The 57671-nt window shown below is 41.4% G+C and carries 51 protein-coding genes and 1 rRNA gene (1 of these 52 running past the window's edge); 48 read left to right on the forward strand and 4 right to left on the reverse strand.

All coding sequences use genetic code 11. The features are described from left to right. Nucleotides 1–8: 8 nt before the first annotated feature. The 5 genes from rrf (at nucleotide 9) to ybeY (ending at nucleotide 4247) form a co-directional block, all read left to right on the forward strand. A 5S ribosomal RNA gene (gene rrf / locus H8B06_RS16995) occupies nucleotides 9–120 on the forward strand. A 126-nt stretch (nucleotides 121–246) separates the two neighbouring features. Further along, nucleotides 247–2229, forward strand: coding sequence for a DNA primase (gene dnaG, locus H8B06_RS17000; protein ID WP_190995404.1), 1983 nt, complete (start codon nucleotides 247–249; stop codon nucleotides 2227–2229). Nucleotides 2230–2290: 61 nt separating this feature from the next. Beyond that, complete coding sequence (locus H8B06_RS17005) at nucleotides 2291–3355, forward strand: glutaminyl-peptide cyclotransferase (RefSeq protein WP_223857737.1); 1065 nt, start codon at nucleotides 2291–2293, stop codon at nucleotides 3353–3355. A gap of 32 nt (nucleotides 3356–3387) precedes the next feature. After that, entirely contained in the window at nucleotides 3388–3801 is a 414-nt protein-coding gene (gene ruvX / locus H8B06_RS17010) for a Holliday junction resolvase RuvX (protein ID WP_190995405.1), read from the forward strand. Between the two features lie 11 nt (nucleotides 3802–3812). Further along, nucleotides 3813–4247: an rRNA maturation RNase YbeY gene (gene ybeY, locus H8B06_RS17015; RefSeq protein ID WP_190995406.1), complete on the forward strand. Its 435-nt coding sequence runs from the start codon at nucleotides 3813–3815 to the stop codon at nucleotides 4245–4247. A 64-nt stretch (nucleotides 4248–4311) separates the two neighbouring features. On the opposite strand, the gene H8B06_RS17020 is transcribed toward ybeY, so the two are convergent. Further along, nucleotides 4312–4731, reverse strand: coding sequence for a nucleoside-diphosphate kinase (locus H8B06_RS17020; RefSeq protein ID WP_190995407.1), 420 nt, complete (start codon nucleotides 4729–4731; stop codon nucleotides 4312–4314). Between the two features lie 165 nt (nucleotides 4732–4896). On the opposite strand from H8B06_RS17020, the gene H8B06_RS17025 reads away from it, so the two are divergent. The 7 genes from H8B06_RS17025 to H8B06_RS17055 all read left to right on the forward strand — a co-directional run bounded on the left by H8B06_RS17025 (nucleotide 4897) and on the right by H8B06_RS17055 (nucleotide 15706). Beyond that, complete coding sequence (locus H8B06_RS17025; protein ID WP_190995408.1) at nucleotides 4897–5319, forward strand: MarR family winged helix-turn-helix transcriptional regulator; 423 nt, start codon at nucleotides 4897–4899, stop codon at nucleotides 5317–5319. Between the two features lie 91 nt (nucleotides 5320–5410). Then, complete coding sequence (locus H8B06_RS17030) at nucleotides 5411–7837, forward strand: 3-hydroxyacyl-CoA dehydrogenase/enoyl-CoA hydratase family protein (protein WP_190995409.1); 2427 nt, start codon at nucleotides 5411–5413, stop codon at nucleotides 7835–7837. A gap of 6 nt (nucleotides 7838–7843) precedes the next feature. Further along, nucleotides 7844–9019: an acetyl-CoA C-acyltransferase gene (locus H8B06_RS17035; protein WP_190995410.1), complete on the forward strand. Its 1176-nt coding sequence runs from the start codon at nucleotides 7844–7846 to the stop codon at nucleotides 9017–9019. A gap of 14 nt (nucleotides 9020–9033) precedes the next feature. Further along, nucleotides 9034–10815, forward strand: coding sequence for an acyl-CoA dehydrogenase family protein (locus tag H8B06_RS17040; RefSeq protein ID WP_190995411.1), 1782 nt, complete (start codon nucleotides 9034–9036; stop codon nucleotides 10813–10815). A 173-nt stretch (nucleotides 10816–10988) separates the two neighbouring features. Further along, nucleotides 10989–11891 carry a sulfite exporter TauE/SafE family protein gene (locus tag H8B06_RS17045; protein ID WP_190995412.1) on the forward strand — a complete coding sequence of 301 codons (903 nt, stop codon included), beginning with the start codon at nucleotides 10989–10991 and terminating at the stop codon, nucleotides 11889–11891. A 378-nt stretch (nucleotides 11892–12269) separates the two neighbouring features. Continuing rightward, entirely contained in the window at nucleotides 12270–14861 is a 2592-nt protein-coding gene (locus H8B06_RS17050) for a TonB-dependent receptor (protein WP_190995413.1), read from the forward strand. Between the two features lie 401 nt (nucleotides 14862–15262). Beyond that, a complete protein-coding gene (locus tag H8B06_RS17055) occupies nucleotides 15263–15706 on the forward strand; it encodes a sulfatase/phosphatase domain-containing protein (RefSeq protein WP_190995414.1) in 444 nt (147 codons plus the stop codon). A 6-nt stretch (nucleotides 15707–15712) separates the two neighbouring features. Here H8B06_RS17055 and H8B06_RS17060 read toward each other — a convergent pair whose 3' ends face one another. Then, nucleotides 15713–17251, reverse strand: a complete 1539-nt coding sequence (locus H8B06_RS17060) for a sulfatase (RefSeq protein ID WP_190995415.1) — start codon at nucleotides 17249–17251, stop codon at nucleotides 15713–15715. Nucleotides 17252–17945: 694 nt separating this feature from the next. Here H8B06_RS17060 and H8B06_RS17065 point away from each other — a divergent pair. The 14 genes from H8B06_RS17065 to H8B06_RS17130 all read left to right on the forward strand — a co-directional run bounded on the left by H8B06_RS17065 (nucleotide 17946) and on the right by H8B06_RS17130 (nucleotide 35788). Next, a complete protein-coding gene (locus H8B06_RS17065; protein WP_190995416.1) occupies nucleotides 17946–20975 on the forward strand; it encodes a SusC/RagA family TonB-linked outer membrane protein in 3030 nt (1009 codons plus the stop codon). A gap of 9 nt (nucleotides 20976–20984) precedes the next feature. After that, nucleotides 20985–22322, forward strand: coding sequence for a RagB/SusD family nutrient uptake outer membrane protein (locus tag H8B06_RS17070; protein ID WP_190995417.1), 1338 nt, complete (start codon nucleotides 20985–20987; stop codon nucleotides 22320–22322). Nucleotides 22323–22336: 14 nt separating this feature from the next. Further along, nucleotides 22337–23674 (forward strand): DoxX family protein, encoded by a 1338-nt coding sequence (locus H8B06_RS17075; RefSeq protein WP_190995418.1) that lies wholly within the window; start codon nucleotides 22337–22339, stop codon nucleotides 23672–23674. Nucleotides 23675–23693: 19 nt separating this feature from the next. Beyond that, complete coding sequence (locus H8B06_RS17080; protein WP_190995419.1) at nucleotides 23694–25301, forward strand: hypothetical protein; 1608 nt, start codon at nucleotides 23694–23696, stop codon at nucleotides 25299–25301. Then, nucleotides 25294–25905, forward strand: a complete 612-nt coding sequence (locus H8B06_RS17085; RefSeq protein WP_190995420.1) for a c-type cytochrome — start codon at nucleotides 25294–25296, stop codon at nucleotides 25903–25905. The genes H8B06_RS17080 and H8B06_RS17085 overlap by 8 nt, the downstream gene beginning before the upstream one ends. A 6-nt stretch (nucleotides 25906–25911) precedes the next feature. After that, nucleotides 25912–27168, forward strand: a complete 1257-nt coding sequence (gene soxC, locus H8B06_RS17090; protein WP_223857738.1) for a sulfite dehydrogenase — start codon at nucleotides 25912–25914, stop codon at nucleotides 27166–27168. A 25-nt stretch (nucleotides 27169–27193) separates the two neighbouring features. Continuing rightward, nucleotides 27194–29266, forward strand: coding sequence for a TonB-dependent receptor plug domain-containing protein (locus H8B06_RS17095; protein WP_190995421.1), 2073 nt, complete (start codon nucleotides 27194–27196; stop codon nucleotides 29264–29266). Between the two features lie 32 nt (nucleotides 29267–29298). Then, nucleotides 29299–30732: a phytoene desaturase family protein gene (locus H8B06_RS17100; RefSeq protein WP_190995422.1), complete on the forward strand. Its 1434-nt coding sequence runs from the start codon at nucleotides 29299–29301 to the stop codon at nucleotides 30730–30732. Then, nucleotides 30729–31637 (forward strand): epimerase, encoded by a 909-nt coding sequence (locus tag H8B06_RS17105; protein WP_190995423.1) that lies wholly within the window; start codon nucleotides 30729–30731, stop codon nucleotides 31635–31637. Before H8B06_RS17100 ends, H8B06_RS17105 begins: the two co-directional genes overlap by 4 nt. A 71-nt stretch (nucleotides 31638–31708) precedes the next feature. Next, nucleotides 31709–32941 carry a YeiH family protein gene (locus H8B06_RS17110; protein WP_223857740.1) on the forward strand — a complete coding sequence of 411 codons (1233 nt, stop codon included), beginning with the start codon at nucleotides 31709–31711 and terminating at the stop codon, nucleotides 32939–32941. A gap of 81 nt (nucleotides 32942–33022) precedes the next feature. After that, a complete protein-coding gene (locus H8B06_RS17115; protein WP_190995425.1) occupies nucleotides 33023–33589 on the forward strand; it encodes a hypothetical protein in 567 nt (188 codons plus the stop codon). A 27-nt stretch (nucleotides 33590–33616) separates the two neighbouring features. Then, nucleotides 33617–34501 (forward strand): hypothetical protein, encoded by an 885-nt coding sequence (locus H8B06_RS17120; RefSeq protein WP_190995426.1) that lies wholly within the window; start codon nucleotides 33617–33619, stop codon nucleotides 34499–34501. Between the two features lie 107 nt (nucleotides 34502–34608). Beyond that, the gene (locus tag H8B06_RS17125) at nucleotides 34609–35157 is read left to right on the forward strand and encodes an RNA polymerase sigma factor (protein ID WP_190995427.1); all 549 of its coding nucleotides are present in this window, start codon (nucleotides 34609–34611) and stop codon (nucleotides 35155–35157) included. 7 nt (nucleotides 35158–35164) lie between these two features. Continuing rightward, nucleotides 35165–35788: a hypothetical protein gene (locus H8B06_RS17130; RefSeq protein ID WP_223857741.1), complete on the forward strand. Its 624-nt coding sequence runs from the start codon at nucleotides 35165–35167 to the stop codon at nucleotides 35786–35788. Between the two features lie 261 nt (nucleotides 35789–36049). Here H8B06_RS17130 and H8B06_RS17135 read toward each other — a convergent pair whose 3' ends face one another. Further along, on the reverse strand, nucleotides 36050–36424 hold the full coding sequence (locus tag H8B06_RS17135; protein ID WP_190995429.1) for a DUF3127 domain-containing protein: 375 nt from the start codon (nucleotides 36422–36424) through the stop codon (nucleotides 36050–36052). 70 nt (nucleotides 36425–36494) lie between these two features. Here H8B06_RS17135 and H8B06_RS17140 point away from each other — a divergent pair, with 70 nt between their 5' ends. The 4 genes from H8B06_RS17140 to H8B06_RS17155 are packed head-to-tail and all read left to right on the forward strand — an operon-like array spanning nucleotide 36495 to nucleotide 40132. Continuing rightward, nucleotides 36495–37808, forward strand: a complete 1314-nt coding sequence (locus H8B06_RS17140) for a THUMP domain-containing class I SAM-dependent RNA methyltransferase (protein WP_190995525.1) — start codon at nucleotides 36495–36497, stop codon at nucleotides 37806–37808. Beyond that, on the forward strand, nucleotides 37798–38454 hold the full coding sequence (locus H8B06_RS17145; RefSeq protein ID WP_190995430.1) for an HD domain-containing protein: 657 nt from the start codon (nucleotides 37798–37800) through the stop codon (nucleotides 38452–38454). The genes H8B06_RS17140 and H8B06_RS17145 overlap by 11 nt, the downstream gene beginning before the upstream one ends. Nucleotides 38455–38507: 53 nt before the next feature. Further along, nucleotides 38508–39269 (forward strand): glycerophosphodiester phosphodiesterase family protein, encoded by a 762-nt coding sequence (locus tag H8B06_RS17150; RefSeq protein WP_190995431.1) that lies wholly within the window; start codon nucleotides 38508–38510, stop codon nucleotides 39267–39269. 26 nt (nucleotides 39270–39295) lie between these two features. Continuing rightward, nucleotides 39296–40132: an endonuclease/exonuclease/phosphatase family protein gene (locus H8B06_RS17155; protein WP_190995432.1), complete on the forward strand. Its 837-nt coding sequence runs from the start codon at nucleotides 39296–39298 to the stop codon at nucleotides 40130–40132. A gap of 85 nt (nucleotides 40133–40217) precedes the next feature. Here the strand turns inward: H8B06_RS17155 and H8B06_RS17160 are convergent, their stop codons facing one another. Next, a complete protein-coding gene (locus H8B06_RS17160; RefSeq protein ID WP_190995433.1) occupies nucleotides 40218–41075 on the reverse strand; it encodes a M23 family metallopeptidase in 858 nt (285 codons plus the stop codon). 133 nt (nucleotides 41076–41208) lie between these two features. Between H8B06_RS17160 and mutY the strand changes: the two genes are divergently transcribed. From mutY to H8B06_RS17250, 18 genes are all read left to right on the forward strand, one after another. Further along, nucleotides 41209–42273 (forward strand): A/G-specific adenine glycosylase, encoded by a 1065-nt coding sequence (mutY, locus tag H8B06_RS17165; protein ID WP_190995434.1) that lies wholly within the window; start codon nucleotides 41209–41211, stop codon nucleotides 42271–42273. Nucleotides 42274–42366: 93 nt separating this feature from the next. Next, nucleotides 42367–42813, forward strand: a complete 447-nt coding sequence (locus H8B06_RS17170; RefSeq protein WP_190995435.1) for a single-stranded DNA-binding protein — start codon at nucleotides 42367–42369, stop codon at nucleotides 42811–42813. A gap of 23 nt (nucleotides 42814–42836) precedes the next feature. Continuing rightward, nucleotides 42837–43874, forward strand: a complete 1038-nt coding sequence (pheS, locus tag H8B06_RS17175) for a phenylalanine--tRNA ligase subunit alpha (RefSeq protein WP_190995436.1) — start codon at nucleotides 42837–42839, stop codon at nucleotides 43872–43874. 16 nt (nucleotides 43875–43890) lie between these two features. Continuing rightward, a complete protein-coding gene (locus H8B06_RS17180) occupies nucleotides 43891–44472 on the forward strand; it encodes a TetR/AcrR family transcriptional regulator (RefSeq protein ID WP_190995437.1) in 582 nt (193 codons plus the stop codon). 340 nt (nucleotides 44473–44812) lie between these two features. Next, on the forward strand, nucleotides 44813–46228 hold the full coding sequence (rlmD, locus tag H8B06_RS17185) for a 23S rRNA (uracil(1939)-C(5))-methyltransferase RlmD (RefSeq protein WP_190995438.1): 1416 nt from the start codon (nucleotides 44813–44815) through the stop codon (nucleotides 46226–46228). A 13-nt stretch (nucleotides 46229–46241) separates the two neighbouring features. Further along, nucleotides 46242–46634 (forward strand): hypothetical protein, encoded by a 393-nt coding sequence (locus H8B06_RS17190; protein WP_190995439.1) that lies wholly within the window; start codon nucleotides 46242–46244, stop codon nucleotides 46632–46634. A gap of 96 nt (nucleotides 46635–46730) precedes the next feature. Next, entirely contained in the window at nucleotides 46731–47465 is a 735-nt protein-coding gene (locus H8B06_RS17195) for a hypothetical protein (protein ID WP_317170952.1), read from the forward strand. A gap of 218 nt (nucleotides 47466–47683) precedes the next feature. After that, nucleotides 47684–48373, forward strand: a complete 690-nt coding sequence (locus H8B06_RS17200; RefSeq protein WP_190995441.1) for an OmpA family protein — start codon at nucleotides 47684–47686, stop codon at nucleotides 48371–48373. 185 nt (nucleotides 48374–48558) lie between these two features. Beyond that, complete coding sequence (gene miaB / locus H8B06_RS17205) at nucleotides 48559–49992, forward strand: tRNA (N6-isopentenyl adenosine(37)-C2)-methylthiotransferase MiaB (protein ID WP_190995442.1); 1434 nt, start codon at nucleotides 48559–48561, stop codon at nucleotides 49990–49992. Nucleotides 49993–50066: 74 nt separating this feature from the next. Next, the gene (locus H8B06_RS17210; RefSeq protein WP_190995443.1) at nucleotides 50067–51326 is read left to right on the forward strand and encodes a sigma-54 interaction domain-containing protein; all 1260 of its coding nucleotides are present in this window, start codon (nucleotides 50067–50069) and stop codon (nucleotides 51324–51326) included. A gap of 8 nt (nucleotides 51327–51334) precedes the next feature. Next, entirely contained in the window at nucleotides 51335–51856 is a 522-nt protein-coding gene (locus H8B06_RS17215; RefSeq protein ID WP_223857742.1) for an LptE family protein, read from the forward strand. Nucleotides 51857–51862: 6 nt separating this feature from the next. Further along, entirely contained in the window at nucleotides 51863–52897 is a 1035-nt protein-coding gene (locus H8B06_RS17220) for a hypothetical protein (RefSeq protein ID WP_190995445.1), read from the forward strand. Between the two features lie 12 nt (nucleotides 52898–52909). Beyond that, nucleotides 52910–53281, forward strand: coding sequence for a preprotein translocase subunit SecG (secG, locus tag H8B06_RS17225; protein ID WP_190995446.1), 372 nt, complete (start codon nucleotides 52910–52912; stop codon nucleotides 53279–53281). A gap of 205 nt (nucleotides 53282–53486) precedes the next feature. Next, the gene (locus H8B06_RS17230) at nucleotides 53487–53762 is read left to right on the forward strand and encodes a co-chaperone GroES (RefSeq protein WP_130142932.1); all 276 of its coding nucleotides are present in this window, start codon (nucleotides 53487–53489) and stop codon (nucleotides 53760–53762) included. Between the two features lie 81 nt (nucleotides 53763–53843). Then, nucleotides 53844–55484, forward strand: coding sequence for a chaperonin GroEL (gene groL / locus H8B06_RS17235; RefSeq protein WP_190995447.1), 1641 nt, complete (start codon nucleotides 53844–53846; stop codon nucleotides 55482–55484). Between the two features lie 182 nt (nucleotides 55485–55666). Further along, complete coding sequence (locus tag H8B06_RS17240) at nucleotides 55667–56179, forward strand: CD225/dispanin family protein (protein WP_190995448.1); 513 nt, start codon at nucleotides 55667–55669, stop codon at nucleotides 56177–56179. A 1-nt stretch (nucleotide 56180) separates the two neighbouring features. Next, nucleotides 56181–56570 (forward strand): DUF2752 domain-containing protein, encoded by a 390-nt coding sequence (locus tag H8B06_RS17245; protein WP_223857743.1) that lies wholly within the window; start codon nucleotides 56181–56183, stop codon nucleotides 56568–56570. A 19-nt stretch (nucleotides 56571–56589) separates the two neighbouring features. After that, a protein-coding gene (locus H8B06_RS17250; RefSeq protein WP_190995449.1) for a sensor histidine kinase crosses the window boundary here: on the forward strand, nucleotides 56590–57671 show its 5' portion. Its footprint extends 388 nt past the window's final position; 1082 of the gene's 1470 nt are visible here — the first part of the coding sequence; the start codon lies at nucleotides 56590–56592; the stop codon falls past the right edge of the window.

The raw sequence follows: 57671 nt of genomic DNA on the forward strand, positions 1-57671 counted from the left end.
AAAGATATTCAGGTGCCTATATCGGCGGTGTCTACCTCTTCCCATTCCGAACAGAGCAGTCAAGCCCGCCAGAGCCGATGGTACTGCCGTAAAAGGTGGGAGAGTAGGTCGGTGCCGGTTTTTATACGGAGCCCCTGCAGTATAACTGCAGGGGCTTTTTTGTTTGTCGAGGGACAAACTTCACACATTACTCGCTACTAAATTATTACCTTTGTATAAATCGCGTTGTCATTTTACAGATGATTTATGATCAAAAAAGAGACCATCGAGAAAGTTTTAGATGCCGCTAGGATAGAAGAAGTAGTTGGGGACTTCGTGGATTTAAAAAAACGCGGAACCTCTCTCATTGGTAATTGTCCTTTTCATAACGAAAAAACACCATCTTTTCATGTATCGGTAGCTAAAGGTATTTATAAATGCTTTGGTTGTGGTGCAGGGGGAGATGCGCTTAAATTTGTTATGGAATTGGAGAAGTATTCTTATCCGGAAGCAATACGTTATCTGGCGGATAAATATAGTATCCCCGTCGAGGAGGTAGAACGTTCTCCTGCACAACTTGCTGCTCAAGATAAACGGGAAAGTCTATATGTGCTCAGTACTTGGGCTGGTAAATATTTTAAAGAACAACTCTGGGATACGGAGTCGGGTCAAAGTATAGCTTTATCTTATTTTAAGGAGCGTGGATATAGAGAGGACATCATACAGAAATTCGATTTAGGCTATTCGCCCGATCAATGGACCGCTCTCGTAGATATGGCTGTCGAAAAGGGTTTTCATAAAGATTATTTAAAAGAAATCGGTCTTGCTATAGAGCGAGACGACGCGAGTCTTTATGATCGTTTTAGGGGCCGTGTTATCTTTCCTATTCATAATCTTACGGGTCGCGTTATTGGTTTCGGTGGACGTACGTTAAAAACGGAGAAAACTATTCCCAAATACGTTAACTCACCTGAAAGCGATATATATCACAAATCGGATGTTCTGTATGGACTTCATTTTGCCAAGAAGGCTATAAAAGATAATGATATGTGCTATTTGGTGGAGGGGTATGCTGACGTTCTGTCTATGCATCAGGCCGGAGTAGAAAATGTGGTATCTTCTTCCGGGACTTCTTTGACCTCCGGCCAGATACGTCTTATTTCCCGTTTCACGAATAATGTTGTCATTTTGTACGATGGAGATGCTGCCGGTATCAAGGCCTCGTTACGCGGAACCGATATGTTGCTGGAAGAGGGACTTAATGTGAAAGTTTTATTATTCCCAGATGGTAATGACCCCGACTCTTATGTACAGACGTATGGCTCTACGGCATTTAAAGAATATATCGCTAAGCATCAGGAAGATTTTATTTTTTATAAAACAAATATCTTATTAAAAGATACGGGGGGAGATCCAATCAGACGTGCGGAAGTTATTAGAGAAGTAGTAGAGAGTATTGCTTTAATACCTGACGAGATAAAAGTTTCAGTTTTTATTCAACAGTGTTCACATTTGCTCGATATTGAAGAGCGTGTATTACTGACCGAGCTGAATAAAATACGCGTACAGAAAGCAAAAGCACAGGATAAAAAAATACAACAGGCATCTAGAACTTTAAATGACACTCCTCCGGAAGATATGCCTCCTGCCGACTTATTTTTGACGGATATAGAACGTGTCCAAGACGTTTCGTCAGGAGAGGAAACTCCGCAGACGATTACATCAGATACTTTACAAGAAAGGGAGATCGTACGTATTTTATTGAATTATGGTGAGGAACTTGCCGTATGGGAAGGCGATGGAGATGTTCCTATAGTTCCTTTACTCTTGAATGCTTTAGATGATATTGCTTTTGAAGATCGAGCAAGCGCCTTTATCGTCGATACTTTTAGACGTAAAGCTGAATATTTTGAAATTCCAGATACAAAATATTTTTTTTCGCACGAAGACAAGGAAGTACAGGATTTAGCTATCACATGTGTGGCCACACCGTATGAGCTTAGTCCAAATTGGAACGATGAAAAGCGTAAAATATACGTTCGACAGGAACGGGAGCATCTTCGGGAACTTACTATGCAGGCTATATACCGTATAAAAAAACGGAAGGTGGAGAAAGAAATGATCAAAATCAGGGAAGAACTAAAAGTGACGTCAACGGACGATATGGAGATTTTATTAGCCAAATATCAGAAGCTGAAGGAAGCGGAGAAAGTGCTTGGGAACTTCTTGGGCAATATTGTGGTGAAATAATTGTCAGGTGGGGGTTGTCATTTTATTTCTGTAAATTGGCGTCGTATATACGGAAAAAACAATGAGAGTAAATAATATTCTAGTTTTTGTGACTTTTGCTATCATGCTTATGTCAGGATGTAAATCGCAGAAAGGAAAATTCGAGTTTTTGTCTCCCAAATCCGGAGAAACACTTATTCTAGGAGAAAAGGTAGCTGTACGCATGCAGTTTCCAGATAGTACGCTAGATTCTGTTGTATATTCAATAGATGGACATGTTATTGAAAGAAAGCAGGATACAACAGAACTTCTGCTGGACACCGAATCTATTGGTCTTGGAGCACGGAACTTGGTGGCAAAACTCTATTGGGAGGGGAAAGAGGTCGTCGCATTTAGTAATGTAACTATTTTGCCGGAATCCCCTCGTCAATATACGTTCCAAGTTGTTAATGAATATCCACATGATACAACGGCATTTACACAGGGCCTCGAATTTGAAAACGGTTTTTTGTATGAATCCACCGGTGCGGGAAACGATTTGATAACGTCCTTAAGGAAAGTAGAACTCACTACCGGAAGGGTTTTGCAGAAGAAAGAAATCACAGGTGCTGATGCGTCTGGTGAACCTTATTTCGGTGAGGGAATGACTATTGTCGGGGATAAAATTGTGATGCTCACCTGGCGCAATAAATTGGGGTATGTGTTTAATAAAAATACGTTTGAGCAGGTTGGAACATTTAATTACCAACAAAGTACACAAGGGTGGGGGTTATGTTATGACGGAAAGAGACTTATTAAAACCGATAGTTCTAATAAATTGTATTTTCTAGACCCTAACACTTATCAAGAGATAGGTTTTATCTCGGTGTATGATCACAATGGGGCCGTTGATTATATTAATGAATTAGAATATATAGATGGGAAAGTATATGCCAATATATATGGAAAAGATATAGTAGTTATCATTAATCCTGAAACCGGTGTCGTTGAAGGCCAGATAAATTTTGTCGGCTTATATAAAAATGCTAAAAGACACGCTGTAGATGAAGAAATGAACGGGATTGCCTACGATAAAGAAAATAAAAGGTTCTTCGTTACAGGTAAACAATGGACCAAGCTCTACGAAGTAAAAATAATTGCGCGTTAATAATGATATCTTTTATTTCATATTAAATAGATATGCGCATTATGGCTTTTGATTATGGGACAAAGAGGATTGGCATTGCGGTTACTGACCCCATGCAGCTTATCGCAACGTCTCTGACGACTATCCATCCAAAAGAGATTTGGGCGTTTTTAACAGATTACCTTCAAAAAGAAGAAGTAGAAACATTTGTCGTGGGTAAACCCTTACAGATGGATGGAACAGCATCACAGTCGACGCAGCATATTGTTGGTTTTATCCGAAAGCTAAAAAAGACCTATCCAGCTATCCCGGTCGTCGAAATTGATGAACGCTTTACGTCTAAAATGGCTGCCAGCGTTATTGCCCAAAGTGGTCTGAAAAAGCAAAAACGACAGGAGAAGGGTTTGGTTGATACGGTATCGGCAACCATCATCCTGCAAACTTATATGGACTCCAAAGCATTTTAATACAATATACAATGGCATTAAGAGATATTTCGTTTTTCAACGAGGACATTGATTATAAGATCAAAGACAAGCAAAAAATACGGCAATGGATCGGTGCCACGATTACGGCAGAGGGCTTTGAACGAATCGGTGAATTAAATTTTATTCTCTGTTCAGATGCCTATTTGTTAGAAATCAACAAACAGTATTTGGATCACGATACGTATACAGATATCGTGACATTTGACTCTTCGGAAGAAGATCATGTCATTGCGGGTGATATTTTTATATCCGTAGAAAGAACAGCAGAGAATGCGTTGAAGTTTGGTGTGTCCGAACGTGACGAATTACATCGTGTGATCATTCACGGCGTATTGCACCTATGCGGATACCTGGATAAGAAAAAAGAAGCCAAAGAGTTGATGACCGCCAAGGAGAACGAATACTTAAGCAAGCGAGTTTTTTAAAGAAGTATATAAACAGAAAAGGGAAATCCAACGATTTCCCTTTTTTAAGTTAAGATCTAAAGCCTTAAAATCTTTCGAATTGTGAGAAAAAGAAATTACCTTCAATTTCTGCATTTTCGTCCGAATCCGATCCGTGAACAGCATTCGCATCGATAGATTTTGCGTATTTGTTGCGAATCGTTCCTTCTGCTGCCTCAGCAGGATTTGTAGCACCGATTAATTTGCGGAAATCTTCTACAGCATTGTCTTTTTCCAAAATAGCCGCTACAATTGGCCCTGAGGTCATAAAGCTAACTAAATCATTATAAAAAGGTCTTTCTTTATGTACGGCATAAAAATTGCCTGCAGTTTCTTTTGTAAGCTGGATGTATTTCATAGCGACGATTTTGAAACCGTCCGCGATAATATCGTTTAAGATAGCACCGATGTGACCGTTTGCTACTGCATCTGGTTTAACCATCGTAAAAGTTCTATTTGTTGCCATGTTGATAAATTTTTGTGCAAAATTACATAAAATTTTACTTATAGAGGAAACATAGGGGAATTAGAGGAAGGATGAAAACAGCAAAAATATAAACCTAAAAAATTTGTTTTATCCGATAGACTTATTATATTTGTTATGCTTGCATAGTAAAATATAAATCGAATTATGTCTCAAGACAATACCATAGACTATTTTTTGAAAACCTGTTGGCAAACGGTAGCTAACAAGTACAACATTATTGCTTCGCAATTTGGGTTTACCCAAGCAGCTGGTTATATTTTAATCAATATACATAAAGAAGGTACATCGGTTTCTCAAATTGCAAATGCTACTGGCGTAAAAACGACATCATTGTCTAGAGTATTAAACAATTTAGAAACGTTAGGGTTTATCTATAGAGAGGTAAATGCATCTGATAAACGATCGGTAAAGGTATATTTAACCCCCTTAGGTGTAGAAAAACGAAGATTAGCAAAAGATGTCGTTCGGAGTTTTAATGAGTTTTTGGAATCTCAGATCCCGGAAGCGGAGCGTGAACAATTAATTCAGTCGTTACAGAAGATCAACGCGTTAGCGACAAGTTATTAGCTCGAAGCAGGCGCAAAAAAGAAGGACGAAGATCCAAAAACTGTAGATGTTGGAAAATAAGTGTGAGACATTTGTACTAAAAAGTAACAAAATGAATAGACGTATTAAGAAAGTAGCTGTTTTAGGTTCGGGAGTGATGGGCTCGAGGATAGCTTGTCACTTTGCGAACATTGGTATAGAAGTGCTCCTGTTGGATATTGTACCGCGGGAGCTTTTGCCACAGGAAGAGGCTAAAGGATTAACATTGGAAAGCACGATCGTTCGAAATCGTATAGTGAACAATTCCTTAGATACGGCATTGAAAACCAATCCATCACCCATTTATAGCAAGCACTACGTAAAGCGTATACGTACGGGGAATTTTGAAGATGATATGGCTGCTATCGCAGCATGCGATTGGGTAATCGAGGTGGTCGTCGAACGGTTAGATATTAAAAAAACTGTTTTCGAGCAGGTAGAACAACATCGCAAGAAAGGAACATTAATCACATCGAATACTTCCGGTATCCCCATTCATTTGATGACCGAAGGGCGATCGGATGATTTTAAAACACATTTTTGTGGAACGCATTTTTTCAATCCGCCGCGTTATCTGGAGTTGCTGGAAATTATTCCAACTGCTGATACCGAACCGGAAGTCATCGATTTTCTATTGCATTTTGGAGACAAAATGTTAGGTAAAACCGTGGTGTTATGTAAAGATACGCCAGCTTTTATAGGAAACCGTGTTGGGGTATACTCCATGTTAGCGCTGACACATCTGGTCGAGCAGATGGGGCTATCGGTCGAGGAGGTTGATAAATATACGGGGCCTGCAATGGGACATCCAAAGTCGGCTACCTTTCGTACGGCAGATGTCGTTGGTTTAGATACCTTGGTTAATGTCGCGCAGGGGCTGACAGAAAATGTTCCTGACGACGAGGCGAAAGAGGTTTTCCAGTTACCGTCCTATATTACCAAAATGGTGGAAAACAAATGGTTGGGCGAAAAGACAAAACAGGGTTTTTATAAAAAAGTAAAAGACGAGAAGGGTAATTCGGTCATTCTTGGGCTCGATTTAAAGACGCTGGAATATAGAGAACAGGAGAAAGTTAAATCGGCAAGCTTAGAGGCAACGAAGCCTGTAGAAGATATCCGTAAACGGATGAAAGTTTACGAGCAAGGTACAGATAAAGCCGGCACATTGTTCCGTGCGATGCATTACCCCTTATTTGAATATGTCTCCCACCGTGTTCCAGAGATTACAGATGACTTTTATAGGATAGATGATGCCATGCGTGCTGGTTTCGGTTGGGAACTGGGGCCGTTTGAGGTGTGGGATGCATTGGGCGTGCGGGAGACGATTGATAAGATTCGGACAGAGGAGAAAAGGTTATCGGGACAGCAAGGTGAAGTAGCGCAGTGGGTACATGAGATGTTGGAAGCTGGACACGACTCTTTCTATAAAGTCCAAAATGGTGTAAGGCATTATTACGATATAAACTCAAAATCCTACAAACCCATACCTGGAGCCGAAGACCTCATCGTTTTAGATCATATTCGGGACACCAAAACCATTTGGAAAAATTCGGGTGTAACCATTACGGATTTAGGTGATGGTATCATCAATTGTGAGTTTCATACCAAAATGAATACGATCGGTGGCGATGTTATCCAGGGCATCAATAAAGCTATTGATTTAGCAGAAAACGAGTACCGCGGTCTTGTTATTACGAATGATGGTAAAAATTTCTCAGCGGGTGCCAATATTGGAATGATTTTCATGATGGCAGTCGAGCAGGATTATGATGAGTTGAATATGGCGGTGCGTATGTTCCAAAATACGGCCATGCGGATTCGTTATTCCTCTATCCCAGTTGTTGTTGCACCCTTCCAGCTGGCATTAGGTGGCGGATGTGAGTTTTCGATGCATGCCGATTTTGTACAATTGCATGCGGAGACATACATGGGCTTAGTGGAATTTGGTGTTGGTGTTATCCCTGGTGGAGGCGGCTCTAAGGAGTTTGCTCTTCGCGCTTCGGATGAGTATAAACCCGATCAAATTGTACAGAACACCTTAAAAGATCGTTTCTTAACGATAGGACAGGCGAAGGTATCAACGTCGGCCGTAGAAGCTGCGGAGCTTGGCTATTTGCAAGAAGGCAAATACGCCATCACGATGAATCGTAAGCGGTTGCTAGCGGATGCAAAGGCAAAAGCGTTGGAGCTCGCTAACGCAGGGTATGTACAGCCGGCTCCCCGAACAGATATTAAAGTGCTCGGAAATCAAGGATTAGGAATAATTTACGTAGGAGCCTCTTCCATGCGGGAAGGGAATTATATCTCCGATCATGATAAGAAGATATCCGAAAAATTGGGTTGGGTGATGTGTGGTGGTAATCTGTCAGAACCTACCGAAGTCTCTGAGCAATACCTACTCGATATAGAACGGAAAGTGTTTTTGGAGTTATGTGCGGAGCGTAAAACATTGGAGCGAATACAACATATGTTGACGAAAGGAAAACCTCTTAGAAATTAGTGAAACATGGAAGCATACATTATAGCAGGATATCGTACAGCAGTAGGAAAGGCACCGAGAGGTGGCTTTCGTTTCATGCGTGCAGATGATTTAGCGGCTGAAGTTATTAAACATATGGTGGCGACCATGCCACAATTGGATGTGACGAAAATTGATGATGTCATTGTGGGAAATGCCATGCCAGAAGCGGAACAAGGATTGAACGTCGGACGTTTGATTTCGTTGATGGGATTGGATACCGACAAAGTACCCGGTGTCACGGTGAATCGATATTGTGCATCTGGGTTGGAAACCATCGCGACGGCTGTAGCCAAGATTAAATCCGGTATGGCCGATTGTATTATTGCCGGTGGCGTAGAAGTTATGTCGGGCATGCCGTTTGGCGGATGGAAAATCGTGCCAAATCCAGTGGTGGCGAAAGACCATCCGGATTGGTATTGGGGTATGGGGCTGACAGCGGAAGCCGTTGCGAAAGAATATCATGTTTCGCGTGAAGACCAAGATACTTTTGCACTTCGATCACACCAAAAAGCAATCACTGCGATAAAAAACGGACATCTGAAAGATGGTATTGTACCGATTAAGGTAACCGAAAATTACCTAAAAGATAATAAAGTCGCTACACGTGAATATATTGTCGATACAGATGAAGGGCCAAGAGCGGATTCTTCGGCAGAGGCGTTAGCAAAGCTAAAGCCGGTATTCGCGGCAGGCGGGTGTATTACCGCTGGGAACTCGTCACAAACATCCGACGGTGCGGCCTTTGTTATGGTCGTGTCAGAAAAGATGCTAAAGGAATTGAATGTTAAGCCGATAGCACGATTGGTGAGTTATGCCGTGGCAGGAGTGCCTCCACGGATTATGGGAATAGGCCCGGTGTTCGCCATACCCAAAGCGCTGGAAATGGCGGGACTGCGAAAAGAAGCCATCGACCTGATCGAATTGAATGAAGCTTTTGCTTCACAATCCCTGGCGGTTATACGGGAATTGGAGTTGGATGAAGAAAAAGTGAACGTAAATGGTGGAGCAATTGCTTTAGGACATCCCCTAGGCTGTACAGGAGCTAAATTGACCGTGCAGCTCTTGAACGAACTGAAACGTCGGGAGAAAAAGTATGGTATGGTGACGATGTGTGTAGGAACGGGACAAGGAGCAGCGGGGATATTTGAGATGTTAGATTGAGGATTTTATAAACAATGGAAACAAAAGCTATTAAAGGCGGGGAATTCGTGATTCGCGAAACCCCTTATACGGAAGTTTTTATTCCGGAAGAGTTTGATGAAGAAGCGAAATTGATTCGCCAGACTTGTTTGGATTTTCTTGATGCGGAAGTGTTGGATAAGCTAGATAGAATTGACGCACAGGAAGAGGGCCTGATGCAGAACCTGTTGGATAAAGCCGGAGAATTAGGATTACTGGGTGTCTCTATCCCGGAACAATATGGAGGATTTGGTAAAAACTTCAATACATCTATGCTGGTTGGCGAAGCGGTAGGTGGCGGTTATTCTTTTGCCGTGGCACTATCGGCCCACACCGGTATTGGTACATTACCTATCTTATATTACGGAAACGATGCCCAAAAGGAAAAATACATTCCCAAGCTAACGTCGGGAGAATGGAAAGCAGCCTATTGTTTAACGGAGCCTAACGCGGGATCCGATGCGAATTCGGGACGTTCCTCCGCAAAATTAAATGCAGAAGGAACTCATTATCTGCTCAATGGGCAGAAAATGTGGATTACAAACGGTGGATTTGCCGATGTATTCATTGTATTTGCAAAAATTGATGACGATAAAAATCTCAGTGCTTTTATTGTAGAAAGAGATTTTGGTGGGATCACCATGAATCCCGAAGAGCATAAGATGGGTATCAAAGGATCATCCACAAGACAAATATTTTTTAATGATTGTCCGGTTCCGGTAGAGAATCTATTATCTGAAAGGGAAAACGGCTTTAAGATTGCCGTTAATATTCTAAATATTGGACGCATCAAATTAGGTGCCGCGACCATTGGTTCTGCACGTTCTGTCGTTACGCAAGCCGTAAAATACGCCAATGAGCGCGTGCAATTTAATTTGACTATATCCAAGTTTGGGGCAATTCGTCACAAGCTGGCGGAAATGGCTATTCGTTTGTACGCTAATGAATCTGCCGCTTATAGAGCAGGACAGAATATTGATGATGCTTATGCTGCGCTTGTTGCCGGCGGAATGGATGAAGCTAAAGCCAAGTTAAAATCTACAGAACAGTTTGCTATTGAATGTGCGATTATAAAGGTATGGTGCTCTGAGATGCTGGATTACGTTGTTGATGAAGGTGTGCAGATTTATGGAGGCATGGGCTATTCCGCAGAAGCTCCGATGGAAAGAGCCTATCGCGATTCCCGTATTAATCGGATTTTTGAAGGTACCAATGAGGTAAACCGTTTATTGGTGGTGGATATGTTATTAAAACGTGCCATGAAAGGAGAGTTGGATTTAATGGGGCCTGCGACGGCTGTTGCAAACGAGCTGACAGCTATTCCTGATTTTGTAGAAGAAGATACAACTGTTTTTGCAACGGAAAAAAAGATCATAGCAAATTTAAAAAAGGCCGGTTTAATGGTGGCGGGTGCTGCTGTACAGAAACTGATGATGAGTTTATCGAAAGAGGAGGAGATATTAATGAATATTGCCGATATCATCGGATATATTTATGTGGCGGAATCGATATTGTTGCGGGCACAGAAGATTTATCATACCCAAGGAGAGGACGCTGCTGCTTTCCCCTTAGATATGGCGAGGGTGTATTTATATACTACGTTGGACAAAGTAGCTACAGCCGGGAAAGAAGCACTTTACGCTTTTGCAGAAGGGGATGAGTTGAAAATGATGATGGTTGGTCTGCGCCGGTTTACAAAAGTAGAGCCGTTCAATACAAAAGAAGCGCGCCAACGTATTGCAAAGAAAATGATCGAAGAGAATAAATATTGTTTCTAGAGCATTGTTTTTGGTTGATTTAGCCTGTCGCGGTTTACGTGGCAGGCTTTTTTATTTTTTATTAAAATAAAATCTATGTATTTAGTAGTCTTTGTTGAAATGTTACTATATTTGCAGGGCAACACAACTAGTGGAGTGAAATTTTTTGATAACAAAGTAAATAATAAAAATAAATGGACAAGGCAATAGCGGTTTTAGGATTAACTCATGTAAGTAAAAAAATCACTTTAAAGCATGTAGGTTGGGCTATTTTAGCACTCAAGCTAGCTATTGCAGGGTACTTTATCTATCTTTTAGTAGAAGGGTTTCGCACGAATGCGTTTGAGTTTGGAGAACGTTTTCTCTGGTTTATTTTGGCTGGCTTCGTCGCGCAGCTGATTGACGGGGCATTAGGAATGGCTTATGGAGTGAGTTGTACAAGTTTATTGCTTTGGCTAGGTATTCCACCAAAGTTTGCATCCGCTAGTGTACATACCTCAGAAATTTTTACGACAGGTGTTTCTGGTTTATCCCATATCCGCTTTGACAATATTGACAAGAGATTGTTTTTTCAAATTGTCGTTACAGGAAGTATCGGTGCAATTATCGGTGCTTATTTCATTTCCGATCTCTTTGATGGAGATTTGGTGAAGCCCTTTATATCTTTCTACTTGCTTTTGTTAGGTGTATATTTGCTCTACAAGGCATTTAAAAAGCAACAAGGTAAGGCAAAAAGCATGAAACATACACCTTTACTCGCGTTTGCCGGCGGACTATTGGACGCAATTGGCGGTGGCGGTTGGGGACCAATAGTAACATCTAATTTATTGAGTCGAGGGAAGAGTCCGAGGCATACCATCGGAACGGTCAATACCGCGGAGTTTTTTGTGACTTACTTTGCTACCGCTGTATTTATTTTCGTGTTAGGTGTTCAGCATCTGGAAATTGTTCTCGGCTTGATTATCGGTGGAGTAATTGCGGCGCCTTTAGGAGCATATATCGCATCTCGCATTAATCAACGTCTTCTTTTGATTTTGGTAGGTATATTGGTAGTCCTCTCTTCAGGATGGGGGATTGCAGCCGCTTTTTGGCTGTAGAGGTAAAATTTAGGGTTGATATCAAAATATGATGATAGGCTCTTTTTTTAAAAAATAAAAACTACTAAATTGATAGATTATATATATTATATTTCTATATTTGCGGTGTCGTTTTAACTTTCCTGACGACGACAAATTTAAAAGCATTAAAAAATGAAAAGTAATCAAATTCAAAACAGGTCAGTCAAAATGAATCCAAATGTCGTATATCTTTTTTGTCTTTCGCTAAAAATGCGAATGTGCAGATTTTAATTTCTTCCCTCTACAATAGAACACAGAAAAGGGAAGCAGATGCTTCCCTCCTGTGTTTAATAACAAACCGCAAGTTCAATTTTGGCGTTGGCACTTGTTAGTATTTACTATTAAACACCCGAAAATATGAAAAATTATGGAGTTTTACGATACTCACCACTCTTATTGTTTGTTTTTCTAATCAAACAAAACCTATTTGCACAAGTTCAGCCACAACCGATTATTAATGCTACCCTAGAAGGGGTTGTCATTGATTCTGTTTCCAAAGTACCTATAGAAGGTGCGACCGTTCAATTGGAGGCGGTTACGCACAGTGTCCGTACGGATAGAGATGGGAAATTCGTGTTCGTCACCGGTCAGAAATTACCATTCACGTTGATTGTTACGGTTGTGGGCTATCAACAGAAAAGAATTGTCGCCGATAATTCACCGACTACGATAGAATTGTCCCCTAAACAAGAAACATTAGATCAAGTTATTGTAACGTCACGGAGAAGGAGAGAGCAACTTCAGGACGTACCCATTCCGGTTTCCATTGTACGGGCTAGCACGATAGAAGATGCGGGGGCATTTAATGTTGGTAGAATTAAAGAAATAGTTCCCACGGTACAGCTTTACTCTTCCAATCCGCGTAATACGACGTTAAACATTAGGGGATTGGGTTCTACGTACGGTCTAACCAACGATGGTATAGATCCGGGTGTGGGATTTTATTTAGACGGTGTTTATTTGGCACGTCCTGCTGCGACATCCTTAGATTTTATTGATATCGAGCAAATTGAAGTATTGCGTGGTCCTCAAGGAACACTATTTGGTAAAAATACGACGTCGGGAGCTTTTAATATAACCTCCCGTCAACCTGAATTCACACCCAGTGCAAATTTCGAATTGAGTTACGGCAACTACGGTTATATACAGGCTAAAACATCTTTAACCGGTCCATTGATCAAAGATAAGCTGGCAGCTCGTGTCTCTTTTTCGGGAACACAGCGTGACGGAACTTTGTATAATGTCTATTCCGATCGCCAGATTAATGACATTAATAACTTAGGTGTGAGAGGACAATTGTTATTTACACCGAGTGAGAATTTAAACATATCATTGGCAGGTGATGTGACGAAGCAACGTCCGGATGGTTACGGTTGGGGTATCGCCGGAGTTGTTGAAAATCAGCGATCAGAATACAGACAGTTCAATAGTATTATTCAAGACCTTGGATATGAAATTCCTTACAAAAGTGCTTTTGAACGAAAAGTGGATCTGGATACACGTTCCAAAGCAGACAACGAATTGGGCGGTGTTTCGCTAAATGTAAATTATAAAATTGGCTACGGTACATTGACATCTACGTCAGCCTGGCGTTATTGGGATTGGGTACCGCTAAATGACAGGGATTATTTAGGTGTTCCTGCTTATACTATTTCAGCCGGAAATTCCGTACACGATCAATGGTCGCAGGAATTTCGGTATTCCGGTAATATTAGTGAAAAAGTAAGTGCAGTTGTTGGGGTATTCGGTCTGTGGCAGGATTTAAAAACGGATCCGGTACATACCGAAGAAGCCGGTGATGCATTATGGCGCTTTCAGCAAAACAATGAGTCGGCCACGCAATGGGCTCCGGGACTGATCGATAGAGTTGGTATTCGTACCAAATATGGTATTAAAAGTACGAGTTTAGCCGTTTTCTCCCAATTTGACTGGGCTATAACCTCTAAATTACATCTATTGCCAGGATTACGGTATAACTACGATAAAAAAGTAGCCGATTACGACCGTAAAAAGTATATCGATAACACGATAGATTATACGCCGGAACAACTTGCAGCGGTAAATAGTATCTATTCTGATCAAACATTTGACGTAAATGCTGACGCCGGAAATCTGTCGGGTCAACTATCACTTCAATATCGGTTTAACCCGCTTTACAATGCTTACGCAACCTATTCTAAAAGTTACAAGCCAATAGGAATCAACGTCGGTGGACTGCCGGTTATTGATGGAGAAGTCGCGACTGATCTAGCGGAAGTAAAACCGGAATCTGTAAACCACGTGGAATTTGGCGTAAAAACCAGCCCTAACCGAAATGCTTTCTTGAATTTAACAGTATACCAGACGAATATTAAAGATTATCAGACCCAAGTGCAAACACCAGATCCGGGAGTAAACAGAGGTTACCTAGCTAATGCGGAGAAAGTGCGCGTACAAGGTATTGAACTAGATGGAAGTGTAAGGCCGTGGGAATTTTTGAGATTGAATGGATCACTGGCTTATACAGATGGAAAATATGTTTCGTTCACGAACGCACCTGTTCCATTGGAAGAAGTGGGAGGCCCTGAAGCTTTTAAAGATGTTTCCGGCGGAGCGCTTCCTGGGATTTCAAAGTGGTCTTGGTCATTGTCCGCCGAATTGACGGCAAAGGGGCGCTTGTTAGGACTGGTAGGAAATTACTTTTTGGGAACGGATCTTTTTTATCGGTCTAAATTTTCGTCCAGCCCGTCACCATCGCAATACTTGAACATAGACGCCTATGCATTACTAAACGCACGTGTAGGCTTCCGGGCGGCAAGTGGACTCTCTGTAATTGTATGGAGCAGGAATTTGACGAATAAAGATTATTATGAGCAATTACTCGCTGCTCCGGGTAACTTCGGTCAATATGCTGGGGTAATTGGCGATCCGCAGACCTATGGGGTGACGCTGCGATATAATCTTAGATAATTGACGCTCAATACAAGCTTATTTCTCTTTGTTTAAGGAAGTATATAGGGGAATTGTTCCCCTATACTTCTGTCTTATAATTGATAATGTTACAAGCTAATTGGCGTTGGCACTTGTAGTTATTAACTTTTAGACAGTATAAACAAGAACAAAAAAAGAATACGACGGTATTCTACTTATCTGCTATTCTCCATTATTTTTTTCTGCACGCCTATCCTACGTGCGCAAGAAAACACTAAACCGCTCATCAATGCCACATTATCGGGGTCAGGTTCTCGATTCATTGACCAACGAACCATTGGCTGGTGTTACGGTACAATTACAGACGGTTACCCACAGCGTGGCAACAGATCGGGAAGCCCAATTACAACAAATTGTCCAAAAACGGCCCACTACGAGGTATGAAAGCAGATTTATACGAAGGTGGGATACGGGTACCGCTCATCGTGAAATACGGGAGCTCGACAGCAGGTAAGACTTCTGCATTTCCCACCTATTTCTCAGACCTATATGCGACGCTATTGGATATAGGTGGTGCACAGGATGGAGGAGAAACAGACGACACCAGTTTGCTCCCCGAATTATTTACACCCAATAGCCAAAATCGGGAAGATCGTTTTCTTTATAGGGAACAGTATCCCAAAAAAGGGATTCAGCAGGCGGTGCGTTGGGGCGACTGGAAACTTATCCGCCCGGGAAACGACGCACCTGTTGAACTTTATAATCTGCGAACCGATATCGGCGAAACAACAAATATGGCAGGAAAACATGCAGACATGGTAGAAAAGTTACAAACCTTCCTTCACCAAGCGCATGTACCGTCCGATTGGTGGCCGGTTGAATAAAAGGGCCTAAAGTGGTTTGGAATGCTGTTTAGCCGGACTAGGCGCTAGCGGTTCACGATACGCTGGCTGCTTCTTTAGCAAATCGAGTGCTTTCTGAAAATCCTTATTATTCATGTCTGCTTGATTTTTATATTCCAGCAGATCTTCCCCATAGATGTAAAACTCATACCGCGGAGCGAGATTCTTATTCTTGATGTTGGTCCATTCTACCAAACGATAGTTATCTGTTCGGATGGCGCGTCCCATCCAACCATCGCGCGGATAACAATGATAGGCATAATCTATTTTATGTTCTTTTTTGGTTAATAAAGGAACTAAACTTTCACCATCAAAAGAGACTGCATTGTTTGTCGGAAGTTGTAAGCCTGTCAACTGGATCAATGTGGGATAAATGTCAACGGTTTCTACAATCGATGTAGAAGTATGTCCACTCAAAATTTCTTCCGGATACGAGATCACAAGTGGGATGCGATTAGCCAATTCGTAATTCACATGTTTCGTCCACATGCCCATATCACCGAGCAGGTAGCCATGGTCTCCCCAGAGGACAACGATCGTATTTTTATCCAAACCTGACCGTCTCAGTTCGTTTAGAACCTTTCCTATTTGAGCATCGACGTAGCTTACGCCGGCATAGTAGCCGTGTATGAGCTGTCTTTTTAACGAGTCGGGATAACGCCGATTCTCTTCGTACACAGGAATATTCTGGTATTGTTCGATTTCGCCGAATCGTTTGATGGCGAAATTTGGTGCTCCCGAAGGATGTTCCTCCGTTTTGGGCAATGGAAGCTCGTACTCATCATACAAATCCCAGTATTTTTTTGGAACGGAGAACGGAAGATGCGGACGTGCAAAGCCCACAGCAAGAAAAAAAGATTGATCTTTGGCCTGTAAAGAATCTAATACCTGCACTGCCTTATTGGCAACACGGCCATCCCCATAAGCCTCATCCGGTACATCCGGGGACTCCCATGGAATACCCTTTATCTGTTTCAGTGCATACTCCCAGGAGTGATTTTCAAAAAGTGCTGCTTCTACTGTCAATTCGGATGGCGACTTATCCATCGTCAAGTACTCAATAATTTTCTCATGAAAGTGAGGTGCCGACCAAGATTGTGTATCATTATAGGTATTATGGCCTATATGAAATACTTTTCCTATTGCCTGTGTAAAATATCCTTGGTTTTTAAATGCTTCAGGAAGTGTTACCACGTCCGGATAATATTGGCGGATATCTCTACCAAAATCGTAAAGTCCTGTTGAGGTGGGACGACTTCCCAGCAAGAGACTGTTGCGCGATGCCACACAAACCGCTTGATTACTGTAAGCACGATCAAACCGCACTCCTCTATTGATCAACGCATCGATATTTGGTGTAACAGCCGCATCATCTCCAAAACCGTTTATAGCAGGCTTTAAGTCATCAACCAAGATGAAAAGAACGTTTGGCTTTTTTTGCTTCGTTTGAGCGCTGGAATAAGGTATAATACAAATAGTATTACACAGGATAACAAACACAATTTGATACAACTTTATTTTATTCATGATTTAAACTGTTTTACTTAATCTATACTAGCCGCCTTCGACTTAAAGATCTCATTTCTATGGAAATTAGAATCTTGGCATCTTATCCTTATAACATTTTATCGTATAAGGGTTTGTCGTTTCCCACTTGTTTTTGAGCGGATAAACATTATATTTCTATGCTTTCTTTTTCAAAAGCTCTTTTCCGTTCTTCTACCTTTTTTGGGTATTTATCCGCAAAATTATGTATTTTGTTAAAATCCTCCTTCATGTTGTATAAATATATGCCGTTAGAACCGGGTTCTCTCACTACATGATATTGGTTACGTACGAATACTACGAACGCAACTCACCTTTCCCACGAATCTTTTTAAGGAATAAATATTTTCATAAAGTCTATTAAATTAGTAGACTTTATGAAAAATGTTTTTATATTTGCACTGTTCGTTTCAATTGGCGTTGGCAACGATAGTATTTAAACATTAAACAGAATATGAAAACTTTCTACCAGACCCTACTTTTTTCTCTTCACGCAACACGTGATTTTGTCAATCTTTATTGTCTTTCGCTTCGAATGCGAATGTGCACCTGTTAACTTTCCTCTTCACATAAAAATCAAAAGGGAAGTTAATACCTCCCTTTTGATTTAATAAGCAAATAACAAGTTCAATTGGCGTTGGCACTTGTCAGTATTCACTATCAAACACTCAAAACTATGAAATATTGTAGAGTATTCCGATACTCGCTTTCTATTTTTTTAATCTGGGCCGCTGTTATAACAGCGTGGGCGCAGGAAACGAAACCGATTATTAATGCTTCCCTTGTCGGGACAGTGATTGATGCAACAACAAAAGATCCTATCGAAGGTGCTACCGTGCAATTGGAGGCCGTCACACATAGTGTAAAAACCGATCGCAGTGGGAAGTTTTCTTTTGTGACAGGTCAGAAATTGCCTTTTAAGCTTACCGTTACTTCAGTCGGCTACGCAACACAAAACCTGGTCATTGAAAACTCGCCGGCTGTCATCGAGTTAAACCGATCTACGGAAGATTTGGATGAAGTAGTTGTCGTTGGATATACTACCATAGCGAAAAAGAATCTCATCGGTGCCGTCGACCGGGTATCTCAGCAAGCGGTTAAAGATATTCCCACAGGAAGTTTTGATGCACAGCTTCAAGGTAAAGTGGCAGGAATGCAAGTTGCGGCTAGTACGGGGATTCCCGGAGAAGCGTTACACGTCCGTCTGCGGGGGGCAACCTCCATTAATGCAGATAACAATCCCTTGTATGTTATTGACGGTGTTTTTCTGAATTCGGAGAGCCTTCAAACTATCAATACAGGTGGTAAAGCGACATCTCCTATAGCTGATTTGAGCCCGTCAGACATCGAATATGTTGAAGTGCTGAAAGACGCGGAAGCAACCGCTCTGTACGGATCGCGAGGTGCAAACGGGGTTATTTTGATTACAACGAAGCGCGGAAGAAATTCGCAATCGGCTAAGATTGATGTCAATCTTTACACGGGAAGAGGAAAGGCTGCTAAACTGTGGGAATTAACTACAGGACCCGAACACGCTGAGTTGGTGAACGAGTATTTTAGAAATATAGGTCAAACTGAGCCATTTAGACCCGTTGCAGACGGGGGGAGAGGGCTACCTTCTGAACAGCAAACGTACGACAGATTGTCGGAAGCATTCCGGACGGCAGGAGTTCATAACGCGGATTTATCTGTATATGGAGGTAGCGAGAATACAGCTTATTATTTAAGTGCTGGGTATAATAAGCAAGAGTCTATATTGAAGCCAATCTCCTTTGACCGGGCAAATTTTCGTTTCAATTTAGACCAAAAGATAAACAACAATCTTAAAATAGGTTCGAGTAATGGTATTTCGAGAACAGGCCGTAACCAAGGTCGGGCGGGGGATGGGCCGCAGGGAGGTATTTTGCAGGCGGCATTGCATACGCCGACATATCTATCACCCTACAATGAAGAAGGTGTCTTGGTCGGCAGGGCCGGGTTTGATAATTTAACTTTGTTATTAGATAATTATGATGTCGGATCAACAAGTTTGCGCTACATTGGAAATGTTTATGGTGAATACCAGATTACACCGGCTTTGAAGTTTCGTTCGACGTTTAGTGTGGATTATAATAATTACAATGAGCACGAGTACTGGAATAAATTACTAATCGCTGGAAGTGGTGCTAACGGATTAGCAACTTCTGCAATTTCTCACTCGACAACATGGATCAATGAGCAAACATTAACGTACAGGAAAAGATTAGATGCTCGACATACTATCGGCGCATTGTTGGGTAATACATTACAGGGAAGTTATTTTTCCCTAACATCGGCAGAAGGTAGAGGCTTCGCAACGGACGACTTTACACTAATCAATACCGCTGCTACGACAACAAGTAACCAAGATTGGGATCAATATAAATTGGCTTCTTTTTTCGGTAGAGTGGATTATGCGTTTGATGATAAATATCTATTGGATTTTTCACTACGTGCAGATGGATCTTCAAAATTTAATAAAGGATATCAATGGGGGTACTTTCCGGCAGTTGGTGTCGCTTGGCGCTTAAGTAAAGAAAGCTTCTTACAGGATGTTACCTTTTTGGACGACTTAAAATTAAAAACCAGTTATGGTCTGACCGGTAACCAAAATGGCATCAATTCCTTTGCTTCCAGACAATTGTGGTCGGGCGTCGGGTCGTCTTATCGAGGGGTTGCAGGAATTTTTCCCGAACAATTAGCCAATCAGGAGCTCAGCTGGGAGACTACATCGCAATTCAACATCGGTTTGGATGCGGCCTTACTGAGCAATAGATTGACTACGTCGTTAAACTATTATTATAAATATACCAAAGATGGATTGTTGACCGAAGTGCTGCCCGGAACGACAGGTTTCAGCAGTTTTACGAACAATGCTGTAGAAATTAGCAACAAAGGATTTGAATTGAGCATTAGTTCATTGAATATCAATAGTGACGTTTTCTCTTGGAATACCTCATTTAATATCGCCCGTAACATCAATAACATCGAACAGCTGGAAACCCCGCAAAATTATGGTAGTCGAAACCTTATTCAATTTAAAGAAGGACATCCGATGTATTCATTTTGGGTATACAACCAATTATATGTCGATCCGCAAACAGGAGATGCCGTATATGAAGATGTGAATGGTGATGGCCGTATAACAACCGATGACAGACAGATTCTAGGTAGTATCTGGCCAGATTATTTTGGAGGTCTAAGTAATGATTTTTCCTATAAAAACTTTGATTTAAGCACATTCTTTACGTTCTCAGTCGGCAACAAAATATATAATCATAATCGTTTTTTCGGGGAAGCCGGAGGAGCTAGGGATGCGGCGCGTATCATTTTTAAATCTAATCTGGATCGCTGGCAACAATCTGGAGATATTACAGACGTCCCGCGTTCAGATGGGGTCAATAATAATAATTATAAAGACGGCGGCGGTAGATGGCTGGAAGATGGATCCTATTTAAGATTTCGAACATTGAGTTTGGGGTATAATTTTACGACGAAGAACCTAGGGAAATTGCCTTTGTCGAAGTTGAGGATATATGCCCAGGCAACCAACTTATTTACGATTACAAAATACACGGGGCTTGACCCCGAATCTGCAGCAAATAGTGCAGCAAATCAACAAGGGATTGATTTGGGAACACCACCACAGCCCAGAAGTTTTCAACTAGGTGTTAATTTAACTTTATAAGAGAGAGTCATGAGAACAAAATTTCTATATTTATTTTACATAGTCCTATTCACGAGCTGCTCTTCGTTCTTAGAGGTAGACCCCAAGTCATCCATCTCAGGAGAAGGTATAATCAAAGATGAAACATCCGCGAACGCAGCTATCAGCGGAGTGTATGATGCACTAAGAAGTTACTATAGTGTAGATTATCAGTCCATCGCCTACTTGTCAGGTGATAACGTCCAATGGACAGGGTCGCAATCACAGGTGCAAGAGTTTATCAACAATAGAGTCAATCCAGAGAATTCAACGATATCTTCTACATGGAACGGAATTTATAATACGATAAATCGAGCGAATAACGTAATTAGCGCCCTCGTAAATTACGAAGGAGATGGAATACCGGCAGCTGTAAAGGAGAATGTGTTAGGGCAAGCATACGCTATTCGCGGGTTGGCCTATTTTGATTTAGTACGCGTATGGGGCGGGGTTCCGTTAATTACAGAGCCAACCGAGAAAGTCGGGGATAATATTGGGATAGCGCGTAGCACCGTAGCACAAACGTATCAACAAGTGATTGATGACCTGAATCTCGCGGAGGATCTTTTACCTTCTGCAACGGATCGTTTTGCTTTTACCAAGAAAACGGTCTGGGCTTTAAAGGCTCGATACCATTTGTATCAGAAGAATTGGGAAGAGGCTAGGGACTATGCAAAACTATTGATTGATGACCAATCAAATTATGAACTAATCGCTCCTTACTATTCATTTTTTAAGAATAACGTTACTGGGACTAGAGAGTCGGTATTCGAACTGTTTTACAGTGCTAACGAACCCAATCCGCATAGAGCGCAATGGCAACCGCAAACGAATGGTGGAACCAGACAATGGGCGCCCAGTGAGGCGTTGATAGCCCTACTGACAAACGTTAGTACGGCCGGTGCGCGAAGTGCATTAATAGCACAGGACAACCAAAATCGCTGGTACGGTGATCTATATTATAGAAGCACAGGTGCCGATCCAACGTACGTCATTCGTATTGCCGAACTCTATCTTATCCGTGCTGAAGCCCATGCTGAACTGGAAGAATATAATCTAGCGATAGATGATCTAAATAAAGTCAGAGGACGAGCTTTGCTTGGGGATAGGCCATATACAACGAGCAAAAGTGATGTTTTGCTGTGGATTGAGGATGAACGTCGGCTAGAATTTGCATTCGAAGCACACCGTTGGTTTGATTTGGTCCGAACAGGTAGGGCGCAACACGTATTAGGTGTAACCGAATCATTCCGATTATTATTGCCGATTCCATACAGCCAGATACTGGCCGATCCGGCACTAAAACAAAATCCAGATTATTCATCATAAAGTATCGATATAGGATGGCAGCATATCTTCAAAATCACGTATGGAAGAAGTATCTTCTTCGTGTGAGCATACTTTTTATCTTGTTGCTCAGTCTACCTTTGCAATCAGATTTCTATAAAACGTTGTTTACGATCAGTTGGCAATATTTTATTGCGGACGTATTCCACTTAGTTACCTTCTTACCACATTATTTTGGTGAACAGAATGGTGTATTGGATTGGATATTGATCTTAATTATTGCATTGATTGGAGCAGCTGTCTGGCTGAAAAAGGAAAAACCCGGAAATGCCGATAGCGAACAGCTATACTATTATTATTTGAGGATATTTGTACGCTTTAAACTGGCGGCAATATTGTTTGTCGCCGGCTTTCTCAAGCTATTTCCCATTTTTGTTCCGGAATTATCTTTGAGCCACTTAAATACAGCGTATGGTTATTTTGCAGATTGGAAACATTTACTGTTAAGTTTATCTGCAGCTCCGGCGTATCTGGTGTTTCTGGGTATCGTTGAACTTATTGCTGCGGTATTATTGCTTTTCCGGAAAACAGCTTTTCTGGCCGTCATTTTTGTTATACCGTTTTATGGAAATGCGTTTTTGGCAGATTTAGCGTATCAAGGACCCACTTATTTTGTGTCTACCTATATCGTCTTGTTGACCCTGCCCATTTTTGTCTATGATCTGCAACGTTTAGGATCACTGATTGTTGACTTTAAAGAGACATTGCCGGCAAACTGGAAATTGGATTGGCGGGAAATAAGTTGGTCAAAATGGCGATTGCCACTAAAAGCTGCTTTTGTCTTTGTTTTTATCGTGTTAACAGGTGTCAGATCTTACTCGATCTATCAACAGCCAGATTCATCATTGCATTATCCAAGTGAGACAGGTCTACCCGATATTGAAGGAAAATACATGGTGGATATTTTTGTGTTAAATGGCGATACACTGGCTTCTTCACCAATAGATAGCGTAAGATGGAAAGATGTTGTATTCGAAAAATGGAATACATTAAGTGTGCGAAAAGTAAATACAGTTTTCAAGGACGAACCCGCTACCGCTTTTTTCCAACGCGAAGATGATCACAGAGATTATGAATACACCCAAGTTGGAGATCGTCTATACTATCGCTATACGATAACCAATGATAGTATAGCACTTAAAAATCCAAATAGAAATTATCATGATGATACCTACCTATTTAAATTGGAACGACCCGATAGCGTCCATATAAACTTGGCCGGTTTTAACGTACGGGGAGATACGCTTCAAGTTGGACTGCGTAAGGTAGACAAAAAATATCTTTTGTATGAGGTCAAAAAGATTGGACGTCGTGGGCTAGGATATAAGTTATAAATATTAAAATCATTTGAAGATGTCAGTTCATAATTTGTTACAAGGTAAGAGCCAATGGACTACCTTTCAACTCATCGCTTTTCGTATTAGCTTTGTTTTCTTTATCATCATATCGATACCGAATAACCCATTGTGGTATAAGCATGTGTTTGCCATAGATTGGTTTAATCTGGATTATAGGGATCTGTATGATATCTGTCGGTTTGGATCAGGTGTAAATTGGTTTGGTCGAACCACATTTGGCTATCGTTTGGAAGGGTATAGCATTTGGGTCAACACCCTATTTTTTTCTATTATAGCTGGTTTCATTTGGACATTTGTTCTAAAACTGTTCAAAAGAGAGCTATCGGAGTACAATAAGCTTTTTTATTGGCTTAATGTTGTTGTGCGATACAGAGCAGGTTTGGGAATTATCGGGTTTGGTTTTACAAAACTTTTTCCGGTACAGATGCCCTACCCTTCTTTAGGGATTTTGGATACCGATTACGGTGATTTAACCGCACAAAAGATTTTTTGGCTTTCATTCGGGATTGTACCTTGGTATCAGGTATTTGCCGGTATACTGGAAGTGGGAGCAGGCACTTTGCTGTTTTTCAGGAAAACAGTTCCTATCGGGGCTGCTTTGCTTGTCGGCGCATTGGGGGCCATTGTTGTAGTGAATTTTGCTTACAACGGGGGGGTGCATGTTTACAGTTCTTACTTCGTATTGTTGAGTTTATTTTTGCTGGTGCCCTATTACAAGCCGTTCTATAATTTGTTTGTCAACGAAATCGCTGCGAAAGTCGAGCTGTATCTCCCCAAATTTAAACCTAGGGTTAACTATTTTAGAATTGGTTTCAAAATCGTCATTATCTTCATTTTTGTAGGTGTCTTTTTCTATTTACAGTATATAGATTATAAATATGACCCTTACAAACAGCCTTCATCCGCAGGCGTTAAGGAGTTGCGGGGTAATTATAACGTGACGGAATTTAAATTAAATGGAGAGACAAGGCCATTTAATCCATATGATACGATCCGCTGGCAGTCGGCAACATTTGAAAAATGGTCTACGTTGACGTTCCGTGTCAATAGACCCGTGCGATTAGACTTGTCAAATGGTGGCGGCGATCCAAAACGAGATGTGAACCGCACATTTGAATTATCTGGGGTTGCAGGAGGACAACGTGCGTTTCATTATTATGCGGACACCGACAATAAAAAGTTGTATCTGGAAGATAAATTTAAGCTTATTCCCGATCCGCGTAATGTGACAGCTGGTGAGGGAGGCGATGGAGGTGTTCGAAACTATCTGAAAGATCAAAAGGCATATGATGATGCCCCAGCAATTTCTTTAGAAGAATGGTTGCCCGATTCGGTAAAACATAAGTTTGCTGATGAGGTGGATGATGTCCATCCCAAAGCCAGGACTACGCGCCGTATCCGCGAGTTTGCTAAAGCAGATGAATTGGCGAAAAAAGAAGTGAGACAGCGTTTCGTAGTTAACTATACCGTGTATGATAATGGTAATAAAGTCATATTGGAAGGGATAGATGAAAACCGTGATTCGCTCTACGTTGTCTTGGATAGGGTTGTAAAAGATTATAAGCTTACCCCAGGTAAATTGGTTGCTGGACAGTATGATTAACAATAGGGCAGTATATATAGTGCTTGGATGTGCTGTAGCACTGCTTATTCGTTGCAATCCTGCCGATAAGATCCCTTCTGACGAGCCAGTTCAGCGACACGAAGCAGATTGGTCTGACGGACTTGCGACGTACGAAGCAACGTGGCCGGAGAAATTTGGAATAGGAAGACCAGCAGATAAAAGTTTTATTGCCAAATGGGATATCGACGTTCGGCCCGATGGGAAAGGCTTGCCTAAAGGCGAGGGTAACGTGAAAGATGGTGCTGTAGTATACCAAAATAAATGTGCAAGCTGTCATGGCGTCAACGGTTATGAGGGACCCGAGGATAAGCTGGTCACAGATTCGACGGGAAGAAATACGATTGGTAATTATTGGCCCTATGCGACAACTATCTTTGATTATGTGCGTCGCGCCATGCCATTTAATGCCCCTGGGTCGTTAACGGATCAGGAGGTTTATGATATCACTGCTTATTTGCTGTATTTAAATGGTATCATACAGGAAGAGTATATTATTACAGAAAAGACCCTGCCAGCGGTAGAAATGCCTGCAAAGAAAAGATACATATTGGATGATCGGCGTGGGGGTCCAGAGATAAGATAAAATAATATGTCAGCAGAAAGAGAACATTTTAGGCAAATACGGAATCTTGTCCGTTGGTTGATGGCGGCCGTTGTCTTTTTTTTAATTTTGGCGGTAGGCTTTGCGGTGTATCAACATACATCCAATCAGGTCATAGAGCCAGATTTTGATTCAAAAATTGTTGTCGACCCCAGCAAGGTCCAAGGAGCCCCATCGTCCGAAGTGGGGTATCGTTCTAAATTTGATAGCCCCAAGCGTATAGCTACGTATGAGACGGCTTCACGAACGCCGTTGGAAGATCTGCAAGGTACGATTACGCCATCGGACCTACATTTTGAAAGACATCATGCCGGTATCCCCGAGATAGATCCGTCACAACACGAATTACTGATTCACGGTTTGGTTGAAAAACCTATACGATTAAAGCTTTCAGACCTCAAAAAATACCCCTCGGTATCGCGAATTTGTTTTATTGAGTGTTCGGGCAATTTTCGTTACGGAAAACGGGAAATGACGCCGGGAGAAGTATGTGGTTTAACTAGCCAAAGTGAGTGGACGGGTGTGTTACTTTCTACCGTTTTGCGGGATCTCGGCGTTAAACCGGAGGCCAAATGGTTGTTGGCAGAAGGTGCTGATGGGGCTTTGATGGCACGTAGTGTACCCCTGCAGGAAGCACTGACGGAGGCCATCATCGCCTATGGTCAGAATGGGGAAGCTATCCGACCGCAGCAAGGTTATCCGATGCGATTGGTCATTCCCGGTTTCGAAGGCAATACACAAATCAAATGGTTACGACGTATTGAAGTGACAGATGAACCAGTGATGACCCGGGAGGAAACTTCTAAATATACAGAGAAAGTCAAAGACGGGAATATCCGGATGTTTAGTTTAGTGATGGATGCCCGGTCTATTATTACCTATCCTGCGTATCCGAAGAAAATTGAAAAAGGCTGGCAAGAATTGCGTGGCATAGCGTGGAGCGGTAGGGGAAAGGTGACAAAAGTACTGGTGAGTGTAAATAATGGTAAAACCTGGCAGGAGGCACATTTACAGGGACCGGTGTTAGAAAAAGCACATACCGCATTTAAATTCATGTGGAACTGGGATGGAAAACCAACACGTGTCCTAAGCAAAGCGATTGATGAGACAGGTTATGAACAACCGACATATAATCAGCTTGTAGAAGCAAGAGAATCGAAGGGAGGTTATCATTTTAATCCTGTTGTGGGTTGGGATGTTGAGAAAAGCGGTGAAGTGTACTTGGCAGACATTAAGGACATCTAATAACGTATTTATTATATCGGAAAACGTGAAAATAATTTTTGAGAGACTATCAACTTTGCTTATTTTATTATTTGTTCAGAACACTTTTGCGCAAGTTGGACCGAATGATAGTACAAGTCGCTACTACGCTATTCAGGAAGTCACCATTTTTGGGAAAGGATCTGACATCGGATTGAACAATAGGGTTTCGGCAACACAGATCCAGAGCTTCAATAAGCACGATGTAGTTGAAGCTGTTAATTTATTGCCTGGTGTTAGCATTACGCAGCTAGGAGCAAGAAATGAGGGGAGTATTTTGGTAAGAGGTTTCAATTCGCTGCGGACGCCGGTTTTTTATGATGGTATTCCCATTTACACACCTTACGACGGGACATTTGATTTGAGTAGGTTTAATACGTTTGATATAGAGGGCATTTCCATAGATAAAGGTATGGTATCGGTGCAGTACGGACCGAATACAATGGGGGGTGCGGTTAATATCATTTCTAAGAAACCAATAAAAAAATTAGATATCAATGGTCAGTCAGGTTTCATATCGGCAAAAGGTGACGTGGCAAATGGATACTTTTCTTCGTTCAATGTGGGGACTAGACAAAACACGTATTATGCACTCGGCTCCGTTTCTGTTTTGGATCGAAAAGATTTTGTTTTATCTAATAGTTTTGAACCAACGGATATCAGTTTACAGGACGCAGGGAAAAGAAACCACGCTGCTTCTCAAGATATCAAATTGAGCGGAAAAGTTGGCTATACACCAAACGAAACAGATGAATATTCCTTGAGTTTTATTTATCAAAATGGAAATAAAACTATTTCTCCAAATGTGCTGCTGACCGGAAACAGCAATTGGAGAGATTATCCTGTTTATGATAAAAAAAGTGCTTATTTCAAAACAAAGACATTGCTTGCAGAAAAGACTTTTTTACATGTGACGGGGTATTACGATACCTATTTTAATGAGATGAAGCAATATGACGATAAGGAGTATATATTGCAAAATAAAAATTCATCTTTCTCGAGTGTATATGATGACTATGCAGTTGGCGGGATAGTAAATCTTACGTCGGAGGCCATTCGAAATAACGTTATAACGTTGTCCTTAAATCAGAAGTTTGACGTGCATAGGGAGCATAATCGCGAAATTGCAGAGCGTTTGGAGGTTGGACAAAATTTTAAAGCAGGAGAGCCCGTTCAAGAATATAATGATTATACTTTTTTTGTAGGTGTGGAGGATGTTATCGAGCTTAATTCTTTTGTCAAAGGGATTTTAGGATTGTCTTACAATACCAGAAGGAATACCGGAGCACAGGAATACGGTACACATTATGATACAGGCGAGCGCGACGTGTTATTTGATTTTCCGACTGGTTCAAATCAAGCCTTTGATTACAAGGGTGGGTTGGTTGTTGAACCAGTTGATAACCATAAGATCACATTATCGGCGTCAAAAAGGGCCCGTTTTGCTTCGCAGAAAGAGCGATATTCAAGTCGATTCGGAAGCCAAGTGCCTAATCCCAGTCTGAAATCGGAGTATGCATGGGTGTTTGACCTGACCTATTCGGGGGAAATAGGTTCTGTATTTCAGTATGAGTTGTCCGGTTTTGTGAATGATATCCATGATGCGATCCTTGTACGGACGGTTGGTGAACTGGATAATGGTAATCCGGTTAACCAAAATATTAATATCGGAAAAGCGGTATTTCAAGGTTATGAACTCGCTTTTGGGTATCAGCCGTTGTCATTTTTAAGTTTGGGCGGCAATTATAGTTTTATGGCATTAAAGGACAAAACCGGAAATGATGAGAAGTTTACAGATGTACCAAACCATAAAGTTATGGGGTATACTAAAGTTGATATTCCAAAGATTAAATCGGCTTTTCTTGTCAGTGTTGAGCATTATGGTAAACGGTATATGACGAGTACAGGAGATGAAGCACCAGACTTCACTTTATTGCAGGCGAAGTTCTCCGTCCCTGTCGTTAATGGTGTTTCGCTGGATTTGAGTGTTCGAAATTTATTAGATAAAGATTATTATCTGGCTTTAGGTTATCCGCGAGAGGGGAGATCGTTTTTGACAGCGCTATCCTATCGTTTTTGATGTTGGCTGAAAGTAAGTAACTTAGTAAGAGAATGAAAAAATACGATGCCATTATAGTGGGATCCGGTCCGAATGGATTTGCTGCAGCGATTACTTTGCAGCAACAAGGACTTTCTACGTTGATCGTGGAAGGCGCTGATACCATCGGAGGAGGTATGCGTACAAAAGAGTTGACCCTGCCGGGCTTTAAGCATGATGTTTGTTCAGCGATACATCCCATGGCGATGGCTTCCCCTTTCATGCGCTCTCTAACTTTAAAAGAATACGGATTGGAATTTACCCAAGCGGCTTATCCCGCAGCACATCCTTTGGACAGCGGCGATGCAGGCGTACTATACCATAGTTTAGAAGAAACTGCACAAGATTTAGGGATTGACGCGCGCACCTATACAAAATTGATTCTACCCATCATTAACCGATGGGAAAGCTTGGCTCTCGATACTATGGGGCCATTGCGTTTCCCTCGTCATCCGCTGGATTTGGCAAGTTTTGGGTTAAAAGCTTTAAAGCCGGCTACCTGGACAGCGTCGTCGTTTAAGACACAAAAAGCAAAAGCACTATGGGCAGGAGTGGCGGCACATGGCATACAACCCCTATCAAACTGGGCAACTTCTGCCATTGGCTTGGTGCTGATGGGGGTAGGACATCGGTATGGTTGGCCTATTCCCAAAAGTGGTTCCCAGTCTATTGCTGATGCGTTGGCAGCATATTATATTTCGCTCGGCGGCGAAATACAAACAGGATGTTGGGTAAAAGATACGCGGGAGCTTCCCCAGCATAAGATCTTGATATTGGATCTAACACCCAAGCAAGTGCTGAGATTAGAGGGATTGCAGTTGCACGATTCCTATCGGAAACAGTTGAGAAATTATCGTTATGGCATGGGGGTATTTAAGGTTGATTGGGCGCTTTCTGATGCTACGCCCTTTAAAGACGGGTACAGCCAGCAAGCGGCAACGGTGCACCTCGGTAATACCTATGATGAAATAATGCGGAATGAGCTTAATTCTCACAGAGGTCATGTGGTAGACAAGCCATTTGTTTTGTTTGCACAGCCTAGTCAATTTGATAAAAGCCGGGCCCCTGAAGGTAAACATACAGGATGGGCATATTGCCATGTCCCCAATGGCTCCACTGTTGACGTTACAACGCATATTGAGAATCAGATTGAACGTTTTGCTCCTGGTTTTAAAGACACTATTCTGGCGCGGCATACCTTTAATCCTACACAAATGGAAGCATATAATCCAAACTACATTGGTGGAGATATCAATGGCGGCATAATGGATATCTATCAGTTGTATACGCGCCCCTCTTTATCCCTTACGCCCTATCGTACGTCGAACAGAAACGTCTACATCGCCTCTTCCTCTACACCTCCGGGAGGAGGTGTGCACGGGATGTGCGGATTCCATGCTGCCCGCTTCGTTTTAAAGGATCATTTTAATGTGGATGTAATGTTATGAGTAAGATTATACTTGCCGGAGGATCCGGTCATCTAGGCACGTTATTAAAGAGGGCTTTTCTGGATTCGGGATGGGAGGTCGTGATTTTGTCCCGGCAGCGGAATAGAAAAGAAGAAGGCGTTACGTATGTGTTTTGGGACGGTGAGCATGTCGGATCTTGGAGCAATGTGCTGAACGGTGCAGATGCCGTGATCAACTTGAGTGGTAAAAGTATACAATGTCGCTTTACACCTAAAAATAGAGCACTTCTTGAAGATTCTCGCCTTTTACCAACTAATGCCTTGGGAAGAGCAATAGCCACTTGTAATAAACCTCCAAGACTCTGGATAAATTTTTCTGGTATATCTATTTTTTCTGGATTAAACGAATGGCAGGATGAGACAAGTATGGCGATCGGCAACGATTATCTAGCGCAACTGACCCGAAGATGGGAAGCTGCTTTTTCAGCATTTGATCTTCCGGATACGTTGAAGGTGATACTTCGCGTCAGTCCGGTGTTGTCAAAACAACAAGGTATGTTCGCTGAACTAATCCCACTAGCGAAATGGGGTCTGGGCGGGAAAGTTGCTGATGGACGTCAATGCGTTAGTTGGATTCATGAGCGAGATTTTGTGAAATTGGTACAGTGGATAATCGAGCGGACGCAACCACGGCGGGTTTATCATGCCTGTAGCCCTAATCCAGTCACCAATGCTGCATTTATGAAAGTGCTCAGAGAAAGTGTGGGTGTTTCTTTTGGGCTGCCACTTCCCTTGATCATGGCGCGTATCGGTTCGTTTTTAAAAGGCGTCGATTCGAGTATTCTACTTCATTCTGTTCCGGGGACAACCAAATACACTGTGGAAGATGGATTTGGTTTTGACTTTGGAGAGATTAAATGTGCATTGACCGATCTCGTGAAATAATACTTATATTGTCCATCATTTACAAAAAACCTTAACTGTATATTATAATGTCATCTTCTAAATCAAGTATAATGATTAGCGAGGACTGGGTGGTCGTGATCCTCGGATTAGCTATTATTTTTTTAGCTCTGTTTGGTGTCGTTGTACCTAAACCAAGTTTTTCGTGGGATACGTCAGCGATACTTTTTGCAAAAGTCTTATCCCCCGATAACCTATTGGTTGTGGGGGCACAATTTTTATTGGTGTTTGCTACTGCTCTCGTGGGAGCCTTGTTGTTGGGAAAACCGTTAAAGCCACTTTTGGTCGTTTTTCCTTTCATTTTTGTATTAACCATATTTGCATTGGTTTTAGCAGGCAATAGTACCGTACAAGAGTATAACTTGGAAGCTGTTATATTTAGCTTGGGTATCGGTTTGCTGATCAGCAATTTTTTCAAGTTACCCTCTTGGTTTAAAGAAGCACTTTCTACCGAATTGTATGTAAAAATCGGTTTGGTGCTATTGGGAACGACAGTTATTTTTAGCGAGATATTGAAAGCGGGAGCTTTAGGGCTCGTGCAGGCCTTGGTCGTTGTATTGTCGGTCTGGTATTTTGCGTTTTGGCTTTGTAAAAAATTAAAAATAGATCAGGAGATGGCGATGATGCTTTCGTCGGCTGTTTCCATTTGTGGTGTGTCGGCCGCTATTGCTACGTCAGGAGCGATTAAAGGAGATGCTAAAAAGCTATCCTATGTGGTTTCGTTGGTACTGATCACGGCGGTTCCGATGATGATTTTTATGCCCTATATCGCAGAATGGATGGGCCTGTCCCAAGAGGTAACGGGTGCATGGCTTGGTGGCAGTATTGACACCACCGGTGCGGTCGTTGCGTCGGGGTCTTTGGTGGGAGAGCGTGCCTTAGAGATCAGTACGATCGTGAAGTTCTCGCAAAATGTACTACTAGGAATTGCAGCCTTTGCCATTAGTATCTACTGGACGTATTCACACTCAAAGAGTGCGGAGCATGCGGAAAAGCCAACGTTGAAGATTATTTGGGGACGTTTTCCCAAATTTGTCATAGGGTTTGTTTTTGCGTCCCTCTTGTTCTCTTTTGTTATTAATCCTGCGCAAGTTGACGGCGTAAAAGCGGAATTGAAAAGTATACAAGGTTTGTGGTTTGCATTGGCTTTTACATCGATAGGTTTGGAAACGAATTTTAAAGAATTATTTGTGCATAACAACAAGAAACCCCTTTATGCGTTTCTGATCGCTCAGGGATTCAATATTGTGGTGACGCTGGTGATTGCATTGCTGTTGTTTGGGTAGATTGAAAAATACCTAATAATGGGTATTTGCAAGTGAAGGGCTATTTGTTTTATTTGTAATGAAATACGTTAAAATAACGCCATGAAAATTACGAAAAACATCAGTCTGTTAATCTTATCAATATTTTGTATTACCTATCATATGCAGGCACAAAGTATACAAGGAATAGACTATAATAACCCTTCTTTGGATTTTTTTACGACCGATCCGCCCGACACGATACTTTTGTTTAATATGAACAGTGTTGATCTTTCGGCGCTAAAATATACCTTTAATGAGGAAGAAGGAACGTTTGAGACTATGCTTCCCTTTATTGTAGACCGGCCTGTAGGATCCGCCCAAATTTTTTGGTTCTTTAAATATATACCTAAAGAAAGCAAGGATTTTTCATGGATGATTTACGAGAGTAACAATACCGATGTAGGCATCTGTAGGTCTTTTCGGTACATGAAGTCGGCTGAGGGAGGTTATAATGTGCTACAAGGACAAGATCAACTGACTGTGGCAATCCAACCTGGAAGATACTTGTTGAAAATAGTTGTGAATGATATCCCCGACACAGAAAATATAGTGTATCTTAGAACAGGAATAACCTCAAAATTGTTTTATTACGGTCTCCGGTCTGGGTTTTACTTAGGAAGATTGTAATGTGGCTAACATTTAAATCTAAAAAAAATGGAAAGAAGAAAATTCATAACAGCCGTCGCGGCTTTGCCGCTCATGGTTACGTTGCCAAAACTTGTAAGGGCACGTGATAAAATCGCCAGTTCAATTAATTTTAAGGGTGTTTTTACGTTAAAAGACCGTCCCGACGATGAGCTGACGATCCATCTTCACCTGTATAATACCGATAGTGTTGCCGCATTTATGAGTGACTTTCAGCGAGAGGAAGTGGGGCTGTGTATTGGTCTAAATGGTGATGTTAAATCTACAAAATTCCGGATTTTTAAACGTACGTCTCAGGATGTAGACTTTGATAATTCAAGCTATTTTTTCCATATCTACGAGGCAAAAGGAGGGGATAATTTAGACAATAACTACGGTATGATTCAGCAAAAAAATGGGGAGAATATGATTAAATTTGGATTTCATGAAGACATAGATGGTTCAAATGGGGTCTCAGATGGTGCTGTTTATCTATTTGATGAGTCTGATATGCCTGTCATAGAGTTGGAGGCTGAAACGGCCACTAACAATACGGAAGCAACGGACACGGGAACAACTACTGATTCTGATGATTTGGATTGTTTTCTGACGTCTGCCTGTGTCTTCCATAAAGGGCTGGCGGATGATTGCTATGAATTGCAAACGTTAAGGCAGTTGAGAGAAACCGCAATGAGGCCCATACCAGAATATGATGAACTGATTTCGGAATATGAGCTTATTGCCCCCGCTATGCTGAAAAATATTTATCGGGCAGATAATAAACATGAAATTTTGGATTGTATTTACGACCAATTAGTGATCCCTTCCATTTTGCTGATCGAACGTAACAAACCGGCGGAAGCTATCGCCTATTATGCCAATTTTGTAGAAATGATGAAGAAGGAATATTTGTGAAATTTTTTTATAAATCGTACCGAAACTAATAATCCAAACAAAAATATAGACGACTAAATATTATGGAATTTACTATCTTTCAGCATCCTCTTATTGGATAATGGCGTATGGACGAAAAAGAACAACTCGTATATTATAAGCAAACGGGTGATTTGCAAGTATTGGGGGAACTATATGCTCCTTATATGTCTTTGTTATACGGTGTGTGTTTTAAGTACTTTCAGGAACAGGCAGCGAGTCAAGATGCGGTTATGCAGATCTTTGAGCAACTAATACACAAGCTTCGTGTGCATGAGGTGGATAATTTCAAAAGCTGGCTGTATGTGTTTGCCCGAAATTATTGCTTGATGGAACTTCGAAAACAGAAAGGCAAAATGCAAGTGGATATCGAAGATAACATGTCGGAAAGCGAACAGAAGCTTGTAACGGAGGAAGAAACGAAATGGACGGAAGATGATTTTGATAAAGTACACGAATGTCTGGCGTCTCTTTCCCCCGAGCAGGCAGTTTGCGTACGTCTGTTCTATCTAGAACAAAGATGCTATAAGGATATTGCGGAAGAGACAGCATACGATTTGAGTAAAGTGAAGAGCTATATCCAAAATGGGAAAAGAAACTTGAAAATTTGTATGGAGAGCGGGAAACATGGAAAATAACTATCAATTGTCAAGAATACACAACTATATACACGGCTTAATGAGTCGGGAAGAGATGCATGCATTGGAACGGGAAGCGTTAGAAGATCCGTTCTTGCAGGATGCAATTGATGGTTATAAGATGCAGCAGGGAATTGACGTGAAATCATTAAGCTTATTGCAGCAACGGCTCGAAAGGCGTATAGCAGAACATGCCCAACGCAAAAATAGATTTTATTTTAGCTGGCAGCGCTTGGCCATTGGGATGGTAGGTGCGGTGATGTTTATTGCGGTGTGTACACTCTTGCTGATTCGCCATCTCCCTAACCGACAACACGCTAACATGACCGAAGTAGAACTGATGGATGATGCCCTTACACAGACGGTTGTACATGCATTACCTGGGGGTGATGCACAGCCGTTAGGTGGCTGGGAATCATTTTCTGCATTTGTTTCGGAACATTATTCGGGTGTAAACATGGAAAAACGGCTAGAGGTACGCTTCAAAGTGGCTTCCGATGGACTACCTTATGATATACGGCCAAGGGTGGTAAAGAGTCAACAAATCTATGAAGAGATTATACAGGTCTTACAAAAAGGGCCTAAGTGGGAAGGAAAAGAAGGACATATTGAGATTGTGTTTCCAGAATGATGTTTAGTTTTCTTTTTTTACCTCAAAAAAAGAAACAAAAAAAATCGTCGCTTCGGATATTTGAGAGGATGGGATCGTGCTAAGGATGGATTTCTACAGACCTCAAACATCCGTATGCGACCTTTTGTGTTAATGGGGGATGGTACAAATGTATAGCGTGTTAATTCTTCTTTATCAAGAAAAAAGCAAAAGAAGGAATATGTTATAAAACAAAAAAACAGCCCGTATGGGGCTGTCTCTTTATTTTATACTTTTTAAAACTTAAAAAGGTAAATCGTCATCATCTGCTCCCGAAGATGAGATATCTACCGGAGGCATATCCATTTGGCCTGGTGCTTGAGCTTGTTGTGGCGTATTGGCCAGTTTTGTTACTCTCCACGCTACTAAGGAATTGAAGTACGTGGTCACCCCTTCTTTATTTGTCCATGGACGACCACGTAGGTTAAAAGAAACCTCTATGTCATCGCCAACAGCCAAGTTATCAAATATATTGACGCGATCTTGCGTCGCCTCAAAACGAATGTATTCTACAAATTGTGGGTTTTCGGCGTAAGCAACAATTAAATCTCTCTTTTTGAAAGAATCCGTAACCTGTTGCGTAGCGCCTATCTCATGAACTTTTCCTCTTATTTCCATATCAAAAACGTATTAAACTGTAAAATTAAGCATTTTTTGCTAAGCAGAATAGTAACTTTGCAAAAAGATGATGGAAGTTTTCAACACCCCTAATAAAGTTATTATTACCTGCAATAGACGCTTATCGCCTTATTTAGCGCAGGAAGTGGAAGCATTGGGCTTCGTTATTGTCCGCACTTTTAATACGGGCGTAGAGGTCAATCTTTCTGTAAATGAGTGTATTCGATTAAATCTCAATTTACGGGTAGCGAGTCAAGTGCTTTATGAAATAAAATCGTTTCGGGCCAGGAATGCCGATGAGCTTTATAAGGCATTGGTAACGGTTGCTTGGGAAGAACTGCTGCCGTTTGACGGATACTTCTCCGTTACATCGAATGTACATAATGAAACGATCACCACGCCGCTATTTGCGAATGTTAAGGTAAAAGATGCGATTGTAGACCGTATCAAGGATAGAAAAGGTGTACGGCCAGATACGGGACCGGAATTAAACCGGGCGGTTATTCACCTGCATTGGATCGATGATAAAGCAGAGATCTTTTTAGATACTTCCGGCGAAACACTTGCTAAACATGGCTATCGGAAACATCCGGGCAAAGCCCCCATGTTGGAAGCACTGGCTACCGCGACCATCATGGCCACCCAGTGGGATGGTAAATCACCGTTCGTAAACCCTATGTGTGGATCAGGAACTTTAGCTATTGAAGCTGCACTGATGGCACAAAAGCGTATGCCTGGCTTGCAAAGGATGAACTATGCCTTCATGCATTTTATAGGTTACGATGAGAAAGTATTTTTTGAGGAACGTCGTCGATTGAAGGAATTGACAGACAAAAACAACCTCCCGCATATTGTCGCTTCGGATATATCAGATGTGGCGATAGAGATTGCGAAATCGAATGCAAGGACGGCAGGGGTAGAGCATTTGATTACGTTTGAAGTAGGTGATTTTGCGAAAACAACTATTCCGGAGGGAAACGGTGTGATTATGTTTAATCCCGAATACGGTGAGCGTCTCGGTACGCACAGTAAGCTAGAAGCCACCTATAAGCGTATAGGTGATTTTATGAAGCAGGAGTGTAAAGGGTATCGAGGTTATGTTTTTACCGGAAATCTCGATCTGGCAAAAAAGATCGGCTTGCAAGCTTCCCGTAGATTTGAGTTCTTCAGTGGCAAATTAGACTGCCGTTTATTGCAGTATGAATTGTATGAAGGATCGAAAGAGCGACCGGGTACTGTCGCTACACCGCCGGAGATCCGAGAGAGGACAAGAGAAAGAGATTCAGAAAGAACGAGCGAACGAACGGAGGCAAAAGAAGGGGATAAACCTACCGACCGTAAAATACATAAACTCATTCGCATACGGGATAAAAATGATAGATGACGAGAAGATTATCCAGCAAACAGTCGCGTTCGTACAGGAAAAACTGAAAAATGCAGAAGCCGGACATGATTGGTGGCATATACAGCGTGTATGGAATAATACGAAGTTGATTCTGGAAACAGAGGAAGCGGATGCATTGGTTTGTGAATTGACTGCATTACTACATGATATCGCCGATAGCAAGTTTCATCAGGGTGACGAGGAGATTGGTCCGCGTATAGCCGGAGAATTTCTGCAGCATATGGGGTTGGATAAAGAACGAATAGAGCACGTGCAGCAGATTATATTCAATATGTCTTATAAAGCATCTTTGGGACAAGTTGATTTCCATTCCAAAGAATTAGAAATTGTACAAGATGCAGATCGTTTGGATGCTATAGGTGCGATCGGTATTGCGCGTGCTTTTCAATATGGAGGATTTAAGAATCGAGAAATATATAACCCCGGTATTCCTCCCCAACAAAAACTGAGTAAGGAGGGATATAAAAATACGACGGCGCCTACCCTAAACCATTTTTATGAAAAGTTATTGCTGCTGCGGGACAAAATGAACACCGCTACGGCAAAACAGATTGCTGCACATCGCCATCTATTTATGGAATCATTTTTGCAACAATTTTATAGCGAATGGAACGGAGAAAGCTGATTTAACACTATGTTAATGGGAATTGGGTATATTCGTGGAAGTTAAATAAAGATATGAAACCAACATTAGTAATCCTTACCTTATTAACGGTCATGCATATTGGCGCTATGGCACAAACAGAAATGATCGCGCATCGCGGATCTTGGAAAAACACCAAAGTGCCTCAAAATTCACTCGCGTCCTTACATAATGCCATAACACAAGGAGCTTGGGGTACAGAGTTTGATGTACATCTAACAAAAGATGATGTATTGGTCGTGACCCATGACCAGGACTTTTACGGAATAGATATAGCGACCTCAACCTACCAAGAATTGCTTGCTAAGAAACATCCAAATGGAGAAAGTATACCTACGGCAGAGGAATATCTAAACGAAGGACTGAAGCAGAAAAAAACCAAGCTAATTTATGAACTTAAAACGAATAAGCTTGGTACAGAAAGGACATTGAAGGCGGCGGAATTAACGGTGGCCTTGGTAAAGAAGTTGAAAGCCGAAAAGCAAGTGGAATATATCGCATTTAGTTATGAAGCTTGTCTGAAATTGAAAGAACTGGATAAGAAAGCAAAAGTTCATTATCTCAATGGTGATAAATCTCCGCAGGAAATAAAAGCAGCAGGTTTGAGCGGGTTGGATTACCATCTGTCCGTTTATAAAAAACATCCTGAGTGGATCGCGGAAGCAAAGAGATTACGTCTTAAAACCAATGTTTGGACCGTGAATAGGGAAGATGATATGCATTATTTTATCGATCAAAAGATTGATTACATCACAACGGATGAACCGGAGTTACTTAAGCGTATTCTAAATAAATAATACACAATGTATCATAATATATACAGATGAAAAAGATTTCTTTATCCATATTACTTCTTTTAGGATTTTCCTACATCTTGTCAGCGCAACAGTTGACGGTAGCTTCTTTTAATATACGTCTGAAAACAACATCGGATGTTGGGAATTTGTGGGAAGACAGAAAGCAGGCGGTCACAAACCTCATCCAATTTCATGAATTTGATATCTTCGGTATTCAAGAAGGGTTTTACGAACAAGTACAGGATATGAAGCGCCAATTGCCCGGTTTTGAATACATCGGTGTAGGGCGTGATGATGGTGCGGAAAAAGGAGAACATTCGGCTATTTTCTTCAATGAAAAGCGCTTCAAATTGATAAAAGACGGGACGTTTTGGCTTTCGGCTACCGATACCGAGAAACCTAATAAAGGTTGGGACGCAGCTTTGCCAAGGATTTGTACGTGGGGCGTTTTTGAAGATAACGAAAACGGCAAACGGTTTATTTTTATGAATACGCATTTCGATCATGTAGGTGTGGAAGCACGTCGTGAAAGCGCAAAGCTTATTTTAGAAAAGGCAAAAGAACTGGCAGAAGGTTTGCCTATTATCCTAACCGGTGACTTTAATGTAGACGAAACCAACGAAGCGTACTTTACGCTTGCAAAAAGTGGAATAGTACAAGATTCGCATGAATTGGCAAAAATCGTATACGAACCGAATTCTTCCTTTAATGCCTGGGGGGAGGGACTTAAACCTAAACAGCGTATCGATCATATTTTTATTACAAAGCCATTCCTCGTACATAAATATGGAATTTTAACCGATACGTATATGGGTAAATTTCCTTCGGATCATTTTCCTGTAGTTAATGTACTAAATTGGTAAATAAGGCAAGGTAGGTGAAACCTGCATGAATTATTTATAAAAAAGAATAATTCATGCAGGTTTCGTTGCCGTTAAGAAGAAGTTGTTACAACGAAAAATAGGTGGATGGATTGAGTTTTCTGTTATTTAAGAGAACTTCATAATGTAGGTGGGGGCCGGTGCTTCTTCCGGTGCTACCGAGTAAGCCCACAATATCTCCGGCTTCCACAGCCTGTCCTTTTTTAACACGTGTACGGGTAAGATGTGCATATCGCGTTTCATAACCATTCTTGTGTTTCACCATGACCACATATCCATAAGCCCCTTTCCAGCCGGCAAAAGAAACCTTGCCTTTTGCAGTGACCTTTACAGGGTCTCCTGTTCTTCCTTTTAGGTCTACACCTTGATGCATTTCACGCCCCCGGTTTGTAAAAGGGTTACGACGATATCCATAGGGCGAGGTGATTCGTCCGTGATGCGGCCGCCCCAAGGGCAAACCATCTAATTTGGCTTCCAGATCTTCTAATTGCTTTTTGTAGAAAGCTGAAAGCTCCACTAAATCATCTTCACCCTTCTCTACTGGACCGCCCATATTTGGGTTCATCTTGATTTCCTTCAATCCCCGCTTCTTCATCTTTTGGTTGATACGGTCAATCGTACTATCAATAGAGTTGAATGATTTTTTTATTTCTTCGGTTGTTAGCTGATTGTTAAATTCGTCCAATTCCAACAGACGATTTTCAGCTTTCAACTTGTTTATTTTTTGATCGTAAACCTTAATATATTTTTCGGATGTCCTTTGTTTAACCACATACACCACAGATAACACTGTTATAGCAGTAAGGGCAACAAAGGAACCTAGGACCTTTTTCCAGTGCGTGACAACAAACGTGGGAACCTGCATTCTCTTGGTAGATGTACCATCCGGTTCGACGAAAAGCACGGCGGTTTTTTTCTTTAGCATGAGCCTCAACAGTAAAAACTTTTATGATACGAAAGGACAAAGGTAATGTATCAAGCTATTTGTAGTCAATATTTTACAAATTTTAACATTTTTTAAGAGTCTTTTTATTGTGGAAAAATAGGCAACTTTGTGCATGTCATTCGCTGTAAAACTAATGAATTGGTACCGTGAGAACGGGCGTGATCTGCCTTGGAGAACCACGCATGATGCCTATATTATATGGCTTTCGGAGATTATTCTGCAACAGACGAGAGTGGAACAAGGAATACCTTATTTTCATCGCTTTGTCGAGGCATTTCCAATTGTAACAAAATTTGCGGAAGCAAATGAAGAAGACATTCTGCGGCTATGGCAGGGTTTGGGGTATTACTCGCGTGCCCGAAACATGCATAAAGCTGCTAAAATGGTGGTAAATGATTTTCAAGGTATATTTCCGAATACCTATGAAGGGGCTATTCGCCTTCCTGGCGTTGGCGAATACACGGCGTCAGCTATCGCGTCGTTCTCGTCCAATGAGGCAAAGGCCGTAGTAGATGGAAATGTATACCGTGTGCTGGCGCGCTACTTTGGAATAAAGGAACCGATTAATTCCGGACAGGGAAAAAAAATGTTTACAGAAATTGCACGAGAGATACTTGATAAGGAAAATCCGGGTACATATAACCAAGCTATTATGGATTTCGGCGCTTTGCAATGCAAACCACGGAATCCCTTATGTGGAGACTGTATTTTTCGACCGGAATGCGTCGCTTTTCAAGAGGGGCTAGTCGGTATGCTGCCGGTGAAATTGAAGGGAAAAGAGAGCCGTAACCGTTATTTTCATTACTTTATCGTAATGGAACACGATCAGATGCTGATGTCAAAACGAGAACAAGGCGATGTGTGGGCAAATCTATATGAATTTCCGATGATCGAAACAGCGGATGATATGTCTATGGCAGACTTGATGGCACATGCTGATTTTATCCGATACTTTGAAAAAGATACTGTTTTGAAGGTAGTGGGCAAGCAAGTAAAGCATGTGCTCAGTCATCAGAATATTTATGCACATTTCTATATCATTGGGAACCCCCATGCTTTAAAAAAGAAAAAAAAGAGTTGGAATTATCATTATTACGAAAAAATAGATAAATTAGCTAAACATAAACTTATATTCTCTTTTCTGGAAAAAAATGAACATCTCATCTCGGATAAGTAATTAGAATGGAGTTACATAGATGTTATTTTTAGTCATAGCGTATATGTAGGATATAGAAACAATATACAATTGATCAGCCCTAAATTATAAAGTATGGCAAGCGTTAATAAAGTGATTTTAGTCGGGCATTTGGGGAAAGATCCCGAAGTACGTTATTTAGACAACAATGTCTCTGTTTGCAGTTTTCCTTTTGCAACTTCGGAGACGTACACGAAGGATGGTGTACGGGTTAAACATACCGAATGGCATAACATCGTTATGTGGCGTAATTTGGCAGAAATGGCCGTTAAATATCTTCAAAAGGGTAAATTGGCTTATATCGAAGGGAGATTGAGAACCCGAAATTATGAAGATAAAGAGGGGACACGTCGATATGTAACAGAGATTGTAGGTGAGAGTTTCAAGTTATTGGGGCGGCCCTCTGATTTTGGGCAAACGGGAAAAACCACATCACAGGAGGGCGAAAAAAGTGATGGGGAAAAAGAAGTAGAGGTGGATTTTTCCGAAAATGACGACGATGTAGATGGTTTGCCATTTTAATATTTTGCCGTATCTTTGGCACTATGTTGCAGGACAAAATTAAGCAGTTTACAGCGGAAATAAAGGGATTTGCGCCGACGTCAGCGGTCGATGTTGAAAATTTTAGGCTAAAGTTTTTGGTTGCCAAGGGTGTCGTTAAGGCATTGTTTGAGGAATTTAAAACCGTGTCAGCAGAAGAGAAACGTACGCTAGGCAAGGTTTTAAATGAATTTAAACAGCTTGCTGAAAATACATATAACGACGCACAAGCGCAATTTGTAGATACCGAAAAGAGCATACAACGGGAGGAGGGCGACCTTACACTGCCAGGCGAAGGCTTCCAGTTAGGATCTCGACATCCATTGTCGTTAGTGCGAAAAGAAATCGTAGAAATCTTCAAAAAACTAGGCTTTATTGTCGCTGAAGGACCAGAAATTGAAGATGACTGGCACAATTTCTCTGCGCTTAACTTTCCGCCTGAACACCCTGCACGGGATATGCAAGATACTTTTTTCGTTGAAAAGAAAGAGGGCAATGATATTGCACTACGTACGCACACTTCTTCTGTTCAAGTCCGCTTAATGGAAATGGGGAAGCCGCCATTTCGTGCTATTATGCCGGGACGCGTGTATAGAAATGAAGCTATATCGGCGCGTGCACACTGCTTTTTTCATCAGGTAGAAGGGCTATATGTAGACGAAAACGTTTCGTTTGCAGATTTGAAACAAACCTTGTTTCATTTTGTGCAGGAATTATACGGCGAGGGTACAAAAGTACGTTTCCGTCCTTCTTATTTCCCTTTCACCGAGCCATCTGCGGAAATGGATATTTCTTGCACGATATGTAAAGGACAGGGCTGCCAGCTCTGTAAATATTCGGGATGGGTCGAAATATTAGGATGCGGTATGGTAGATCCTAACGTACTGGAGAACTGTGGTATCGACAGTAAAAAATATTCCGGTTTTGCATTTGGAATGGGGATCGAACGGATAACAAATTTGAAATACGAAATTCGGGATTTACGCTTGTTCTCCGAGAACGACGTTCGTTTCTTAGCTCAGTTCGAGACAGAGCTTGTGTAACCTCCCAAAGGAATATATGGAGTCCGACCAGGTCATATTATCAATAAAGAAGTCCGCACGTGAACTTTTTAGACGTTACGGATATAACAAAACCAGTGTAAATGAACTGGCAAAACAGGCGTGTATAGCAAAAGCAACTTTTTACAAACATTTTGCCAGTAAAGAGCTTATTCTCCATGCTGTATTGATGGATTATATCCGCGAAAATGTAGAAGATATCCTAAATAAAAATGTCCGGGAAAGGGACCTTTCTACTTTTTTGGCGAATACAATTCTTCGCGTAAGCCGAGTGACGTATACTGTGTGTAATGAATTTGTAGGTTGGGAGTTTATCCGGGAATCGGCCAACGCACAGGAATACTTGAAAACACTTTCGGACGACTTGGAATTTCTATTACTTAGCTCTTTTATCCAAAATGAAACCATAGCGCTAACCGTACCGGAAGAAAGATTGACCTTTCTTATCAAATCCAGTAAGAATATTGTTTTTTCATTCGCTTTTACTGCGGTAACCGATGCCGATGTGCGTAAAAACTTCATCTCTTTTCAAAAGGAGATCTTGCCTTATTTGGTGCAGGCGACGTTATTAGAGTCATAGTTCTTTTCCTTTTTTTGATAAAAAAGGAGACAAAAACCGAACGAAGTGAGCTCATGGATACCAAAATAAGCACAAATCCATAAATCAAGGTTGGATATAGTTTTGCGGCCGTTTTAACCCACATTCCGTGTGCGTCTACTCTTTGTTAATTAAAGAAGAATTAACACGTTATACAATTGTACTATCCCCCATTAACACGAAAGGTCGCCTCAAAAATTTTGAAATTTGTAGACACTCATCCTAAGTAATACCCCATTCTTTCAAAATTTTTCAGCGATGAGGTTTTGGTTCTTTTCACGGGGAAAAGAACACCAAAAAAATCCGTACTTTTGCACCCATTATGGGTAGACGAATTCCACAGGACAAGCGGTTTTTATCCGATGTTCAAATTATTGATATAGCGGAAGAGGGCAAAGGCGTTGCCAAGCACGATGAATTAGTGCTGTTCATTGAGCAGGCTGTGCCTGGTGATGTTGCCGATGTAGAGCTGTTTCGCAAGAAGAAAAATTTTGCGGAGGGACGTTTGGTGGCATTGAAGAAGTCTTCGAAGTACCGGATAGACCCTTTTTGTCCACATTTTGGCGTTTGTGGTGGGTGTAAGTGGCAACATATGGAATACCCTGCACAGTTGTTGTTTAAACAGCAATACGTGGAGAATGCACTGAAGCGTTTGGGTAAAGTGGATATTTCTCCCATGGAACCTATTCTTGCCTCGGCTGAAACGGAATATTATAGAAACAAGCTGGAATTTACGTTTTCCAATAAACGTTGGTTGACGTCGGTGGACGAAGAAGTTAAACCAGATGATCTAAACGCTTTGGGGTTTCACGTGCCTGGTCGGTTTGACAAAATTTTAGATATAGATCATTGCTTTCTGCAACAAGATCCATCCAACGCCATTCGAAATGCGGTTCGCTCTTTTGCCGTAGCACAGGGGATCTCTTTTTATGATTTGCGCGCGCATGAAGGCACTTTGCGTAATTTGATCATCCGTACGTCTTCGACAGGAGAGGTAATGGTGATTGTCGTTTTTGCCTATCCGGAAGAAGGTCAGGTAGATTCGTTGATGACTTTTATCAAGGAGCAGTTTCCTGCACTTACCTCCTTACTATACATCATTAATCAGAAGCGTAACGATACGATCTTTGATCAGGATATCCATACATTTAGCGGCCGTGACTTTATATATGAAGAGATGGAAGGATTGAAGTTTAAGGTGGGCCCAAAGTCTTTCTATCAAACCAATTCTGCACAAGCCTACGAACTGTATAAGATAACACGCGACTTCGCCGGTTTAAAAGGCGATGAATTGGTATACGATTTGTATACCGGAGCAGGAACGATTGCTAATTTTGTAGCCCGTACGGCAAGGGAAGTCGTAGGTGTCGAATATGTGCCTTCTGCTATCGAAGATGCAAAAATCAATTCACAGATAAATGGGATTGGTAATACGAAGTTTTATGCCGGAGATATGAAAGATGTACTGACGGCAGATTTTGTACAAGAACACGGTCGGCCGGATGTGGTGATTACCGATCCCCCACGAGCCGGAATGCATGTGGACGTGGTGAATCGTATTTTGGAGATGGAAGCGGAAAAGGTAGTGTACGTAAGTTGCAATGCGGCAACGCAGGCACGTGATCTGGCTTTATTGCAGGAAAAATACCAGGTAGAACGTATCAAGCCAGTAGACATGTTTCCACATACGCAACACGTAGAGAATGTGGTGTTGCTAAAACTGAAAATGGAGAGTTGATAACGACAAAAATATGGACATTGAAGATTTAATGGGAAGAATGGGATCTGCGGAAGATCCGGTCGCAAATAGCCCCCTCAAAAGCTTGAAAGTTGATCTGGATTTTTATAGTGATTCCATAAAAGAAGTAGCTACGGAGATGATAGCAGAAGGGTATACATTATATCCAATTTTTATAGCGCATCAACATGAGGTCAGTATTGGGGAGCTACTGCTAAATAAAGATGAATTGAACACGCAATGGACGATTAACGTAAGCTCGTTTGAGGAGTTTGTAGATCGTGGACTTATCAAAGAAGACCGTAAAGATTATTTTATCAAGCATTTCAAAAATACCCATGAATATATGTGCCTCTTTGTTATTGTACCAGAAGGCGCAAACTTTGTTTTCTATCCATATAACTAGTTTTTAGTTCGATTTAAAACTTTTTAACATTGGCTAGTCTAAACATTTACTAAATTTATATGAATGTACAGACATTGTAAATATATATGCATACTCGTGAGTTTACTTGTTTTCCTGCTTAGCGGAGTAACAAGTACGTACGCACAGCAAACGGCTAGTGGTGTGTCGGGTATTGTGGTGGAAAAAGGCGGTAGTGTGCGTCTCTCTGATGTAAATGTAACGAACTTACGCACAAAAAAACGTACGCAAACAAATACGTTTGGTGTGTTTATTATAGAAGCATCTGTGGGAGATAGCCTTTCTTTGACAAAAACAGGCTATGGGCCGGTGAAGACGATTTTACAAACCACGGAAGATATCCTTATGGAAATGCAGGCAGGCTTAACCATCGAGACCGTTGTCGTGAGCCGAATGAGCAAGGAGGCAGAGATGCGGGACATGTTGGATGACTATCGTAAGAAAGGCGTCTACAACGGTGGTAAGAATACCGTTGGCACTTATTTAGGGAGTCCGGCCACGGCATTATATAATTTGTTTGGACGTGATGCAAAAAATGCCAAGCGGTTTGCAAACTTAATGGATAGGGAACTGGAAGAAAGCCAGGTGGACCGCGTTTTTAACAAAACTTCGGTAAGCTCTGTGATTGATTTGGAAGGGGACGAACTTCAGTCGTTTTTAGATATGTACCGGCCTTCCTATAGCATGGTTAAAAATTGGGGACAGTATGACTTCATGCATTATGTGAAGCGATCTTTTGAAGCTTGGGATAGAAATGGACGTCCGCGTTCGGAGCGTTTGCCGAAACTAGACATTCCTCCACAAGAACGATAATTCTTTTCAATTTCATTTAGTTTATATGGGGATTGCCGTATTTTGGCATTTACTTTGTTTATCTTACATGTAATTAGGTAAACATAGAAAATAGTTAATTATGAAATGTCCATGATTATTAAACACAAACACCGATGAATATAGCCGAGCGACGAGAACGGGCTCATCGAAGATAATCTGGACATTCCATATGACCATTGAAAATTAAATTATTACATATGAAACTCAATAGAAAAATAGCTGTATATGGCTTGTCAGTAGCCACGTCAGCGATGTTGTTTGCTAGTTGTGCTGCTATACAAAATACCAGTAACACAACAAAAGGCGCTGCTATCGGAACAGCTGCAGGAGCTGGTCTAGGTGCTTTGATCGGGGGTAAGGCAGGTAATACGGCCGTTGGAGCTATTGCAGGTGCTGCCATTGGTGGTGTAGCAGGTGGCCTGATTGGTAAAAAGATGGATAGGCAGGCGAAGGAAATAGAGAATACGGTAGCCGGTGCAGAAGTTATCAAAGCCGATGAAGGTATTATTGTGAAATTCGACGAAGGTATCTTGTTTGATTTCAATAGCTCGACTTTAAAGTCTGCGGCAAAAACCAACATTTCCAAACTGGTGGAGACGTTAAACAAAGAGCCGGGAACGAATATTTTAGTTATCGGACATACGGATAATGTCGGAACGTTAGCCGCAAATCAAAAAGTTTCCGAATCTCGCGCGGCATCCGTAAGATCATATGCGGTTTCACAAGGTCTGAGCGGTTCGCGTATAAAGACAGAAGGTAAAAACTATTCGGAACCAATTGCCTCCAATGATACAAATGAAGGGCGTGCAGAAAATCGCCGTGTGGAAATTGTTATTGTGGCTGGTGACGACATGATTAAAGAAGCACAAGCTGAAGCTGGAAATTAAGCTTTAGTTTTTTAGTGTACGTACGATGAGAAAGCGCTATTCTATCAGGATAGCGCTTTTTTGCGTCTTTACCCTTTCGTCCTCTTGGTGATTCCGCGTAATCAGGAAGGTTTTTTTATAAGCGCTGCCAAACTGTCATCAATCTAAGTTTTTATTCGTAACTTTGTAGTCTTTTAGTTGATGCTATGATCGAATTACAACACACAACAAAAACACACGACGAGTCCCGTCAGGGTGAGGCTTTGGATATGCTCCCTACCGGGAAATCTACAGGAAGAAAGCTGTATATCGAAAGTTATGGCTGTCAGATGAATTTCTCTGATAGCGAGATTGTTGCTTCTATTTTACTGGATAATGGTTTTGAGACGACTAGAGATTATAAGGAAGCTGATGTTGTATTTATAAATACTTGCTCTATCCGGGAGAATGCAGAACAGCGTGTGCGGAATAGACTAAAAGAATTTGAATCCGCTAAAGCAAAAAATCCAGGTATGGTGGTCGGCGTTTTAGGCTGTATGGCCGAGCGACTGAAATCAAAATTCCTCGAAGAGGAAAAATTGGTGGATGTTGTCGTCGGACCGGATGCATACCGTGATTTGCCAAACCTGATTGGTAAGGTCGACGATGGAAGCAAGGCGGTTAATGTATTGCTATCCAGAGAAGAAACCTATGCGGATATCAGTCCGGTGCGCTTAAACTCCAATGGTATTTCGGCGTTTATCTCCATTATGCGTGGATGTGACAATATGTGTTCCTTTTGTGTAGTCCCTTTTACACGAGGCCGTGAAAGAAGCCGTGACTGTTATTCTGTTCTGAAAGAAGCACAGGATTTGTTTAATGCCGGTTATCGGGAAGTGACTTTGTTGGGACAGAATGTCGATTCGTATAAATATACGAAACCAGTAATAGAAGGACAAACACCGGAACCTGCTGTAAACTTTGCACAGCTCTTGGCGATGGTGGCAGAAGTAAGTCCCGAACTTCGTGTACGCTTCTCTACTTCGCATCCGAAAGATATCACGGATGAGGTCTTGCATACGATGGCACGCTACGAAAACATTTGTAAATATATACACTTACCGGTGCAATCAGGAAGCTCGCGGGTATTGGAATTGATGAACCGTACGTATGACCGTGAGTGGTATATGGATAGGGTTAATGCGATCCGTCGTATTATTCCGTCATGTGGTATATCGACCGATGTGATTACAGGATTCTGTACAGAAACAGAAGACGAACATCAAGAAACGCTTTCTATGATGGATTATGTAAAATACGATTTTGCCTATATGTTTGCTTATTCCGAGCGCCCGGGGACACTGGCCGCCAAACGTTATGAAGATGACGTACCGGAGGAAGTGAAGAAAAGACGATTGACCGAAGTGGTTAATAAGCAACAGGAACATAGTCTTTATCGCTTGCAAAATTTTGTGGGCAACGTGCAGAAAGTACTCATTGAAGGATTTTCAAAACGTTCGGATCAGGATTATTGCGGCCGGAATGACCAAAATACGATGGTTGTTTTCCCGGTTGATGAGCGCTTTAAACCAGGGCAATATGTCCATGTGTTGGCTGAACGTTGTACGTCAGCAACGTTAATCGGCAGAATTGTTGATTAAGAATATAAATACATTACGGATTACAAACCGAGCTAGCAAGCTCCTCGAAGGTGATCACGATTCACAAAGAAAAAATGGATATTCAAGATATTAAAAATAGGTTTGGAATCATTGGTAATTCACCATTGTTAAATCGAGCAATTGATGTTGCCTGGCAGGTGGCACCAACGGATATATCGGTATTGATACAAGGTGAAAGTGGGGCGGGTAAAGAGGTTTTTTCACATATCATCCACCAATTAAGTGCCAGAAAGCACGGGCCTTTTATCGCTGTAAATTGTGGCGCAATTCCCGAAGGAACAATAGACTCTGAACTGTTTGGCCATGAAAAGGGATCATTTACAGGCGCGCACGAGGCGCGAAAGGGATATTTTGAGGTCGTAGATAGCGGAACTATTTTTTTGGATGAAGTAGGGGAGCTTCCTTTGGGTACCCAAGCTAGATTATTGCGGGTTTTAGAGACGGGCGAATATATTCGTGTGGGGTCATCGAAAGTGCAAAAAACAAATGTACGGGTAGTAGCGGCAACGAATGTTGATGTGTACGAAGCCGTAAAAAAAGGTAAATTTAGAGAAGATTTGTACTATCGTTTGAATACGGTTCCGCTACGGATTCCTGCTTTGCGGGAACGTAAAGAAGATATCAATCTGCTCTTTAGAAAATTTATTGTTGATTTTTCTGATAAATACCGATCTCCGGGCGTGCAATTGACACCAGATGCGCAGGAAACCCTGATGAATTATAGCTGGCCAGGAAATGTGCGGCAGCTAAAGAATATTGCGGAACAAATTGCGGTTTTGGAAAAGGAACGTTTAGTAGATTCTGCTATATTGTCTAAATATTTACCTATAGAACAACCTGTATCATCGTTGCCCGTCTTTGTAAAAGATGGGGGGAAAGAAGATTTTTCGGAACGGGATTTACTATATAAAGTACTTTTTGACATGAAAAAGGATATGGTGGATTTGAAGAAATTAGTAGTCGAACTTCTTAAAGAAGGGGTAACCCCGGGGACTTATGAGCAACATTCACCCTATATCAATCAGTTATATAACGAAGTCAAGCCTGCTGGAGGCTATTTAGGCGAGGAAGGCGCACATCCCACACTAACCATTCATAATCCGAATCAAGGCATAAAAGGCAATGATTATATGTCGTATGACGCACAAGACGCCGAGGAGGTAGAAGAGTCTCTTTCTTTGGTTGAAAAAGAATCAGATCTGATCAAAAAGGCGTTGAAGAAGCATAAAGGCAAGCGTAAGGCGGCTGCTCGTGAATTGGGTATTTCCGAACGCACATTGTATAGGAAAATCAAGGATTTAAATTTGGATTGATGAATACCATGAAACAACCGAATGTATTTATATTTCCTTTACTAGTAATTGTGGTGTGTTTCTTATTTAATGGCTGTGGTGTAAAATACGGTTTTACGGGAGGTTCTATTCCACAGAATATGAAAACAGTTCATGTAGCGTATTTCGAAAATATAGCGCCGATGGTTTACCAAACGCTCGGTCAGAACTTTACGGAAGGCTTAAAGGAGCGTATTCGGAACCAATCGAGACTGAGTCAAGTCAACGGTGAAGCAGATGCGATGTTTGAAGGCGTTATCACCGGTTATGATATTGCACCGGCAGCTGTAGAAGCCAATACAGACCGCGCAGCTTTGAATCGGCTGACAATTACGGTCAAGGTAAAATACACCAACCGTTTAGATGACACGGGCGAAAGCAATTTTGAACAATCCTTTTCACAATTTAGAGAGTTCCCCGGTTTAATACAGGGACAGGAAGAAAACCTGACAAGGGAAATTATCAATTTGTTGACAGAAGATATTTACAATAGAGCATTTGCTAACTGGTAATATAGTATGGGAAATCAAGGGTCATCATTTACACATTTATATCATCAGGCTTTGGTGAATCCAAAGGATATTGCGCTGACTGATTTTGAGCAATTGCTTGCCCGATATCCTTATTCACAACCACTCCACTTCGCTTTTGAAAGGCATAAATTTTTGAAAGGAGAGCAGCCGGAACACATCGCAAATCGAACAATTTTGTTAGCAAGTAATGCCAATTGGTTGGCGGAATATGTACGATTGCCTGTAGAAGATGTGCCCGTAGTGGAAGTGGAAGATGATGATTATGTGCCTTATGAAGATATCGCGGCGTCTTCGGAAAGAATGGAGGAGCCTTTTGTAGAAGAAGAAAGCGCAAAGCAAGAAGAGGAAGATGTTATAGAAACGCTAGTGCAAGAAGGAATAGGCGGCGGCGATTATTTTGCAGTGCATACGAAGGGTCTATACGTAGAGCAGACGGAAGAACAGGATGCTGAAGAAGAGGAGCAAACGGAAGAGAAAATAAACGAAGAGAATATTAGCTTGTATAATGACGAGCTGATGCCATATAGCTTCCGTTGGTGGTTGCACAAAACCCGATTGGAGCACGCAGACACTTATCAGCCATTTGCGAGTCCGGAACTTCCATTAGCAAATAAATCGTCGTTTGATCCCGCGGAATTGGATCGCGTTATCCTTGACCAGCAGATTCGGGAACATATTATTCATTTGCAGCATCCAGAAGATAAGCTTAGTGAGGAAGTAAAGCGCCGAGAGACGACCTCCAATGGCTCTAGTAAAGTGGCAGAGGTCATCGAGCGTTTTATTCGGGAAGAACCGCAGATACAACCTCCGCAACCGGAGAATCTAAATGTGGAAAACAAAGCTAGAAAGAGTTCCGAAGAACAATTTGATCTGGTGACAGAAACACTTGCCAGTATTTACGCTGACCAAGCGATGTACGTGAAGGCTATAGAAGTCTATAAAAAATTAATTTTGAGATTTCCAGAAAAAAAATCGTATTTTGCGACCCGAATTAAGGAATTGGAAGAGAAACTATATTAACGAAATAAAATAATGCAAACATTTTTAATTGTCCTGATTATATTGGCAAGTGCTTTATTAGGATTTATCGTATTGATTCAAAACCCCAAGGGAGGGGGCTTGGCATCAGGATTCGCAGGTAGCTCTAATTTGATGGGCGTACAACGTACCGGAGATTTCTTAGAGAAAGGAACATGGGGCTTGGCAATTGCATTGATGGTGTTATGTTTGGCCATGAATATTTTGGCCCCTTCAACTGGAGGAAGAGCAGGTGGGTTAGGCGATCAAATTGATGCGCCGGCACAAACTTCTCCATTGAACCTTAGTCCGAATCCTACACAACAGGAAACAACCCCGGTAACAGAAGCCCCTGCGCCGACAACACCTGTTGATAGCGCAAACTAACATATCTCAATTTATAGGTATTGAATAGACCTTGCAGATTGCCTGCAAGGTCTTTTTTGTTGAAATACTGTCTCGTTCAATATGACAGGATGACACAGGGACAGCGAAAAAATGGCAACAATTTCCCTATTTTTTCCTTTGGCATAGTTGGTGATAGGAAAAAGGAGAAGAATTTAAAATCAAAAATTAAATAAAAAGAGTAACTATGGCATTAAGTATTAAACCTATCGGAGACAGAGTTGTCGTAGAGGCAGCTCCCGCAGAAGAAAAAACAGCATCAGGAATCTATATTCCGGACACCGCAAAAGAGAAACCTTCTCAAGGTACTGTCGTTGCGGTAGGAACTGGTAAACCAGAAGAGCCGTTAACTGTCCAAGTAGGCGATAAAGTTTTATATGGCAAATATGCCGGCACAGAGATTACGTACGAAGGTAAGGAGTATTTAATCATGCGTGAATCTGACATTTACGCGGTTTTATAAATCAAACATAAAATCAATATTAAAAAAGAAGTTAGAAAGATCTAAATACTTAGTACTAACGACTAAATACTAATTAAAAAAATGGCAAAACAAGTAAGATATAACGTAGAAGCGCGTGACGCACTGAAAAAAGGTGTGGATACTTTAGCAAACGCAGTAAAAGTAACTTTAGGTCCTAAAGGACGTAACGTCATTATCGAGAAAAAATTTGGTTCTCCTGCAATCACGAAAGATGGTGTAACCGTAGCCAAAGAAATCGAATTGAAAGATGCTTTGGAAAATATGGGTGCACAGATGGTGAAAGAGGTTGCTTCTAAAACCGCTGATCAGGCTGGTGATGGTACAACCACTGCCACTGTACTTGCGCAAGCTATCGTTGCTCCCGGCTTAAAATCTGTAGCAGCAGGGGCTAATCCTATGGATTTAAAACGTGGTATCGACAAAGCTGTTGCTGCAGTTGTTGCCAACTTGCAGTCACAGTCACAAGAAGTGGGTGCTGATAATAATAAAATCAAACAAGTTGCTACGATATCGGCAAACAACGACGACGTTATCGGCTCGCTGATTGCTGAGGCTATGGAGAAAGTTGGCAATGACGGTGTAATTACGGTAGAAGAAGCAAAAGGTACAGAGACTGAAGTGAAGACAGTGGAAGGTATGCAATTTGACCGTGGTTATTTGTCGCCTTATTTCGTAACGAACTCGGATAAAATGGAAGCAGAGTTGGAAAACCCTTATATCTTGATCTACGACAAGAAAATCAGCAACATGAAAGAATTGTTGCCTATCTTGGAGAAACAAGTACAAACAGGTAAGCCTTTGTTGATTATTGCAGAAGATTTAGATGGGGAAGCATTAGCAACGTTAGTTGTAAACAAAATTCGTGGTTCGCTAAAAGTGGCAGCGGTTAAAGCACCTGGTTTTGGCGACCGTCGTAAGGCGATGTTGGAAGATATCGCCATCTTGACAGGTGGTACCGTTATCTCTGAAGAAAGAGGCTATAAATTGGAAAATGCAGAGCTTTCTTATTTAGGTCAAGCGGAAAAAGTAACGGTTGATAAAGATAATACAACGATTATCAACGGCTCTGGAAATGCAGATGATATCAAAGCTCGTGTTGCGCAGATCCGTTCACAAATTGAAACGACAACTTCAGATTACGACCGTGAGAAATTACAAGAGCGTTTAGCAAAATTGTCTGGTGGTGTTGCAGTACTTTATGTAGGAGCAACTACAGAAGTAGAGATGAAAGAGAAAAAAGACCGCGTGGACGATGCATTGCATGCTACTCGTGCAGCAGTAGAAGAAGGTATCGTTGCTGGTGGTGGTGTTGCTTTCATCCGCGCTACAGCAGCATTATCAGATCTTAAAGGTGCTAACGAAGATGAAACAATCGGTATCGACATTATCAAACGAGCTATCGAAGAGCCTCTTCGCCAAATCTGTAACAACGCCGGTATCGAAGGTGCCGTAGTTGTTCAGAAAGTAAAAGAAGGTACAGATGATTTCGGTTACAATGCACGGACAGATGTATACGAAAACTTAATTGGTGCGGGTGTAATCGATCCAACTAAGGTTTCTCGTGTAGCATTGGAAAATGCAGCTTCTGTTGCATCGATGCTATTGACAACAGAATGTGTGTTAGCTGATGAACCAGAAGAAGGTGCAGCAGCAGGTGCTGGTGCTCCTCCAATGGGCGGCGGCATGCCAGGCATGATGTAAAATAGAACTATTTCCACGGAAGAAATGGGAATAAAAAGGCTTCAGAGAACTTTCTGAAGCCTTTTTTGTTTATAGACAGATAAAGAAATTATTATATTTCCGCTATATTTATATGCAAAGGCGATTATATTGCATATAAAAATAAAATTATTTAGGTTTATCGTTTATAATCAAAAATAAACATGCAAAAATATCATTACACAGATGGGACAAATACATTCGGTCCTTTTTCGATAGAAGAGTTGAAAACAAAGGATATTACAGGTGATACCTATGTATGGGCAGAAGGTATGCCGAACTGGGTACTTGCGAAAAATGTACCAGAGTTGAGCAGCATATTGTCTAATGGCTCACAACCTTATTTTACAGGGGCAGAACAAACCCCTCCTCGATTCCCGAATACACCGGCTTCCCCTTACCGCCAGCGCATGGAACAGCCGCCTAAAAGCTATTTGCTGGAAACCATTTTGACGACGATCTTTTGTTGTTGGCCGTTAGGGATCCCTTCGATTATATACGCCTCACGCGTGGAAAAGAAATTTTATGCAGGTGATGTAATGGGGGCAGAGGCAGATTCTGCGAATGCAAAAAAATGGATGTGGATCAATGTAGGAGTTTGTATTGGTTTATGGGTGCTTTATTTTATTATCTTTGGTTTCGCGATGTTCGGTGCAATGATGTCCGGAGATTTTTAACATGATGTTGAAAAAGTATCGTTTGGTGTTTATAGGAACAGGTATAGTCGTGCTTGGTGTAGCAACCTATATCTATTATACCTATGATCCCGCCGCACATGGCTGGTTTCCACGATGCCCGTTCAAAACATTAACGGGATTGGATTGTCCGGGATGTGGCTCTCAACGTGCAGTACACGCGATATTACACGGAGATTTTGAGGGTGCATTTCGTTACAATGCTTTATTATTCCCGTTTATTCCCTACCTGACCCTTGGCTTTGGCTACCGATGTGTGAAAAATCCAGGTAAACATTTATTGAAATGGCGTAAAATCCTATTTGGAGAATATGCCATTAAAACTATAGCGACTATTATTTTTGCCTATTTCATTTTGAAGAATGTGATATAGATTCCCAAAAGAAGAACACATGATTTTAATCGTTGACGACCAAATAGAAAATATCTATTCATTAGAAAAGCTCTTAAAATCTAAGGGTTTCGAGGTGGATTCCGCGCTTTCGGGTGAAGAGGCCCTGAAAAAGGTGTTAAAAAATGACTATGCTCTGGTTATTCTGGATGTGCAGATGCCAGGTATTGACGGTTTTGAAGTAGCGGAAACTTTATCAGGATACAGCAAAACCAAAGAAGTGCCCATTATATTTTTGTCTGCTGTCAATACAGATAAGAAATTTATAGCCAAAGGATATGCTTCCGGAGGGATAGATTATATTACCAAACCGGTAGATCCGGATATCTTAATATTGAAAGTAAAGACGTTCTATCGACTGTATGAGCAGACTTTAGCACTCAATGACGCTCAAAAAATATTGGAATCCGAGATCGAAACAAGAAAAAAGGCACAACAAGAACTGAAAGATAAAGTAGAACATCTTCACACTACACTGGAAAGTTTACCGCAAATTGCTTTCACAGCGGATGCACGAGGGAATATTACGTTTGTCAATAAGAGATGGTATAATTATTCTCCCTGCCCCGAGACCTTTCCAGAAGTACATCCAGATGATACCTGTATTAAAAAAGTATGGCGGCATTGCATTGAATGGAGCCAGCCGTTAGAACTAGAAGTGCGTATAAAAGAACTTAAATCGGGACACTTCTGTTTTCACCTCCTGCGTATCATTCCGGTGAAAGATAAAACCGCTATAAGGAGTTGGGTCGGAACATTTACAGATATACATGAGCAGAAAGAAGAGGAAAGGAAAAAAGATGAATTTTTGAGTATTGCAAGTCACGAGCTTAAAACCCCCTTGACGAGTATCAAAGCCTATATCCAATTGTTAGAACGTATGCCGGATGTGCAGAAAGAAAGTAAGTTTGCAACTTATATTAGCCGGGCGCAAAACCAAGTTAATAAACTGCACAGCCTTATTGCAGACTTATTGGATATTTCCAAGATTGAGAACGGTAAGCTAAAGGTGAATAAAAAGCCGTTTGATATGGAGAAGCTCATTGAAAGTGCTATCGAGACCATTGGTTATACCCATAGTCA

Source organism: Sphingobacterium micropteri, assembly GCF_014692515.1.
Lineage (GTDB): Bacteria > Bacteroidota > Bacteroidia > Sphingobacteriales > Sphingobacteriaceae > Sphingobacterium > Sphingobacterium micropteri.

Bases quoted from the DNA above. Each gene is read 5' to 3' on its own strand.
- dnaG (WP_190995404.1), top strand. From the start codon at position 247: ATGATCAAAAAAGAGACCATCGAGAAAGTTTTAGATGCCGCTAGGATA.
- H8B06_RS17005 (WP_223857737.1), top strand. From the start codon at position 2,291: ATGAGAGTAAATAATATTCTAGTTTTTGTGACTTTTGCTATCATGCTT.
- ruvX (WP_190995405.1), top strand. From the start codon at position 3,388: ATGCGCATTATGGCTTTTGATTATGGGACAAAGAGGATTGGCATTGCG.
- ybeY (WP_190995406.1), top strand. From the start codon at position 3,813: ATGGCATTAAGAGATATTTCGTTTTTCAACGAGGACATTGATTATAAG.
- H8B06_RS17020 (WP_190995407.1), bottom strand. From the start codon at position 4,731: ATGGCAACAAATAGAACTTTTACGATGGTTAAACCAGATGCAGTAGCA.
- H8B06_RS17025 (WP_190995408.1), top strand. From the start codon at position 4,897: ATGTCTCAAGACAATACCATAGACTATTTTTTGAAAACCTGTTGGCAA.
- H8B06_RS17030 (WP_190995409.1), top strand. From the start codon at position 5,411: ATGAATAGACGTATTAAGAAAGTAGCTGTTTTAGGTTCGGGAGTGATG.
- H8B06_RS17035 (WP_190995410.1), top strand. From the start codon at position 7,844: ATGGAAGCATACATTATAGCAGGATATCGTACAGCAGTAGGAAAGGCA.
- H8B06_RS17040 (WP_190995411.1), top strand. From the start codon at position 9,034: ATGGAAACAAAAGCTATTAAAGGCGGGGAATTCGTGATTCGCGAAACC.
- H8B06_RS17045 (WP_190995412.1), top strand. From the start codon at position 10,989: ATGGACAAGGCAATAGCGGTTTTAGGATTAACTCATGTAAGTAAAAAA.
- H8B06_RS17050 (WP_190995413.1), top strand. From the start codon at position 12,270: ATGAAAAATTATGGAGTTTTACGATACTCACCACTCTTATTGTTTGTT.
- H8B06_RS17055 (WP_190995414.1), top strand. From the start codon at position 15,263: ATGAAAGCAGATTTATACGAAGGTGGGATACGGGTACCGCTCATCGTG.
- H8B06_RS17060 (WP_190995415.1), bottom strand. From the start codon at position 17,251: ATGAATAAAATAAAGTTGTATCAAATTGTGTTTGTTATCCTGTGTAAT.
- H8B06_RS17065 (WP_190995416.1), top strand. From the start codon at position 17,946: ATGAAATATTGTAGAGTATTCCGATACTCGCTTTCTATTTTTTTAATC.
- H8B06_RS17070 (WP_190995417.1), top strand. From the start codon at position 20,985: ATGAGAACAAAATTTCTATATTTATTTTACATAGTCCTATTCACGAGC.
- H8B06_RS17075 (WP_190995418.1), top strand. From the start codon at position 22,337: ATGGCAGCATATCTTCAAAATCACGTATGGAAGAAGTATCTTCTTCGT.
- H8B06_RS17080 (WP_190995419.1), top strand. From the start codon at position 23,694: ATGTCAGTTCATAATTTGTTACAAGGTAAGAGCCAATGGACTACCTTT.
- H8B06_RS17085 (WP_190995420.1), top strand. From the start codon at position 25,294: ATGATTAACAATAGGGCAGTATATATAGTGCTTGGATGTGCTGTAGCA.
- soxC (WP_223857738.1), top strand. From the start codon at position 25,912: ATGTCAGCAGAAAGAGAACATTTTAGGCAAATACGGAATCTTGTCCGT.
- H8B06_RS17100 (WP_190995422.1), top strand. From the start codon at position 29,299: ATGAAAAAATACGATGCCATTATAGTGGGATCCGGTCCGAATGGATTT.
- H8B06_RS17105 (WP_190995423.1), top strand. From the start codon at position 30,729: ATGAGTAAGATTATACTTGCCGGAGGATCCGGTCATCTAGGCACGTTA.
- H8B06_RS17110 (WP_223857740.1), top strand. From the start codon at position 31,709: ATGATTAGCGAGGACTGGGTGGTCGTGATCCTCGGATTAGCTATTATT.
- H8B06_RS17115 (WP_190995425.1), top strand. From the start codon at position 33,023: ATGAAAATTACGAAAAACATCAGTCTGTTAATCTTATCAATATTTTGT.
- H8B06_RS17120 (WP_190995426.1), top strand. From the start codon at position 33,617: ATGGAAAGAAGAAAATTCATAACAGCCGTCGCGGCTTTGCCGCTCATG.
- H8B06_RS17125 (WP_190995427.1), top strand. From the start codon at position 34,609: ATGGACGAAAAAGAACAACTCGTATATTATAAGCAAACGGGTGATTTG.
- H8B06_RS17135 (WP_190995429.1), bottom strand. From the start codon at position 36,424: ATGGAAATAAGAGGAAAAGTTCATGAGATAGGCGCTACGCAACAGGTT.
- H8B06_RS17140 (WP_190995525.1), top strand. From the start codon at position 36,495: ATGGAAGTTTTCAACACCCCTAATAAAGTTATTATTACCTGCAATAGA.
- H8B06_RS17145 (WP_190995430.1), top strand. From the start codon at position 37,798: ATGATAGATGACGAGAAGATTATCCAGCAAACAGTCGCGTTCGTACAG.
- H8B06_RS17150 (WP_190995431.1), top strand. From the start codon at position 38,508: ATGAAACCAACATTAGTAATCCTTACCTTATTAACGGTCATGCATATT.
- H8B06_RS17155 (WP_190995432.1), top strand. From the start codon at position 39,296: ATGAAAAAGATTTCTTTATCCATATTACTTCTTTTAGGATTTTCCTAC.
- H8B06_RS17160 (WP_190995433.1), bottom strand. From the start codon at position 41,075: ATGCTAAAGAAAAAAACCGCCGTGCTTTTCGTCGAACCGGATGGTACA.
- mutY (WP_190995434.1), top strand. From the start codon at position 41,209: ATGTCATTCGCTGTAAAACTAATGAATTGGTACCGTGAGAACGGGCGT.
- H8B06_RS17170 (WP_190995435.1), top strand. From the start codon at position 42,367: ATGGCAAGCGTTAATAAAGTGATTTTAGTCGGGCATTTGGGGAAAGAT.
- pheS (WP_190995436.1), top strand. From the start codon at position 42,837: ATGTTGCAGGACAAAATTAAGCAGTTTACAGCGGAAATAAAGGGATTT.
- H8B06_RS17180 (WP_190995437.1), top strand. From the start codon at position 43,891: ATGGAGTCCGACCAGGTCATATTATCAATAAAGAAGTCCGCACGTGAA.
- rlmD (WP_190995438.1), top strand. From the start codon at position 44,813: ATGGGTAGACGAATTCCACAGGACAAGCGGTTTTTATCCGATGTTCAA.
- H8B06_RS17190 (WP_190995439.1), top strand. From the start codon at position 46,242: ATGGACATTGAAGATTTAATGGGAAGAATGGGATCTGCGGAAGATCCG.
- H8B06_RS17200 (WP_190995441.1), top strand. From the start codon at position 47,684: ATGAAACTCAATAGAAAAATAGCTGTATATGGCTTGTCAGTAGCCACG.
- miaB (WP_190995442.1), top strand. From the start codon at position 48,559: ATGATCGAATTACAACACACAACAAAAACACACGACGAGTCCCGTCAG.
- H8B06_RS17210 (WP_190995443.1), top strand. From the start codon at position 50,067: ATGGATATTCAAGATATTAAAAATAGGTTTGGAATCATTGGTAATTCA.
- H8B06_RS17215 (WP_223857742.1), top strand. From the start codon at position 51,335: ATGAAACAACCGAATGTATTTATATTTCCTTTACTAGTAATTGTGGTG.
- H8B06_RS17220 (WP_190995445.1), top strand. From the start codon at position 51,863: ATGGGAAATCAAGGGTCATCATTTACACATTTATATCATCAGGCTTTG.
- secG (WP_190995446.1), top strand. From the start codon at position 52,910: ATGCAAACATTTTTAATTGTCCTGATTATATTGGCAAGTGCTTTATTA.
- H8B06_RS17230 (WP_130142932.1), top strand. From the start codon at position 53,487: ATGGCATTAAGTATTAAACCTATCGGAGACAGAGTTGTCGTAGAGGCA.
- groL (WP_190995447.1), top strand. From the start codon at position 53,844: ATGGCAAAACAAGTAAGATATAACGTAGAAGCGCGTGACGCACTGAAA.
- H8B06_RS17240 (WP_190995448.1), top strand. From the start codon at position 55,667: ATGCAAAAATATCATTACACAGATGGGACAAATACATTCGGTCCTTTT.
- H8B06_RS17245 (WP_223857743.1), top strand. From the start codon at position 56,181: ATGATGTTGAAAAAGTATCGTTTGGTGTTTATAGGAACAGGTATAGTC.